This window comes from Polaromonas sp. P4_F4, assembly GCF_056401355.1.
Genome location: NZ_JBFUJO010000030.1, coordinates 1 through 52,381 on the forward strand (window position 1 = coordinate 1; position 52,381 = coordinate 52,381).

Consider the following 52,381-nt stretch of genomic DNA (forward strand, 5'->3'; position numbering starts at 1 on the left):
AACAGCAAATCCATGAACGGCAGTTCGTACAGGGCTGCTATGTCTTCGACCTGCCAGCGAAGCGGTGCCTGCGGCGCGGTGGTGGGCGCGGGCGCGCGACGCAGGGACGAAACGGGAATCGTGGCAATGGTCATCATGAGTGCATTTCTCAGGTGAAGAGGGAAGAGAAAAAAGGGATAGCCATGAAAACACGCTTCTGAGGGCCGTATTGTCCAGATGGGCCGCCACGGCGACGGGTGACGAAACCGCCGTGTAACGGAGGCAGTGTTGTCATGGCAACCCCCGGGTGGCGCAGGCCAGGCCATCGACCAGGCGCTGCACATCCTGGGCGCTGTGGCTGGCGCTGAGGGTGATGCGCAGCCGGGCCGTGCCGACCGGTACCGTGGGCGGTCGGATGGCCGGCACCCACAGACCTTGCGCATCGAGTGCCGCCATCAGCGCCAGAGCGGCTTCGTTGTCGCCGACAATCAGCGGCTGAATCGCGGTGCTGGAGTCCGCCAGCCGCCAACCCAGTGTCGGGTCTGCGGCGATCAGGGCGGTAAGCTGCGTGCGCAGCTGGGTGATCAGTTGCTGCAGTTGCGCGCGCCGCTGATCGCCCTCGGCGCCGCCGATGAGCTGCAGGCTCTCGCGCAAGGCGTGGGCCACGGCGGGCGGTGCGGCAGTGGTGTAGATGTAGGCGCGTGCCGACTGCACCAGCCAGTCGATGATGCTCGGGTGGGCCGCGACAAAAGCGCCGCCCAGGCCCGCCGCCTTGCCCAGCGTGCCCATGTAGATCAGGCGTTCGCTGCGCAGGCCAAAATGCGACAGGCTACCGCGGCCCTGAGCGCCGATCACGCCAAAGCCATGGGCGTCGTCCACGATCAGCCAGGCGTCGAAGCGCTCCGCCAGCCCCAAGAGCGCCGGCAGGTCGGCCAGATCGCCGTCCATGCTGAAGACCGCATCGGTCACGATCAGCTTGATGGGCGTTGTGCAGCGTTCGAGCTGGCCGGCCAGCACCGTCAGGTTGCGGTGCGCGTAGCGCTGCATGGTCGCCTTGGCCAGAAGGGCCCCGTCAATCAGCGACGCATGGTTGAGCTTGTCGGCAAAGATCGTGGCGCTGGCGTCGCCCAGCGCGGTGAGCAAGGCCAGGTTGGCCAGGTAGCCGGTGCAGAAGTACAGCGCCGCAGCATTGGGAATGCAGGGTGCCAGCCAGGCTGCCAGGTCGTCTTCAAGCCCGGCATGGGCGCGTGAGTGACCGCTGATCAGGTGCGAGGCACCGCTGCCGGCGCCAAATTGCCGCGCGCCCTCGGCCAGCGCCTCAATCAGGGCCGGGTGATTGGCCAGGCCCAAGTAGTCGTTGCTGCAAAACGCCAGCAACTCGCGGGCGGGCTGGCCACCCTGGCTGACCCACTGGCGCGGCGCGCAAGGGGACTCGGCGATGCGGCGTTGACGCTGTAGCCCCTGGGCCTCGCGCTCAAGCCGTTGTCGGTTCAGGTGGTCGATCAGCATCGGAGAAGCCTGCGGTTTGGGTCAGCACATCGTCCAGCGTAGCCGGCACGCGCTGGGCCAGGGTGGTGGCGGGTAGGCCGCCGGGGTACGGCATCACATGCGTTGGGTTGGCACCTTGTGGCGCAACTCGGTCTGGCGGTTTTTGTCGTCCACAAACACCAGTTGGGGTTCATGTGCGCTCACCTGGTCGTTGTGCACCTGGGCAAAGGCCGCGATGATGATCAGATCACCAGCAGCGGCGCGGCGCGCGGCCGAGCCGTTGACCGAAATCATGCCGGAGCCGCGCTCCCCCTTGATCGCATAGGTGACAAAGCGCTCGCCGTTGTTGATGTTCCAGATATGGATTTGCTCGTTCTCGGCGATGTTGGCCGCGTCGAGCAGGTCTTCATCGATGGCGCAGGAGCCTTCGTAATGCAACTCGCAGTGGGTTACCGCGACGCGGTGGATCTTGGATTTGAGCAGGGTTCGGAACATGATGGGTCTCTGTAATCAATGGGGGAATTTTCAGTCACGTCATGGGGCATCAGGCTTTGTAGAAAACCTGGCTTGAAACGGCCTACCCAGGCTGAAATCTGGCCCGTTTGTCGCAAAAGTTCGCCCCCATGGATCAGTTATTGCCTCATGGGTTCGATTACTCAGCAGGCATGGACGAGCCCGCCGACCTCACATACGTTCAAAAATCGCCGCTATGCCCTGGCCGCCGCCTATGCACATCGTTACCAGCGCGTAGCGGCCCCCGATGCGCTGCAGCTCGTACAGGGCTTTCACCGTGATCAGCGCGCCGGTGGCGCCAATCGGGTGGCCCAGCGAGATGCCCGAGCCGTTGGGGTTGACCTTGGCCGGGTCCAGCCCCAGCTCGCGCGTGACGGCGCAGGCCTGGGCGGCAAAGGCTTCGTTGGCCTCGATCACGTCCAGGTCGTTCACCGTGAGGCCGGCCTTTTTCAGCGCCAGTCGCGTGGCGGGCACCGGGCCTATGCCCATGTACTGGGGGTCCACGCCCGCGTGGGCGTAGGCCACCAGCCGAGCCAGCGGCTTGGCGCCCCTGGCCTTGGCGATGCCTGCTTCCATCAGCACCACGGCGGCGGCCGCGTCGTTGATGCCCGATGCGTTGCCGGCGGTCACGGTACCGTTTTCCTTGATGAACACCGGTTTGAGCTTGGCCATGTCGGCCAGCGTGCAGCCGGCACGGAAATGCTCGTCGGTGACGTAGGCCACCTCGCCCTTTTTGCTTTTCAGCATGACGGGGACGATCTGGTCCTTGAAGTAACCGGCCTCGGTGGCGCGCTGGGCGCGGTTGTGGCTTTCGACGGCAATCGCGTCCTGCTCTTCACGGCTGATGCCCCACTTGGCGGCGATGTTCTCGGCGGTCACGCCCATGTGGATGTTCTGGAAGGGGTCGTGCAGCGCACCCACCACCATGTCGACCATGGTGCTGTCGCCCATGCGGGCGCCCCAGCGCGCCGACAGGCTGGCGTAGGGGCCGCGGCTCATGTTCTCGGCGCCGCCGCCTATGGCGATGTCGGTGTCGCCCAGCAAGATGGACTGGCTGGCTGACACAATGGCCTGCAGGCCCGAGCCGCACAGCCGGTTGACGTTGAACGCGGGGGTACCTTCGCCGCAGCCGCCGTTGACGGCCGCCACGCGCGACAGGTACATGTCCTTGGGCTCGGTGTTGACCACATGGCCAAACACCACATGGCCCACATCGCTCCCCTCGACGCCAGCCCGCGCCAGCGACTCGCGCACGACCTGCGCGGCCAGCTCGGTGGGGGGCGTGTCCTTCAGGCTGCCGCCATAGGTACCAATGGCGGTGCGCACACCGCTGACTACAACAACTTCACGTGACATGGCTCATTTCTCCGGTTAGATGAAAGAATTGGTTCTATCGAATTTTGCGGCTCATGGGCATCAGCTCAATGCTGCTCCATGCTGGCTGGACAGCGCGGAAGGCTTTGAATCCCGGCACGGATTGGTTGGGCTCAATCTCGACAGATTTTGAACATATAATTATAAATTAATAATAAATCATTTAACCAGCATGTGGTGATCGTGTTAGCCGCCGGATTGAGGACTTCCACGCGTTCTTCAGTGAGTGGACAGCTGGAAGATTGGCGCGCACCTCACCATCGATCAGGAACAGCGCCAACTCCGCGCCGTGGGGGTGCAAGTATGCAACGACGTGGCCGTGACCCACTCAGCCATGGGCGTGCATCCCGGCCAGTTGCATCAGGCCATAGAACAGTATTGCCAGGAACAGCGTCTCCAGCACCAGCATGCCGGGCGAGAGTTCGGCCGTTCGGGCCTTCCATGCGTTCATGGCATTAATCCTTGTTGCCCTTGTTGACCAGGTGGTCCTGGAAACGGTCGCGCAACTGGTGCTTGAGCATCTTGCCCGTGGCGCCCAGCGGGATGCTGTCGACGAAGACCACATCATCGGGCGTCCATCACTTGGCGATCTTGCCGTCGTAGAAGGCCAGCAGCTCGTCGCGGGTCAACTCCGCGCCGGGCTTCTTGACCACGATCAGCAGCGGGCGTTCGTCCCACTTGGGATGGCGCGCGGCGATGCAGGCGGCCATGTCCACGCTTCCCGAGGCGATGGCAATCAAGGCTTCGGAGGCGCCCTTGAAGGGGACGTTGCGGATGTCCAGGTGCGCGCTATCGTTCAATGCCTCCAACATCAGCTGATAGCCTGCGGAGCCCGCCGCGTAGTTGAACTTGCCGGGCTGGGCCTTGGCCGCGCCGATCGGATCAGCCAGGGTTTTGTACGGGGAGTTGGGCGGCACCACGAGCACGGTGGGTGCGCGCATCATCATGGTCAATGGCGTCATGTCGGTCTGCGGGTCGTAGGGCAGCTTCTTGAACAGGTTTTGTCGCGTTGACGGTCAAGCAGCTTGCTCGTCTATGCTGAGCACTTTGACTGAAAAGGTTTGAACGAGATGCTGGCGACCAAAGGAATGCGCTTTCCGATCGACATCATTTTGGTGTGCATCCGTTGGTACGCGGCCTATCCGTTGAGCTATCGCCACTTGGAGGAAATGATGCAGGAGCGCGGTGTGTTTGTCGACCATTCCTCGATCAACCGCTGGGCGATCCGGTTTCTTCCATTGCTTGAAAAAGTCTTTCGCAAACATAAACGCCAAGTTGGCGGCAGCTGGCGCATGGATGAAACCTATATCAAGGTCAAGGGTGCCTGGAAATACCTCTACCGCGCCGTGGACAAGGAGGGAAAGACAGTCGACTTCCTGCTGACGGCCCGGCGCGACAAGGCCGCAGCCATGCGCTTCTTTGACAAGGCCATGAAGGCCAGCGGTGTTCCCGAGAAGGTCACGATGGACAAGAGCGGCGCCAACAAGGCGGCCATGGATGAGATCAATGGCAGAGGCGAAACACCCGTCATCGTGCGGCAAGTCAAGTATCTCAACAACATCGTGGAGCAGGACCATCGGGCAATCAAGCGGGTCACCAAGCCGATGCTCAACTTCAAGTCATTTCGAGCTGCCAAAAATGTCCTGGCCGGCATCGAGTTGATGCATATGATTCGTAAAGGACAGCTCATGATGGAGGGCTACAACGAGAGGTCTTTTGCCAACCAGTTTTATGCATTGGCAGGAAAAACCCGTCCCGTTTGAAGAGTTGGCATTCGTTCCTACCCCAAACCCGTTTATCAACCGGCAACGCGACAGAACCGCTTCGACGCCATGTGCCGCATGATCGGCGCCGGCGTGGGCGTGGGCATCGTCCCCGAGAGCGCGGCGCGCCGCAACCGCGAGAGCATGAACCTGGCGCTGATCGAGTTGACCGACGCCTGGAGCGTGCGCGAGCGCTACATCCTCGTGCGCGACCTGAAAGCCCTGCCCGGTTATGCGCGGGCCCTGATCGAGACGCTGATCGGCCATTACCAAGAGCCATAAAATACCGGGCACGGGCCGGACTCCAGGTCGGCCTGCCGCCCGGAACAGGCTTCAGGCCTGTGGATACAGCTCCAGCAAACTGCGCTTGAGCACCTTGCCGCTGTGAGTCATGGGCAGGGACGCGATGGGCACAACACGTGCAGGCCGTTTGTACGGCGCCAGGTTCTCCCTGATGAAGGCCTGCAGGGCCGCCATGTCGATCACCGCTTCGGGCGCGGGCTCGACAAACGCGAGTATTTCCTCGTTGCCGTCGGATTCGCGCCGCCCCAGCACGGCGCTGCGCTGGATGCCGTCAAAACTATTGAGCACAGCCTCCACTTCACCCGGGTACACATTGAAGCCGGAGCGGATGATCATTTCCTTGAGCCGGCCCACCACGAAGAGCGCACCGTCCGGCGCGAGGTAGCCCAGGTCGCCACTGGCATACCAGCCGCCGGGGCGCATCACCTGGGCCGTGGCCGCCTCGTCGCCCAGGTAACCGGGCATCAGGCCCACGCCGCGCATCCAGATCTCGCCGCGCTCGCCGACCGGCGCATCAGCACCCGTACTGCTTACGATGCGCAGTTCGGCACCCTCCACCGGGTAGCCGGCCGAGGTGTCATTGCGCGTCACACCGCGCGTGCTCAGGCACAGTGCGCCGGCATATTCCGACAGGCCGTAGCCGTGGTACAGCGGCTGGCCAAAACGCGACTCGACCGCCTGCTTGAGCGCCATGTCCAGCGGCGCGGCCCCGGTGTAGACATAACGCAGGCTGGGACAGTGCGGCCTGGCGACACCGGCCTCGTCCAGCCAGGCCAGCAAACGCGTGAACATCGCGGGCGGCCCTTGCAGGTTGGACACGCCGAGCCGGGCCAGCGCATCAAACACGTCTTCAGGGTCGAAGCGGCTGCGCATCACCAGGCCGGCGCCAGCATACAGCGACGCCATCAGCACGGTGCCCAGGCCGAAAATATGCGTCATCGGCAAATAGGCATAGGACAGGTCGTCCGGCCCCAAGTCCCGCGAAGCCGCAGAAACGCGCGCAAACTGCAGCAGCCCGGCATGGGTCACCAGCACGCCCTTGGGCGCGCCGGTGGTGCCGGAAGTAAAAATCACCGCGGCCACGCGCTGCACCAGCTCGCCCTGCTCCGCCAGCGCCCCGGCCCGCACCGGGCTGCGCTGCAAAGCCGCAAGGGCCGAAGCCCGTGCACCGGCGCGAACGGCGTGCTGCTGCGCCGCCTCCGACACGCCGCTGGTGAAATAGGTCACGCGGGGGTCGGCCTTTTCCACAAAGGCCTTGATCTCGCCCGGCGACATGCGGGCGTTGACGCCGCAGGACCAGGCGCCGACGCGGCTGCAGGCCAGGATCAGCGCCACGTGTTCGGGACAGTTCTCGGCCACGATCATGACCCGGTCGCCGGGGCGCACGCCATCGGCGCGCAACTCCTGCGCCAGCAGCTCTATCCAGGTACCGAGCGCGGCGTAACTCATGCTCGCGTCGGGCAAGATCAGGAAAGGCCGCTCGGGTGAGTCCTTCAGGCGCTGGTCAAACAGCGAATGGATACGGTGATCAATCATGCAATGCTCCGGGGAAAAAGACAAAAAAGAGTCGCAAGGTGGGTCATGACGTTTGCATTTCGCTTCATTCCACCTGGATGCCTTTGGTCACGGTGGCCCACATGGCTAGCTCCTTGCTGGCTCGGTCCGACAGGGTTTTGGGCGAGCCCAGCCACAAGTCATACCCCTGCTCGACCAGCTTGCTGCGCAGTTCTTCGTTGGCAAGCGCCCTGCGTGTCGCCTCGTTGTAGCGGTCCACGATGGCCGCCGGCAATTTGGCAGGGCCGTACAGGCCGTACCAGCCGCCCACCTCGTAGTCGGCAATGCCTTCTTCACGCAGGGTGGGCACGTCGGGCAGCGAAGGGTTGCGGTCGCGCGAGGTCACGGCCAGCGCACGCACCCGCCCCGAGGCGATGTAGTTGCGGGCGCTGCCAACGATGTCGAACATCATGTTGAGCTGCCCGCCAATCACATCGGTCATGGCCGGGGCATTGCCTTTATAGGGAATGTGGTTGAACTCGGTGCCAGTGCGCTTGGCAAACAGCTCACCACTGAGATGGTTCGAAGCGCCCACGCCGGCCGAGCCATAGGTCAGCTTGCCGGGGTTGGCTTTGGCATAAGCCAGCAACTCCTTGACGTTTTTGAAGGGCTGGTCCTTGCCGACCACCAGCACGTTGGAATAACTGAGGATGGGGGCGATCGGGCTGAGGTCTTTGGCCGGGTTGAACGACATAGACTTCAGGACGTGCGGACTGATGGTGATGGTCGGGCTGGCAGCAAAAAACAGCAGCAGCCCATCGGGGGTGGCTTTGGCCACCGAGTTTCCGCCCAGCACCCCGCTGGCACCAGGCCGGTTTTCCACAATCACCACCATGCCCAACTCCTTGGCCAGCGCCGGGGCAAACAGCCGGGCTGCAGCGTCCACCGGGCCGCCTGCGGCATAGCCGACGACCAATCTCACGGGCTGCGAGGACTGCGCCTGCGCAGCCAGTGGCCCAAATGCCATCAACCCGAGCAGGGCCACAGAAAGCCCGCGACGGGCATGTTTGACAGGTTTGACGGGTTTGACGGGTTTGACGGGTTTGAGCTTGTCCATTGTCTTGTCTCCATAGTTGTAAAAAAATCGAAACTCACGACCGCGTGGACACTTGCCCACCCATGGCCACACGGACACGTTGGTCCGGATGGCACCCCTTCACAGCGCCGCCACCAGTTCCGGCACGGCGGTAAAGAGGTCCGCCTCCAGGCCATAGTCGGCCACGCTGAAGATAGGCGCCTCCGGGTCCTTGTTGATGGCCACGATGACCTTGGAGTCCTTCATGCCGGCCAGGTGCTGGATGGCGCCCGAGATGCCGCAGGCAATGTAGAGCTGGGGCGCCACGATCTTGCCGGTCTGGCCGACCTGCCAGTCGTTGGGGGCGTAGCCGGCATCGACCGCGGCCCGGCTGGCGCCCAGGGCTGCGCCCAGCTTGTCGGCCAGCGGCGTCATGACTTCCATGAACTTCTCGGCGCTGCCCAGGGCCCGGCCACCCGAGACGATGATCTTGGCGGCCGTCAGCTCGGGCCGGTCGCTCTTGGCGATCTCGGAACCGACAAAGCTCGACCTGCCGCTGTCGGCGACACCGGCCAGGGTTTCCACGGTGGCGGTTCCACCGCTGGCCGCGGCCGCATCAAAGCCGGTGGTGCGCACGGTGATGACCTTGGTCGCATCCAGGCTTTGCACGATGGCAATGGCGTTGCCGGCGTAGATCGGGCGCTCGAAGGTGTCCACCGCATCGACCTTGGTGATGTCGGAGATCTGCGCCACGTCCAGCAGCGCGGCCACGCGGGGCGCAATATTCTTGCCCGAGGCGGTGGCCGGAAACAGGATGTGGCTGTAGTTTTGCGCCATGGCCAGCACCTGGGCGGCCATGTTTTCGGCCAGGCCGTGGGCAAACGGCAGGCCCTCGACATGGATGACCTTGGCCACGCCGGTGATTTGGCTGGCGGCCTGGGCGGCTGCAGCGGCATCCTGGCCGGCGACCAGCACATGGACCTCGCTGCCGCTCAACCGGGTGATGTGGGCGGCGGCGGTCACGGTGTTGAGGGTGGCGGGCCGGATGGAATGGTTGTCGTGTTCGGCAATTACAAGTGCGGTCATTTAGATCACCTTCGCTTCGTTTTTGAGTTTGTCGACCAGGGCCGCCACATCGGCGACCTTGACGCCGGCGCTGCGCTTGGGCGGCTCGCTGACCTTGAGGGTTTTCAGGCGCGGCGTGACATCGACCCCGAGCTCTTCGGGCTTGAAGTTGTCCAGCTGTTTTTTCTTGGCCTTCATGATGTTGGGCAGGGTGACGTAGCGCGGCTCGTTGAGGCGCAGGTCGGTGGTGATGATGGCCGGCAGGCTCAGGGCCAGGGTTTCCAGGCCGCCGTCGACTTCGCGGGTGACATTCACTTTGTCGCCGGCGACTTCGACTTTGCTGGCGAAGGTGGCCTGGGGCCAGCCCAGCAGGGCGGCGAGCATCTGGCCGGTCTGGTTGCAGTCGTCGTCGATGGCCTGCTTGCCCAGGATCACCAGCTGGGGCTGCTCCTTCTCGACCAGGGCCTTGAGCAGCTTGGCCACGGCCAGCGGCTGCAGTTCTTCGCTGGTTTCCACCAGGATGGCGCGGTCGGCGCCTATGGCCATGGCGGTGCGCAGGGTTTCCTGGCACTGCAGCACACCGCAGCTCACCGCAATGACTTCAGTGACCGCTCCTTTTTCTTTCAGGCGCACGGCTTCTTCGACGGCGATCTCGTCAAAGGGGTTCATGCTCATCTTGACGTTGGCGATGTCGACGCCGCTGCCGTCTGATTTGACGCGGACTTTCACGTTGTAGTCGACTACACGCTTGACGGGTACGAGGATTTTCATGATCAATTACCTTCCATTCCTAAATATTTTTTCGAGGTGCTCGGAATCTGTGTCTTGATCAAGCACCAGTAACAGTCACTTTGCGATCGAAAAACCCATCGCATCACGGCTGAACGTATTTGAAGGTGCCCATGGCCTTGGCAACGATGTCACCGGCCTCATCCTCGATGCGCGCTTCGCAAAAACACACCGATCGCCCGCCGCCCACCGCCGTGCCATAGGCCATCAGACGCCCGCGACCCGGCTTGAGGAAGCTGGTGGACATGTCGATGGTGACCACGGCCCGTTGAAAACCGGATTTGGAGAGTGCTGCGCTGGACATGACGACATCCAGCATGGTCATGATCACGCCGCCATGCGTGGCATGAAAGTTATTGGTCAATTCCGCCCGGGTCTCCAGCACCATCCGGGCCTGCCCTGCCTCGCAGAACTCCCGCTGCATGCCCAGCAAGCGGTTGAATGGAACCTTGGAAAACAAGGTCGATGTATCGACATCAGGCAAGGTCACTTCAGCATCCATCAAACACTCCTTCAACAAGCCGCAGCCCATTGGCTGACTCGCAATTGCTGGCGGCATTCGCTCACCATGCGTTCAATCAGTTCGGCACAGGCGGGGATGTCGTCGATCAAACCCACCACTTGGCCCGCTGCGATCACCCCACCGTCAGCGTCGCCCCGCGCCAGTGCGTCGCGCCCTCGCGCACCCGCGACCAGGTGGCGGATGTCTTCAAAGCTGCAGCCACCGGGCCGCCTCTCGGTCGCCAGTACCTCTTCGGAGATGGCGTTGCGCAGCACCCGGGTAGTGTTGTTCAGGGTGCGAAACATCAGCCGGGTGTCGTGCTCGCTGGCATCAACCAAAGCCTGCTTGATGTGCGCATGCACCGGGGCCTCTTGCGTGGCAAAAAAGCGCGTGCCCATGTTGATGCCTTCGGCTCCCAGCACCAGCGCAGCGGCCATGCCGCGCCCGTCGGCAATGCCGCCCGAGGCCACCACCGGAATCTTCAGTGCCCGCGCCGCCAGTGGAATCAGCACCAGGCCCGGCACATCGTCTTCACCCGGATGGCCGGCGCATTCAAAGCCGTCGATGCTGACGATATCGACGCCATTGCGCTCGGCCGACAGCGCGTGGCGTACCGTGGTGCATTTGTGCACGATGGTGATGCCGTGCTGCTTCATGCGGGCAATAAAGTCTTTCGGGCTGTTGCCTGCCGTCTCGACAATCTTCACGCCGCTGTCGATGATGGCCTGCAGGTAGTCGGCATAAGGCGGCGGCGAGATGCTGGGCAAGATGGTCAGGTTCACGCCAAAGGGTCGCTTCGTCATGGCCTGGGTGCGGGCGATCTCGCGCGCCAGATCGCTAGGGGTCGGTTGCGTGAGTGCGGTCACCATGCCCAGGCCGCCAGCATTGGAGACGGCCGCCGCGAGTTCGGCCTTGCCAACCCACTGCATGCCGCCCTGGATGATGGGGTAGCGTATGCCCAGAAGCTCGGTGACGCGGGTTTTCATGCCGTGGCCTCGCGCACCATGTTGCGGGCAATCACGATCTGCTGGATCTGGCTGGTGCCCTCGTACAGGCGGAAGATGCGCACGTCGCGGTAAAAGCGCTCTATGCTGTATTCGCTCAAATAGCCGGCGCCGCCAAAAATCTGCACCGCCCGGTCGGCCACGCGGCCACACATCTCGGAGGCAAACAGCTTGCAGCACGAAGCTTCGGTCGAGACCTCGCCGCCATCGTCGCGCTTGCGGGCGGCGTCCATCACCATGCAGCGGGCCGCATAGAGCTCGGTCTGGCTGTCGGCCAGCATGGCTTGCACCAGCTGGAAGCCGGCAATCGCCTGGCCGAACTGTTTGCGCTCGATCGCGTAGTTCAAGGCGTCCTTGAGCATGCGCTCGGCCACACCAACACACAACGCGGCAATGTGGATGCGGCCTTTTTCCAGCACCTTCATCGCGGTCTTGAAACCCTGCCCCTCCTTGCCGCCTATCAGCTGGCTGGCCGGCACCCGGCAGTTCTCGAAAATCACGTCAGCGATATGCGCGCCGCGCTGGCCCATCTTCTTGTCGATCTTGCCAATCGACAGGCCCGGCGTGCCGGCCTCGACGATGAAGGCCGAGACCCCGCCCGCGCCCTTGTTGGACGGATCGGTGCGCGCCATCAGCGTGAAGATGCCGGCCTGCGGCGCGTTGGTGATGTAGCGCTTGGTGCCGTTGACGATGTAGTGGTCGCCGTCGCCATCCGTTCCGCGAATGGCCGTGGTGCGCAGCGACGCGGCGTCCGAACCGGCATCGGGCTCGGTCAGCGCAAACGAGGCGATCAACTCGCCGGTGGCCAGCTTGGGCAGGTACTTGGCTTTTTGCTCAGGCGTGCCGTCGAACACAATGCCCTGCGAGCCAATACCCACCGAGGTCCCGATCAGCGAGCGGAAAGAAGGCGAGGTTTTGCCCAGCTCCATGATCACCAGCGCTTCTTCTTCCATGGTCAGCGCAAAGCCGCCGTATTCTTCGGGCACGGTCAGGCCGAACAGGCCCATCTCTTTCATCTCCTGCACGATGGCCGGTGGAATCTGGTCGGTTTCTTCCACAACGGCTTCTGCAGGCACCAGGCGTTCGCGCACGAAGCGGCTCACGGTGTCAAGCAAGGCGGTCATGGTTTGCGGGTCTCTGATCATGGGTTTTCCTTTTTACATATCTGCGCTCCTGCCCAGCCAGGCGGGGAACGATTTCATTCGGTTTTTTAAGTAAAATCAACCTCTAGCCCTTGGCTACATGGCGTTAGCAGCTATCTTTTTGAGAGCGATTTCTTCAACGTTCCGGTCACAGCGCTGCCGCCGTGCCCAGGACGGCCGTGGCCTGGCTGGACAAGGTTCCGCCGTTGCCATGCGCCAGCGCGGTCACCGCGCCGGCGATCTGCCGCTTGCCGCCTTCACCGCGCAGTTGGCGCACCGCCTCGATCAGCGCAAAGATGCCGTACATGCCGGGGTGCACACAGGACAGGCCGCCACCGTTGGTGTTGACCGGCAAATGCCCGCCGGGCGCAATGCCGCCGTTTTCGACAAAGCTGCCGGCCTCGCCTTTCTTGCAAAAACCCAGGTCTTCCAGGAACAGCAGGGTGTTGATGGTGAAGGCGTCATACAGCTGCACCACATCCATGTCTTTTGCAGACAGCCCCGCCATGGCGTAAGCCTCACGGCCGGACTGGCTGGCCGCGGTGACGGTCAGGTCGTGCATGGACGAGATCTGGCGATTCCACACGGCGGTGGCGTTGCCCAGCACATAGACCGGGGGCTTGGGCAGATCGCGGGCACGGTCGGCGCGCACCAGCACGTAGGCGCCGCCACCATCGGTGACGAGGCAGCAATCGCGCACCGTCAGCGGGTCGGAGATCATGCGGGCGGCCAGCACATCGTCAATGCTCAGCGGGTCGCGCATGAAGGCTTCAGGGTTGAGACCGGCCCACTTGCGCGCGGCCACCGCCACTTCGGCCAGCTGGCGGCGCGTGGTGCCGAATTCGTACATGTGACGCGAGGCCGCCAGCGCGTAAGACGACAGCGGCTGCATGGGATCGTAAGGCGCCTCGTAAGGTTGCGGGTCCATCCAGCGGCGGGCCGCGCCAATCTCGCGCCGGCCAAACTGCGCCGAACGCTGGGCGCTGCCATAACACACCAGCACCGCATTGCACTGGCCCGACTGCAGAGCCTGCATGGCCGGCAGTAGATGGGCAATGAAGCTGGAGCCGCCGATCATGGTGCTGTCGATGTAGCGCGGGCGCAAACCCAGGTACTCGACCACCGGCATGGCCCACATGGTGGCCGAGGCGCTGGCGGTGCACAGGCCGTCAATATCGCTCATCTTCAAACCGGCATCGGCCACGGCCGCGCGGGCGGAACGCGCCAGCAGCTCCATGTCGGTAAAACCCGGCGTTTCGCCGCAGCCAAAGGTGGCTATGCCGGCAATCGCCGCGCTGCCGCGCAAAGCTTTCAAGGAGGTGGTATCGCTCATTCTGCAACTCCCGCAGTGCTGGCAGCCAGCGGCACAGCATCAAACAGCACCAGGCCGTGCCCGTCGGTGACCTGCACCCGGGCCTGGACGCGCTGGCCAATTTTCAGCTCGATAGCTTTCACATTTTCAACGCGGCTCATCATGCGCACACCTTCATCCAGGTCAATCAGCGAGACGTTGTAGTCGCCGCCTGCATCGGCTTTTCGCCGAACGGTGGTCACGGCGTAGACCGTGCCGAGACCGGCAGGTGCGACCCAGCCGAGTTCGGCCGAGCCGCAATGCGGACAGCTTTCACGCGGGAAATACACATGTTTACCGCAATCGGCGCAGCGCTGGATCAGCAGGCGCCCCTCGTCGAGCGCCGCTTGGTAAATGCCCTGCACGCCGCTGGAGGCGGTTACAGGGATGGCTTGTTCTTGAGTCATCATGTGATCCTTCAGATCGGGTCCCAGCTGAACACGTCGCCGGAGCGGTCCAGCGCAAAAAAGCTGGCTTTGAGCGCGGGCAGCGCGTGGCTGGCCACGGTTTCGGGGCTCCAGCCTTCGGAACGGTGCACCGAGCGGACCGGACGCGGCTGGCTGATCAGGAAAATTTCGTTGTTGCGCACCGCAAAGATTTGGCCGTTGGCATCGCGCCCCGCTTCACTGGCCAGGCAGACCGCCAACGGTGCGATCTTGGCCGGCGTCATCTGCTTGATCCGATCAACGCGGGCCTGCTCGGCCGGCGTGTCGGTGGGGATGGCACCTATCATGCGGCTCCAGGCAAATGGTGCAATGCAGTTCGAGCGCACATTGAACTTGAGCATGTCCAGCGCAATCGACTTGGACAGCGCCACCACGCCGAGCTTGGCCGCCGAGTAGTTGGCCTGCCCAAAGTTGCCGATCAGGCCCGAGGTCGAGGTCATGTGAATGTAGTTGCCCGACTCCTGCGCCTTGAAATGCGGCGCGGCAGCGCGGCTGACGTGATAGGCGCCGTACAGATGCACCTTGATCACGGCGTCCCATTCGTCGTCGCCCATCTTGTGAAAGAAACGGTCGCGCAGAATGCCGGCGTTGTTGACGACGACGTCGATGCGGCCAAAGGTGTCGAGCGCGGTCTGGATGATGCGCCCGGCGCTGACAGCCTCGGATACGCTGTCGGTGTTGGCCACGGCCTCGCCACCCAGCGCCTTGATCTCATTGACCACCGCCTGGGCCGGCCCGGCGTCAACGCCCTCGCCCGCCACCGAAGCGCCAATATCGTTGACCACGACCCGGGCGCCCTCGCGCGCCATCGCCAGCGCGATATCGCGACCGATGCCGCCGCCAGCGCCTGTGACCACGACGACCTTGCCTTCTACCATGCCTGTGTTGTTGCTCATACGTATCTCCTTGTCTGATTGAAATGATGAAATAAGGCGTCAGGTGCGGGCCGGCCACTGGAACAGCGCCGGCTCCTTGTTGACAAACCGTTTTACCGCCGTGCGGTGATCTGCAGTACCCATGGCCAGCGCCTGGGCGTTGGCTTCCTGCTCCAGCAGCGCAGGCAGGTCCGCGCCCCAGCCTGCCAGCGTCCGCTTGATCAGGCTCACCGCCACCGGCGAAGCCTGGACAAAGCTCGCTGCCAGGGCCTGGGCGCGGGGCAGCAACCGGTCCGGCTCATGCAGCTCCATTGCAATACCCAGCTGCAGGGCCTCGGCCGCATCGATGTCGCGTGCCGACAGCATCAACTCCTTGGCCCGCTGCACGCCCACAATGCGCGGCAGGGTGTAAAAGGCACCACAGTCGGGCACCAGCCCCACGCGCATGAAGGACATGCAAAAGCGCGCGCGCGGCGTGGCCAGCACGAAATCGGCCACCAGCGCCAGGCTGAAGCCGGCGCCATAGGCCGCGCCGTCAACAGCAGCAATCACCGGCCGGTCCAGCGTCAGCAGGTCCTGCAGCCACTCGTGCAGATCCTGCAGCCGGTTGCGCCAGCCCTGGTTGTCCAGGCCCACGGTGGCAATGTTGCGCAAGTCGCCACCCGAGCAGAAATGGCCGTTGGCGCCGGTGATGACCAGGGCCCGAATATCCCGGTCACGCCGCACGGTGGCGACCACCTGGGCGATTTCCTCGCGCATGGCCGGATCCAGCGCGTTGCGCTTGGCCGGGTTATCCAGCGTCAGCGTCGCGACCTGTTCGCGGACGTCGAAACGGATGGTTTTGAACGTGTCGGTCATCGGTGTTTTCCTCGCATGTCAGTGGGTATCAGGGTGTCAGCGCGGCGCTCAGATCGCGGCCACCGGCGAGCGAACTGCCGCCGTCCACCGGGATCACGGCACCGGTCACAAACTGCGCATGGCGCGAGCTCAGAAACAGCGCCATGTCGGCAATCTCGGCCGTGGTGCCCATACGACCCAGCGGCACCGAGGCCACAAACTTCTGCATCGCCTCGGGCGTCGGTGCCAGGCGCCGCATGCCTTCGGTGTCATCAATTGGGCCCGGCACAATGGAATTGACGCGAATGCCTTCCGGCCCCCACTCCATCGCCAGCACGCGCGTGAGCATGTCCACACCGGCCTTGGCGGCGCACACATGCGCCTGGTACCGTGTCGGGTTGTAGGCTTGCGACGCCGAGATGCTGATGACCGACGCGCCCGGTTTGCGCAGAAACTGGTGCGCACCGCGCAGCACATGGAATGTACCGTTGAGGTCGATGTCGATCACGGTGCGAAAACCCTTGGCCGACATGCCCAGGGCCGGCGCGACGAAGTTGCCGGCAGCGCCGGACACCAGCACATCGAAATCGCCGATCGCCGCATGGGCCTGCGCCAGCGCGGCAGCGATGGCCTCGGCGTCGCGCACGTCGGCGCTGTAGCCTTCAATGCGCGCACCCGGCATAGCCAATGCCCGCAGTTCGGCCACCGCCCCGGCGACCCGTTCGGGTGAGCGGCTGGCAATGGCCACATTCGCACCACAGGCGGCAAAGGCCTTGGCGATGCCCAGATTGATACCGCTGCTGCCGCCGGCCACGAAGACGGAGCGGCCCTTGAAATCATTGATGTCCATGGAAGTCCTTGGTGTTAGTAAAGTGGGGGGTCAGGCTTTCGGGGCGGCAACACGCTGCGCCTGCTGCAGTTCGCGCCAGAGAATTTTCCCCGTGCCCGATTTGGGCAGGCTGTCCACGAACTCGACAATTCGCGGCGCCTTGTAGACCGCCATGCGCTGGCGGCCCCAGTCGATGATGTCCTGCTCCGAGACCTTGCCGCGCTGGCCGGGCTTGAGCACCACCAGCGCCTTGACGGTTTCACCGCGCTGTTCGTCATCGACCCCGATCACACAGGCTTCGTGGATGGCGGGATGCTCGTACATGGCGCTTTCCACCTCGGCTGGCCAGACCTTGAAGCCCGACGCGTTGATCATGCGTTTGAGCCGGTCGCGCATGAAGAAGTAACCTTCTTCATCGACATGGGCCAGATCGCCGGTACGGAAAAACCGCTTGCCATCCATCTCGAAAAACGCCGCACGGTTGGCCTCTTCGTTGTTCCAGTACCCGGTCATGAGCTGCGCGCCGTGAGTCACCAGTTCTCCCACCTCGCCCTGCGGCAGTTCCTGCTGCGTCAGCGGATCGACGATGCGCGAGTCGACGCCCTGCGTGGGCATGCCCAGACACTGGCGCTTGCCGCGCGAGAGCGGGTTGGCATGCAAAAAGGCGGCGGTCTCGCTCAGGCCATAAGCCTCGTTGTAAAACAGCTCAAACCGTTCGGCCAGCATGCTGGCCACGGCTTCGGGCATGGCGGCACCGCCGCCCGAGAGCAGGCACAGGCTGGACAGGTCGCGCTGCAGCGCCTCGGGCTGCGCAAAAAAATCGATCACCATGGCGGGCGGCGCGGTCCAGGCCGTGACCCGGTGGCGCTCGATCAGGCGCACCGCCGTCACCGGATTCCAGCGCGGCATCATGACGATGGTGGCGCCCAGCGTGACAGGCACGTTCATGCCGTTTTGCATGCCCAGCATGTGAAACAGCGGCGCCACGCAGAGGAACACCGACTCGACGTTGAGGTTCTTCCAGACCTGCGACGCCACGTTCGAGGCCAGCACGGTGGCGTGGGTGTGCATGCAGCCCTTGGGATGGCCGGTGGTGCCCGAGGTGTAAGGCAGCACCGCCAGGTCGTCGGGCATGCTGATGTCGACCGGCGGCCGCAGGTGCAGCGCCAGCGCCTCTTCAAAGCCGTGGCAGGCGCTGCCCGGCAGGGGCGCGCGGGCAGTGCGTACCCAGTCGGGCACCTCTTCGTCGGCTGGCGCCGTCAGGCTGTCGCTGTAGGCGTGCACCACCACGGCATCGAGACCGCCCGCTTCACTAGAGCCGATACACGCTGCCAGCTGCGGCAGCAGCTCCTGGGCGACAAAAGCCACCCGCGCCCCGCTGTCGGCGGCGTAATAACGAATTTCGGGCGCGGTGCTCATCGGGTTGACAGGCACCACCGCCGCGCCGGCACGCAACACGGCGTAATAGGCGATCACAAACTGCGGACAGTTTTGGCTCATGAGCAACACCCGGTCGCCGCGCTGAACGCCCAGCTGCTTGTGCAGGTAGCCGGCCATCGCATCGACTTTGGCCTTCAGCGCGGCATAACCGAGCACCGCACCGCAGTAGACGATGGCGGGCTTGTCCGGGTAACGCTGGGCCGCTACCTCCAGGTAATGGATCAGCGTCACCCGGGGCACCCGCAGGTCTTGCGGGATGCCCTTGGGCCAGAAGCGGTGATGAAGGGCTTGCATGTGTGTTGTCTCTTGTCTGGTTTGATGTCCGTGCCGCGGCGTTATATCGCTTGTGTGCGGAGCTCGCTAGCCGTCCATGCTGCGGGCAATGATTTCCTTCATCACCTCGTTGGCGCCACCGTAGATTTTGCTCACACGCACATCGGCGTACATGCGGGCAATCGGGTATTCCGTCATGTAGCCATAGCCGCCGTGCAACTGCAGGCACTCGTCGATGATCTGGCAGTTGGTCTGGGTGGTCCACCACTTGGCCATGGCAGCGGTGGGCACGTCCAGTTCGCCGCGCAAGAGGCGCTGGATGCAGTCGTCCACGAAGCTGCGCGCCACGGTCGCCTGGGTCTGGCATTCGGCCAGCTTGAAGCGGGTGTTCTGCATGGCCATCAGCGGCTTGCCGAACACCTCGCGCTGGCGCACATAGGCGGTGGTGTCGGCGATGGCTCGGTGCATGGTGGCGACGGCTCCCACGGCAATCAGCAAACGCTCCTGCGGCAACTGCTGCATCAGTTGCGCAAAGCCCCGCCCCTCTTCGCCGCCGAGAAGGTTGTCTACCGGCACGCGCATGCCGTCAAAAAACAGTTCAACCGTGTCAAGCGACTTCTGACCCAACTTTTCCAGAATGCGGCCACGCCGAAAGCCCTGCAACCCGTCGGTCTCGATCATCACCAGCGAGACGCCCTTGGCGCCAGCAATCGCATCGGTCTTGACCGCCACGCAAATCAGGTTGGCGTGGTAGCCATTGGTAATGAAGGTCTTGGAGCCATTGATAACATAGTCTTCACCGTCGCGCAGGGCGCTGGTCTTGATGCGCTGCAGATCGGTGCCGGCGCCAGGCTCGCTCATGGCAATCGCCGCCACCAGCTCGCCCGTGGCCATGCGCGGCAGCCAGCGCTGCTTTTGCGCGTCGCTTCCATAGGCCAGGATGTAGTGCGCCACGATGCCACTGTGTACGTTGTTGCTGAAGCCGGCCACCAGCGCGGCTGACTGCTCTTCGCAGATCACTGCCTCATGCAGGAAGCTGCCGCCGCCGCCGCCGTATTCCTCGGGAATGCTGGCGCACAGCAGGCCGGCCTGGCCGGCCTTGGTCCAGATCTCGCGGTCGGCATGGTGCTGCTCGGTCCAGCGCTGTTCGTGCGGCACGCATTCACGGTCGAAAAACCTGCGCGCCGTGTCACGCAGCAGCTCCAGATCGGAGTCCATCCACGGACGTTGTGCAGCGCTCATGGACGACCGCCTCCGCACACCAGCACCTGGCCGCTGACATAGTTGGATTCGGGAATGCAAAACATGTAGACCGCACCCGCCGCCTCCTCGGGCGTGCCGCCGCGACCGAGCGGAATCAGAGACTCGGCATTCTTGAGCACTTGCGGGTTCACACCCACCTTGATCTGCTGGCCAGCGATGTCGATTTTCGCGTCGGCGTCGGCTGCCGCTTCGGTCAGGCGCGTCATGATCAGGCCGAAAGCCACACTGTTGACGTTCACCTTGTAGCGACCCCATTCCTTGGCCAACGCCTTGGTCAGGCCATTGATGCCGGCCTTGGCTGCAGCATAGTTGGCCTGGCCTGCGTTGCCATACACGCCCGACGTCGACGAAATATTGACGACCTTGCGGAATACCACCTCGCCGGCCTCGGCCTCTTTCTTGGCCGCATCGCGGATGAAGCCGGAGGCGGCCCGCAGGATGCGGAAAGGCGCCGTCAAATGAACCTGCAGCATGGCCTCCCACTGCTCGTCACTCATTTTCTGGACCACGTTGTCCCAGGTATAGCCGGCGTTATTGACAATGATGTCGATGCCACCGAAGCTCTGCAGCGCCTGGGCCACGAAGCGGTCACCAAAGTCCGCCTCGGTCACGCTGCCTACGCAGGCCACCGCCTGGCCGCCACGCGCCACGATGTCCGCCACGGTTTGGGTTGCGGGTTCGGCATCCAGGTCATTGATAACCACGCGCGCGCCTTCGCTGGCGAGCTTGAGTGCGATTTCACGGCCGATGCCACGGCCCGAGCCGGAGACCAGGGCCACTTTGCCTTCGAGTTTGCGAGTCATTTTGTATTCCTTCTAAATGTCATGGCAGGGCGATCACAGCTTCGCCCGTGAGCTTGGTCTGACCGTCCTGGTTGGCGCTGGACAGCTCCACGCGCAGGCAGCGCTGGCCGTTTCGCTCGAATTTTTCGACCACTTTGCCGGCGCAGGAAATGCGCTCGCCGACCTGGGTGATGGCCGCGAAGCGAACGCTGTAGTCGCGGATGGCGGTCTGCGGCACCCAACGGGTCAGCACCTGGCCGAGCCAGGCCATGGACAGCATGCCGTGGGCGAACACATCAGGCATGCCAGCGGCCTTCGCAAAGTCGGTGTCCACATGGACGGGGTTGTGGTCACCCGAGGCGCCGCAGTACAACGCCAGGGTCAGGCGGGAGACGGGTGGCATTTCGAACGATGGCAGGGCATCGCCCACCTGGATGCTGTCGAAATTCAGTGCAGCGGCAGTCATGTCAGCCCCCCCTTTGCGTTGCGGATCACGGTGACGCAGCGCAGCTCGGCCACCAGTTCGTGGCGCTGGTTGGTCACGCGCGTCTTGCGCACGACGAATTCCAGCGCGCCGCCCTTTTTGTCATAAATGTCGGCTATGCGCTGCTCGAAGGTCAGCGTGTCGCCCGCATAGGCCATGGCATGGTAGGTAAAGCCCTGCTCGCCATGCAGCAGGCTGCGGTAGTCCATGCCCAGCAGGTTGCGGATGGCAGCGGGGTCAGGCGACTCCATCTCCAGGCAGAACAGAAAGGTTGGCGGCACCGGCAGGCCTGGATGGCCTGCAGCGCGGGCGGCCGCTTCGTCGCTGTAGATGGGATCGGTCTGGCCGGTTGCCTTGGCAAAAAAGCGCAGACGGCCAGCCTCCACCGTCGCACTGAAGGCGGGCATGGTGTGCCCAATGAAACCTTTGTCAATCATGGCATGCCTCGTCAAACTGCCTGGTACAGCGTGACCACGCAAGCGCCACCCAGTCCCAGGTTGTGCTGCAGTGCCAGTCGCGCGCCTTCCACCTGGCGCTGGCCCGCCTGGCCGCGCAACTGCCACACCAGTTCGGAACACTGGGCCAGCCCGGTGGCGCCCAGCGGATGCCCCTTGGACAGCAGGCCACCCGAAGGATTGGTGACGATGCGGCCGCCATAGGTGTTGTCGCCGTCCAGAATGAACTTTTCGGCCGTGCCTTCGGGCGTCAGGCCCAGACCTTCGTAGGTGATCAGTTCGTTGGCCGTGAAGCAGTCGTGCAACTCCACCACATCCAGATCTTCCGGGCCGATGCCGGCAGCCTCGTACACCTGCTTGGCCGCGGCGGCGGTCATGTCGTAGCCCACCAGCTTGCGCATGTCGTCGCTCTCGAACGTGCTGGGAGTATCCGTGGTCATGGCCTGGGCCGCAATCACCACGCGCATGTCCAGGTTGTGCTTTTTGGCAAAGTCGGCCGAGCACACGATGGCCGCCGCCGCGCCGCAGGTCGGCGGGCAGCACTGGTAGCGCGTGAGGGGGTCGAACACGCTGGGCGAAGCCATCACCTCGTCGAGCGTCAGGGTCTGGCGAAACACCGCCAGCGGGTTGCGCGCGGCATGCTGGCGTGCCTTGACCGAGATGCGGCCAAAGGTGTCTGGCCGGATGCCGTACTGCTTCATGTAATCGCGCCCTGCGCCGCCGAAGAACTGGGCCGCGCGCGGCGTGTCGGGCAGGTAGCCCTGGTGCGCCGTCATGCTCTCGGCAAAACGGGCCATGGGCGAAGGTCGGTCTTCATAGGCGCCCTTGAGCGCGCCCGCCACCATCTGCTCGAAGCCCAGGGCAATCGCGCACTCGACCATGCCGCTTTCCACCGCCTGGCGCGCCAGGAACAACGCGCTCGATCCCGTGGAACAGTTGTTGTTGAGGTTGAACACCGGGATGCCGGTCAAGCCCACGCCGTAGATGGCGGCCTGGCCGGCGGTGGAGTCGCCATAGACATAACCCACATAGGCCTGCTGCACATCGGCGTAGTTCACACCGGCATCGTCGAGCGCCAGCTTGGCGGCACGGGAACCCATCACGGTGTAAGGGTCGCTGGCACCCGGCTTGGTGAAGGGAATCATGCCGACGCCGACGACGTGAACGGCTCTTTTCATCTGGGTCATGGGAGACTTTCCTGGTTGCAGTTAAATAGGGATGGATGCCGCTCGCTCAGTCGATCGAAATACGAGCGTCCTTGACGATCCTGGTCCACATCGGCATATCGCGCGCCATGACACCAGCCAGCTCTTCAGGCGTACCGCCCACCGGACGCAACCCCATGGCCGTCAGGCGGCCACTGAGCTCGGGTGAACGCACGATCCGGCGAATCTCGGCCGAGAGCTTGTCCACGATGGGCTTGGGCGTACCGGCCGCCACAAAAGCGCCAAACCAGCCATTGGACTCAAAGCCGCTGTAGCCGAGCTCCGCGAAAGTTGGCACATCAGGCACCGCCGGGTGACGCTGCATGCCGGTAATGGCCAGAATGCGGAACTTGTCGGACTTAAGGTATGGATTGGCCGACGACACATCAATGAAGGCCGAGGCCAGTTGCCCGCCCAGCACATCGTTAACCAGAGGTGCCGCGCCCTTGTAGGGGACGGCAACCAGGTCCACGCCCGCCTTCATCTTCAGCAACTCGCCATGCATGTGCGATGAAGTGCCGTTGCCATAGTTGCCGTAGTTGTATTTCCCGGAATTGCCTTTGGCCAGGGCCACAAATTCCGGCAGCGACTTTGCAGCTGCCTCGCGCGGCACCACAAACAGGTCCGCGGACAAGGCCAGCTGCGACACCGGCGCGAAGTCCTTCACCACGTCATAGGGCAGCTTGGCATACAGCGCGGGCGTCTGGATCATCGCGGTGATGCCGATCAACACCGTATAGCCATCCGGCGCCGACTTGGCCACGATGTCGTTGCCGGTGATCCCGCTGGCGCCCGGCTTGTTCTCCACCACCACGGGAACACCCCAAGCCTGGTTGAGCTGCGTGCCGATGGCGCGGCCAATGAAGTCGGCACCGCCACCCGCCGGGTAAGGCACCACGACACGGATCGGCTTGCTGGGATAGCCATTCACAGAGACGGCAGCCTGTGCCTGCACGGCTACAGGCGCCGCACCTATCGCTGCGGCCAGCGTGGCGCCAAGAGCCAGTTGCAGGGTGGTACGGCGGAAAGGATTCATGCTTTGTCTCCGGTTATTCGTAAGAATGAAAACGCTGCGGCAACAGCGCCTCGGCAATGTGGCCATGGGCTCTAGTGTGGAAGGATCAAGGTGCCGCGCCAATCGCCGTTTGGCACAAAATGATTGGCAAAAATGTTCAATTCACCCGTTGGCTGCGGCCTTGCCAGACCGGCTCGCGCAAACGGCTCTTGAGCACCTTGCCGGCGGCCGAAAGCGGCAGCGCCTCCATGAAGTCCACCGTCTTCGGGCACTTGTACCCAGCCAGCCGCGTGCGGCAGTGATCACGCAGTGCCTGTTCATCGGCTTGACACCCTGGACGCAACACCACCACGGCGTGCACGGCCTCGCCCCACTGCCCGCTCGGCACGCCAATCACCGCGCAGCTGGCCATCGCCGCCGGTCTGGTGACGGCTCTTTTGATGGGATTCACAGAAGTTCCTTGGGGGTGGGATTGTCAAGAATGGGGCGGTGTCTCCGCGCGCACAATCTGTGCGCCTGCAAAGCCAAACTCGCCAAGCACCGTCTCGGTGTGCTGTCCCAGTGCCGGCGCCTCGCCGGGCGGGGGTTGCGTGCCGCTCTGGCCGGGGAATCCCGGCCAAGGCAGTTCGCCCAGGCCCGGCTGCGCCAGGGACGTGAAAAGTCCGGTATGCAGGGCTTGCGGGTTGTTGCGCAGATCACGAGGATGGCCGATGCGACCAAACAAGATGTCTTGCGCAGTCAGCAAGGCCTCCCAGTGTTCGGTCGTCCTCGCCATCAGTATTTGCGCGACGCGTTGATTCAGCTCCTCGGCGCGAGGCATACGGCCGGCGCCAGTTCGCAGCCCAGCGTCGGCCAGCCAGTCGTCACAACCCAGCAGGCGGGCCAGACGTTGGAACATGGCATCGTTCAGCATGCTGACGTAGAGCATGCCGTCAGCTGTGTCGAACAGGCCGGTAGGCGCGTTGAACACAGCGGACTCATCACCGGGAAACATGGCGTCATCCATGATCAAGTATGACTGCAGCGCGGTGCTTGCCTGCAGCATGGAGACTTGGACATGCCGCCCGCGGCCCGTGCGGGCCACGCGGAAGAGCGCCGAGGCAGCGTTCTGCGCGGCGTAGAGTCCGGTGGACACATCGACCAGGAAAAAGCCGATGCGCCGCGGCCGCCCCGTGCTGTCCCGGTTGACGTGCATCAGGCCGCTGATAGCCTGCATGGTGGTGTCCAGCGCCGGCAAGCCGGCCAACGGACCCTCGCTGCCGAAGCCGGATATGGAGACGTAAACCAGCCTCGGGTTGGTCTGCGCGAGGTCGGCATAGCCGACCCCCATGCGCTCGGCCACGCCGGGGCGAAAGTTCTGAATGACTACGTCGGCCTTGTCCGCAAGACCGCGCAGGGCGGCGCGCCCCTCGGCCGTGCGCGTGTCGAGCACGACGCTTTCCTTGCCCGCGTTGTAGGCAATGGAAATGGCTGTCTGCCCTGCGCGTGACCGGCCCATCTGGCGACCCCAGTCGCCAAAGGGCGGCTCGACCTTGATGACGCGCGCGCCCTGCTGGCGCAGTAGCATGCCGCAGTAGGGCCCAGCAATGCCCTGGCTCAGGTCGAGTACGGTCAGGCCCTCCAACGCAGGCTCGTCGTGGCGGCCACTGATATCGTTTGTCATGCGACCAAAGACCTCAGAAATGCGGCATTGACCTGCATAATTTCGTGTATGAGGGCTATGAATTGCTGCATGTGCATGCTTGTCTCCAAGTAGTTGAATGAATCCGTCGCGTTGAATCTGGCTATCGCCATGGCGTGGCCTACAGGTCCAATATGACCTTGCCAACGGCACGCCGTGACATGGTGGTTTCAATGGCTTCTTTCCATTGGGAAAGCGCAAAGTGCTGCGTCATCGGCGGTAGCATGCTGCCGTTGGCCAAGGCGTCGAGCAGCCGGGCAATGACGCCTTGCACCTGGGGCGCGTAACGCTTGCGCTCGTCGGTCAGGCCCCATCCAATGTAATAGCCGTAGTTGAAGCCGATCAGTGACACGTTCTTGACCAGCAGCAGGTTGGCCGCCGCGTTGGGAATGCGCCCGCTGGCAAAGCCGATGACCAGCATGCGGGCTTCGGGGGCGGTGCAGCGCAGCGACGCATCAAACAAGTCCCCGCCCACCGGGTCAAACACCACATCCACACCGCCCTTGGGGCACAGCGCCTTGACCGATGCCGCCAGGGCTTCAGCATCAGACGGCAACGCATGGTGGGCGCCGTTGTGCAAGGCTGCGACGCGCTTGGCTTCAGTGCTGGCGGTGGCGATGACCTGTGCGCCCATCAGGCGGCCAATTTGCACCGCTGCCATGCCCAGTGCGCCACTCGCGCCATGCACCAACAAGGTGTCGCCTGGCTGCAGGTGGGCGCGCCACTCCAGTGCCGCCCAGGCCGTGCCGTAGGTGATTGGCAGGGCAGCAGCGTCGGCCAGGTTCAGCGCTTCGGGCAACGGGTAGACGGTTTCGGCAGTGGTGACTACTTCTTCGCCAAAGGCTCCCCAGTCCAGCGCGGCCATCACGCGCTGCCCGGGATAAAGCCGAGTGACATCAGGTGCCACTTCGATGATCTCACCCGAGGCTTCGGTGCCCGGTGTGAAAGGCAGCGGCGGTTTGCGCTGATATTTTCCGGACACAAACAGGCTGACGGCAAAACCCACCCCTGCGTGACGGACGCGGATGCGCACCTGCCCTGGGGCCAGCGGTATTCGTTGCACCCGCTGCAGGGCCAGCTCGCGCCAGTGCCCCCAGTGTGTGCAGACCAGTGCTTCAAAATCGTCCATGTTGCGTCCTCCGTCATTCGCCTTTGATGCCGAGCTGCTTGATCACCCGCGACCACTTCTCGTAGTCGTTCCTCAGCACGGTGGCAAATTCCTCGGGCGTATTGCCGATGGGAACCAGGTTCAAATCCCGCAGGCGCTTGGCAATCTCGGGCGTTCTGACAATGCGGGCGATTTCACGCGACAACGCATCGCTGCGTGCCTTGGGCGTACCGGCGGGAAATAGCATGCCCATCCAGGCATCCGGCTCAAACCCCTTGTAGCCGGATTCGAGGAAGGTCGGCACATTGGGCAGCATGCTGGAGCGCTTGTCGCCGGTGATGGCCACGGGAATCAGCCTGCCCGCCTTCAGCATCGGCATGGCCGTGCCGACGGCAATCAGCCCGATCTTGACGTGCCCTGCGACCAGGTCTGTGGCCAGCGGGGCGCCGCCCTTGTAGGCGATATGCTCCATCTCCAGGCCTGCTTCACGCTTGAGCAACTCGCCCAGGATGTGCCCCGTGGTGCCCATGCCGTAGGACCCGTACGAATGTTTGCCAGGGTTGGCCTTAACCAGGGCCACGATGTCCGGCAGCGTCCTGGCCGGGAAATCGGGTGATACCGCGACAATAACGGAGGACAACGCAATTTCGCTTACCGGCTCAAAGTCCCTGATCGGGTCGTAGCTTGTCTGGGGGTACAGCGAGGGGTTCTGCACATGCGCCGTGAAGGTCAGCAACGCCGTATAGCCGTCTTTGGGGGCGCGTGCGACAAATTTGGTGCCGATGGTGGTTCCCGCGCCTGGCTTGTTCTCCACGATCACCGCCTGGCCCCAGGTCTTGGTCAACTCCTGGCCAATCAGGCGGGCCACCGCATCGTTCACATTGCCCGCCGCTGAGGGGACGATGATGGTGATAGGGCGTGACGGGTAGGTGTCAGCGTCTGCAGCCATGGCGCTAGGGGCTGCCCACGCCATGGCAGCAGCGGCTGCAAAGGTTCGCCGACGCAGGCCGCGTCCTGATGTGTTTGTTCGCATGGTTGTCTCCTGTTGAATACTTCTAGGCCTCACTCTGTCTGGCGGTGAGTGCCTTGGGTTCAGTTTAGGGCGGCTATGGCGGTGGGGTGATTCCGCTGGTGGCGCAGGTGATTCCTTGCGGGCTCTGGAGTTAAGCTCTAAAGTTACATTAGGTTCAGCCATTCACGTGAGAATCGGAGACAGCATGCGGCTTGAAGATTTGAATGTTTTCCAGAGCGTGGCCCAGTATGGTGGCCTGCACCGGGCTGCTGACGCCCTGGGGCAGACCCAGTCTGCGCTCTCCAAAACGCTGGCACGACTGGAGCGTGAGGTGGGCATGCAGCTGTTTGAGCGGACGCCGCGCGGCGTCTTGCTCACCAAGCCCGGCCAGACGCTGCTGCAGCACGCGGGGAAGGTCCTGCTGGCCGTCAAGGACATGGAAAGCGAGCTGGTCGACCAGCGAGTAGCCAAGTCCGGCGTGGTCCGCGTGGGAGCGTTGCCGTACTTTGTGCCCTCGCTGCTCTCGCCGCTGCTGGCCAAATTCTTGGTCAATCGCCCGCTGGCCACGTTTTCGATAGAAACCCATTTGAGCGCCCGGTTAGTGGCTTTGCTGCAGGGCGGCGAAGTAGATCTGATTCTGGCGGCCAAGCCTAAGCCTAGCATCTGGCCCGATGACTTGGCTCACCTGCCGCTGGGGCCACTAACCTTGCAGATTGTGGCCCGCACCCACCATCCCCGCCGAGCCGATTTCAAGACACTGGCTGACCTCGCCGATGAACGCTGGGCCATGCCTGCGGCATCGCTGTACTTGCGGCAGTGGCTGGAAGAACGCTTCACATCTATCGGCCTGCATGCACCCAGGTTGGCTGTGGAAAGCACGTCTTCACCCGTCGCCTTTTCCCAGTTGTTGCGCTACTCCGACCTGCTGGGCATCATGCCGACGCGCATCCTGCAACAGGCGGAAGGCCAGGGGCTGGAAGCCATAGAGGGTCCGGGCATGTCATGGCAGCACGAACTCGCGATCATCTGGCGCCGGGACGGCTACCTGTCGCCCATCTGCCGGGATTTTCGGGATGCGGCAGTGCAGTGGTGCCAGGATGAGGGCGCTTGATCTGCCCGGCCAGGACTCAACGGGAAGAGCTCGATCTCCGCCAATATGCGATGCCTCCACCGCCATACTGGCCCATGCCAACCAAGTGCAACAAACGTACGAAACTCCCCTTGCCGCCGCGTGAAAAATCGGTTGACAGAAACGATCAGGATGCGGCTGATGACAGATGGGTCTGCCGATACACGCCCGGCGACAGCCCGGTCCAGCCCTTGAAAGCGCGGTGAAAGGTACTGGCTTCGGAAAACCCGAGCCGGTTGGCGATGTCGGGCAGCGTGAGTTCGGGCCGGGCGAGGTACTCGATGGCCACATCGCGACGCAGGTCATCCTTGATCGCCTGATAACCCTGCCCTTCGTCGCGCAAGCGGCGGCGCAACGTCTGCGGCGTCATGGCCAAGGACTGCCCCACCACCTCCAGCGACGGCAACTCCTCGGCCAGGGAGCGCCGCAACAAACGGCGGATGCGCTCCGTCAGGCTGGTCTGGTCACGGTATTTGACCAGCAGGCTGGCGGGTGCCTGCCGCAGGAACTCGACCAGGCTTTGTGGGTTTTGCACGACCGGCAAATCCAGCCAGCGCGCATCGAAACGGAAACCGACCCAGTCCCGCTCGTAGTGCACGGGCGCCTGGAACAGACGCTCCGCATCCGTGGCGTAGCGTGCAACGCCTTCAGGGTAGATAACGTCCAGCAGCGGAATCCGGCGCGCCACCAGCCAGGAGGCCAGACCATAAGTAAAAAAACAGAAGGAACGCTCGGCATAGTCGAGCATGGGGTTGCGCTCGCCACGGGATACCAGTCGAACCGATACCACACCCTGGTTCACGCTCAGACGGGGTACGAAATCGTCCAGCATCAGGTGATAGAACTGAAAGCCGGTGCGCAGTGCCTCGCCCAGCGTCCGGCAATGCACCAGCAGGCGACACGACTGCACGAAACTGCCCAGCTTGAGCGGGCGGCTGCACAGGCCCCAGAGTTCGTCCTGGGTCACGCGACGCAACACGAGGATCAGCGCGGCGTACTGCCCCTGCGTCACGCGTGACAGCGGCGAGTCGAGCAAGGCCGGTGAAATTTCCGCACGTCGCAAAATAGCGTTGACGTTCCGCCCGCGCTGAACCACCCCCTGCAGAATCTGGATGACCTGCGCAATGGGAATGGTGTGGTGGGTGATGGGCGCCAACATCAAGCCAGTTTAGTGTGTTGCGGTACGGCGTGAGTGCCCCATGGGCCAACTCGACTCAGGCGACGGCGCCCTGACTGTGCAGGGCGTCCACCTCGCCCGCGGTGTAACCCGCCTGGCGCAGGATCTCATCCGTGTGCTGCCCCGGGCCAGGGGCGGGGTGTCGCACGGAAAACTTGAAGCCGGTCATTTTGACCGGACAGGCCAATTGCACGAACCGCTGGCCGGACCCAGTGATCCCAGGCACCACCATCTCGCGCGCCAGGAACTGCTCGTTTGCCAGGGTTTCTTCCAGCTTGAGCACGGGTGTGACGCAACAGTCGGAGCCGCGCAACTTGTCAATCCAATAGGCCAGCGGCCGGGCGCCAACCAGCGCCGTGAGTTCCGCGCGCACCTTCTCGGCTTGCGCAGGCGCGATGGGGTGATGATGCGGCTGGAGGTCGGGGCGTTCGATCAAGTCGCAGAAGGTGTCCCAGAATTTTCGTTCCAGCGCACCGACGGCCACAAAACGGCCGTCAGCCGTCTCATACATGGCGTAACACGGCAGTGCGCCGGTCAGCTTGGCGCCGCCAGCGGGCTCGGTCCGGCCGTGCGCGTTGAGCGCCGCCAGCGGCAGCACCGCATGCGCCAGCAGGCCGTCGGCAATGGCCACGTCGACGTGGCGGCCGGCGCCGGTTCGCGCGGCGTCGAACAGCGCGGCGAGAATGCCCATCACCGCTGTCATGGAGCCACCCAACAGGTCCGCCACCGGCACATTGGACAGGGCCAGCGACTGCGCGTCGCTGCCCATCTGGTCGGCCATGCCCGCGAACGCGCTGTAGTTGACGTCATGCCCCGGGGCATCCCGGTACGGGCCGGTCTGGCCGTAGCCGCTCAGGCTGCAATAAACAATACGCGGGTTGATGCGCGCAACCGCGGAATAACCCACGCCAAGCCGCTCCATCACACCGGGGCGAAAGCCCTCCACCAGCACGTCGGCCTGCTCGCACAGGCGCAGCAACGCGGCCACGCCGGCTGGCTGTTTGAGGTCGATGCGGATGGCGCGCTTGTTGCGGTTGACCAGGGTGCGCACTGCCTCGGCGGCATAGTCCCCTGCGCCGGTGTCCTCCACCTTGATCACGTCCGCACCCAGGTCGCCCAGGTGCAGGGTGCTCATGGGTCCCGGCAGCAGGCGGGTCAGGTCCAGCACACGCACGCCCTGCAGGGGCGCGCCGCGGGCGGCGGAGATCGGGGCCGGGGAAGGAGAAGACTCGGGCATGAACAGCTTTCGTGGAGTGCGCGCCAGTCTAGGCAAGCTATCCTCCCGCAGCAATGGCGAAAGTGTTCAATCTGATTGACCAGAAAGATCAGGAGACCGGCAAGACTGTCATGGCATGCCGTCGTCACACGGGGCGCCGGTCAATGCAACCTGCCAATTCAGCGCCAAGACTTTTGAAATTACGGAGGCTCAATCACACCTCCTTGGTCTCGCCTTCTTCGTTCTCCCATTACGCATTCACTACGGCGCATGACAAAGACTTAACCAGTATCGAAGGCTTGACGTGCTTTGCGTTAGCATGGCGCCATGCAATTTGATCTGACGGACCTGAGGCTTTTTGTACTGACCGCTGACGAAGGCAACATGACGCGTGCCGCAGAGCGCCAGCACCTGTCGCTGGCCGCGGCCAGCGCGCGCATCAAGTCACTCGAAGCCCAGTCCGGCTTGAGCCTGTTTTACCGCGAGGCCAGAGGCGTTCGCCTGACGCCGCCCGGTGAGGCTTTTTTATTCCATGCGCGCGGCGTGCTGCGCCAGACCGAGCAGCTACGCGCTGACCTGCACGAATATGGCGGTGGTTTGCGGGGGCATTTGCGGGTGTTTGCCAACACTACGGCCGTGACGGATTTTTTACCCGAAATATTGCCCGGCTTCCTCAATAGCAATCCGAACATCAATATCGACCTGCAGGAAAAACCGAACGCGGAAATTGCGCGCGGCGTGCTCGACGGCCGCGCCGACATCGGCATCGTCGCCGGCAAGGTCGACACGCTGGGCCTGCAGGCGATTCACTTCAGCACCGACCGCCTGGTGCTGGCCACCGCAAAAAACCACCGGTTTGCGCGCCGCAAAAAAATTGCCTTTGCCGAAACGCTGGACGAAGACGCTGTCGGCATGCAGTACGGCAGCACGCTGCAAACCTTTCTGGCGCAGGTGGTCGAAAGCCTGGGCAAGCCGCTGAAGCTGCGCATCCAGCTCTCCAGCTTTGATGCGATGTGCCGCATGATTGGCGCCGGTGTCGGGGTCGGCATCGTTCCGGAGTCCGCGGCGCGGCGGAACCAGGCCAGCATGGGCATAGCGCTGATCGAGCTGACCGATGCCTGGAGCGTGCGCGAGCGTTTCATCCTGGTACGCGACCGCAAAGCGCTGCCGCGCTACGCCGAGTCGTTGATTGAAACGCTGTGTGCCCACTACCAACAACCCACGACTCCCACGATTCCCAAAAGCCCGTGACGTAAAACACACCCCAGGTTCTGGTGGGACGTCATCAAAACCGGCCAAGCCCGCCGCGCCAAGGATGGGCGCATTCAGGCCGCCCTTACCGAAACACCGCAAATGGCGCTCGGTACTTACCCCGTAGTCCATGGAAGACTAAAGAACGTAACACGATCTTCCAATAAAAGAACGGTCGTTCTTTTTTATAACTCAGGAGTAAATGGATGAGACAAATCAGGTTCCAACTGGCTGCGCTGAGCGCTGCCGCCTTGCTCGTTGCCTGCGGCGGCGGCGACTCTTCGACGGCCAATCCGACCATCACGGGTCTGGCGGCCACCGGCGCTGCGCTCGCCAATGCCAACCTGACGGCCAAATGCGCGACGGGCGCGCCGGTGTCTGGCAAGACCGGCGCAGACGGAACCTTTTCTCTCGAACTGAGTGGTGGCCAGGCCACACCCTGCCTGCTGCAAGTGAGCAACGGCACGGTGACCCTGCACGGTTTCGCCACGCAGGCGGGACACATCAATATCACGCCGCTGACCGACCTGGTGGTCAGCAAGGCGCTGGGCGCCAATGCCGCCACGGCATTTGGCAGTTTCGACGCGGCCGGAGGCAGCACCATCAAGGCCGCACTGGACGCCGCCAAGCTCTATGTGAAAGCCGAGGTGGCGGCCGTGACCGGCAGCGCTCCGTCGGGCGACCTGCTCACCGGCGTCTTCAAGGTCGGCGATCTGGACGACAAGGTGCTCGACGCCCTGAACGCCGCGCTGGCTCAGGCGGGCATGACGCTCAATGACCTGCGCCTGAGCGCCTTTTCGGGCACGCCGTTTCTCGCGGCCCTGGCACGCGACTCGCTGGTAGAGCCGGCCGCCGTGGTAGCCACCCTCACAACCGCCCAGATCGACGGGGGAACCGCAGCCAGCGGCCTGCAGACTCTCACGCGCAAGGCCAAATGCGATGTCAAGGTGGTGGCGCTCAACTACAACACCGTGGGCGTCAAGGGCGAAAAAACCAACGCATCGGGCGTCATGCTGGTGCCGGCCGGCACCTGTACCGCAGCCGCCGGGCTGGTGGCCTACGCCAAGGGCACCGATGTCCAGAAGCCCCGCACCCTGGTCAACCCGGCCGACGGGGAAACCTCCCTGCTGGCCGCCATGTACGCCGCCCAGGGCTATGCCGTGGTCGCGACCGACTACCTCGGCTTCGCTAAATCGGTCTACACCTACCACCCTTACCTGCACGCCGATTCGGAGGCGACCTCGGTGATCGACTCGATCCGGGCCGCACGCAAGGCGGGCGCAGCGCTGGGCGCATCGCTGGCAACCGCAATCCTGAACCGACGCAACGGTCAAGGTGCCGTGGGCAGACGCTTACGACGAACCGGCATCCTCACACCCGTATTCGATATTGTTCGAGAAAAATGGACAGGCGCAGGCCGCACCTATGAAAACCGAGCCCTGGGGCCTGGTTGGCGACGAGGCTGTCCGGGCACTGTGGGCTCTATGCAGTGAGAGGGCCATCGATCAAGAAGCCGTGCTGGAGCCCGACATTCTGAGATTGGGTGTCGGTGCCTACTAACGGATGGACTCATTGAGCCTGCTTACGTGCGTCTTACCCATATTCGACAATTGCGCAAATGGACTATGTTCGACAGCCGCATCACTGCGGCTGATTACTCCTATATCGCAGCAGGGGGACACTGAAAACACCAACATCAAACGATCATTTCTTGATCATCACGAATAATCCGGCTCGGCCTCAATAGACTTACTACGTTGCCGCTGTCCTCCGGGTTAGAGGACATCAACAGCGTCTCCAGCAGACTTGGTTGCACGCGCATTTCACGCGCTACAGCAGACTGCGGTACGCCAAAGTGCTCCTTCATTACCTTCAAGCTTTCGGTGATGACCTCAGGCTCTTCATTCGCAATCAGATGGTCCTCAGACTCCTGTATGGCTTCACCATGGCGATTGAGCCCGATGTACCCTGCCCTAGCCTGGTCATCCGAAAACACCCCAAGCTGCCGACCTCGGAAAATAATCGCCGCCTTTGACACACCCCAACGCAACTTCAATTCGGACAGGCCTGGCCAGTTGAGACGCGTGCCACGGATGGCCAGTTGGCATTCACTGGTGAACGTGCTTCGTGGCATCAACAGCGCACTGGCGAAACGGTTTGCCTGTGTCTCAGTCAAGCGGTCCCCAGTCATGACGCCGATGTGCAGCGAAAAGTGTCCCAACTCGTGAGCAATGCCAAACCGCTCGCGACATGCCGAACGACCGGAGCTGTTCAAAGCAATCAACGGCCGCTTCGTCGCGAAGGACACAGCATCGATTTCAGGTGCCAGGCCATACACCTTCATCACGACAGCACCTGCGTTCTCCGCGATGCGTGTGACATTGCTCAACGGTCCAAGGCCAAGAGCAAAGAGTGAACGGAACTTCTCCGCTGCGTGTTCGATCATCTCAGCCGATCCGGGATCGGCCTCACCAACTTGGTAGTGCGGTAACTCGACATGTTCATCCAGCACCCCGACCAAGCGCTTGAGCATTTCGCCCCGCGCCCGTGCGACCTGGCGCAAGGCAACCTTGGTGGTCAGTTGCCGACGGAAATGACACTGTTCGTCAGCTATCGGAAGTAGATCGATGTGATAGAAAAATTCCGGAAGGACTTCCAGCTCTTTTGCCAGCGCGTTCTCAAGCTGATCGGAAACCGATTCGGCGCCTGTTTCAACACGACTCAGGAACTGCTTCGACACACCAACCAGCTCCCCCAGCTCTGTCAGCGACAGGTCATGGAAGAGGCGAATGAGTCGAAGGTTGGTTCCAATGAAGTCGCTCATTGCACCGCTTCGGATGCGGCATCGCCTTCGTCGCGCCGCTTCGGAGCCACTTGTGGCTTCGCGACTTGGACGGGTTGAGCCAAAGACTGTTGACTTTCCAGCCGCAGGACGCGTACAGCATTCGATATCCAACGGCATGCGACTTCACCACTGGGCGTGAAGCCAAGGAACTCGACCCGGGGTTCGGCGGCACCGTTCTGACCACGATCAATGATGAAGCAGAAGCGGCCAGGCTCTCCCTTGGCAGCAAACTCGAGGAAATCCATCTGATAGCGATTGACCGTCAAAACGGCGTCCTTCGAAGGGTTCGATGGATCGTCGTTGCTGAACCTGCAGGGCACGCCACCGATGGTGAAGACGATGTCGTTGCTGCCATTCGATAGGCCTAGCCACCCATACCGACCCGACATTGCCTCTGCAATGATCCGGCTCCTCTGCCGGCCAAAGGTAGTGCAGCCGCGGGTATAGCCACTGTCGGTGGATCGCGACAGGTCGTCTTCCGTCGCATACAACTCATCCAGCAGCATTTGGGACACCGCTTCGAGGCGGTCAGATACAAGTTCAGCATTGAAGGCGGAGGGCGATGGCAAGGTCATTTTGTGCACTTATTTAATTTCGTCAACCAGATTTTTGTGCAATTTCAGAGATTCGTCAATCTTTTCGCCCTATTTAAGCCAAAAAGATCGTGAGATCGACTCTGTTTTCACATTCCTAGGCATTGAAAAGTGTCAGAAATATCGTCATAATTCTACCAATCAAGAGATATCACCATGCAAACCCTCGCCAAACAAATTCTGGAGCACGCTTCCCGGTTGCCGGAGGGCACACCTTTGGTCGCCAAAGAACTGCTGCACCTAGGCAATCGAGCGGCGGTGGACCAAGTGCTGTCCCGCCTTGTGGGGCGCGGCACCTTGCTGCGCGCTGGCCGAGGCATCTATGTCCGCCCCGTCGAGAGTCGCTTTGGCTCGCGTGCCCCCTCAACCCTCAAGATGGTCGAGGGTCTGGCAACCCAGCGCGGGGAAACCATCGTGTCTCATGGCGCCGCCGCCGCCAATGCACTGGGCTTAACCACGCAGGTCCCGATGCGGGCGGTCTATCTCACGTCCGGACGCAGTCGCCAGTTGAAACTGGGCGCGCAGATGGTCGAGTTCCGGCACGCGCCGATCTGGCAATTGATCTTCCCCGGCCGAGCTGCCGGCGATGTGGTGCGGGCATTGGCCTGGCTTGGCCCAGAGAAAGCTGGCGAAGCCATCCGTAAACTGAGCGCCAAACTACCTGCCTCGGAACTGAAAGAAGTAGCGGCGGCGCGTGCACGCCTGCCAACCTGGATGGCCCAAGAGGTGAGCGCTCTGGTGGCGCATGGCTGAGTTCTTCCAGCTCTCCACCGCCGAACGCCTGGAAGCGCTGAATACGGCTGCCAACACATCCGGCATTCCGCCGCACTTGTTGGAAAAAGACATCTGGGTGGTCTGGTCATTGCGACACCTCTTTACCGGCCCCTACGCTCAGCATCTCGTCTTCAAGGGCGGCACATCCTTGTCAAAGGCCTATGGTGTCATCCGTCGCTTCTCCGAAGACGTGGACTTGACCTATGACATCCGAGCCATCGCAAGCGATTTGATTGGCGGCACGGGTTCGCCCTTGCCGACCAGCAAGAGCCAGGAAAAGAAGTGGAGCAAAGAGATTCGTGTCCGCCTCTCAAGCTGGGTAGATGCCGAGATCGTGCCCCGGCTCAAACAAGACCTTTTGCAGCAAAGCCTACCAGCAGCAGTGCGGGCCGAGGGCGACAAAGTTTTTATCGATTACGAACCACTGGCCACCGGTACGGGCTATGTTCCGTCGTCCGTCATGTTGGAGTTCGGTGCCCGCTCAACCGGTGAACCCAGCGAGTCACGCGCTATCCGCTGTGATGCGACCGAGCATCTACAGGGGGTAGAGTTTCCTACCGCAACGCCACAGGTCATGCGGGCTGAGCGAACCTTTTGGGAAAAGGCCACAGCGATTCATGTCTTTTGCGCACAAGGCGAGTTCCGTGGGGGCGACCGCTTCGCGCGTCACTGGCATGACGTGGCCCGACTGGATGCCGCCGGATTCGCAGATGCCGCCATCGCGGACAAAGCACTTGCCCAGGCCGTCGCTGATCACAAAAGTGTGTTCTTTGCAGAGAAAAATACGCAAGGTGACGTCGTCGACTATCACCTTGCCGTCTCCGGGGGACTCCAGCTCGTACCTGATGACGGCGCGCTGGCCAAATTGGCCACCGACTATCAGGACATGGTCGATGATGGTTTATTTCTCGATGATGCCGAGCCATTCGAGTCTTTGCTGGAGCGGTGCAAGACTATTCAGCAGAAGGCCAATGCAAATAAATCCTCGCCTTAACTTTCAACAAAGACGGGCTACCCAGTGTCCCTGATGTCCACTTCTCTTATGCGAAGTTCAATCAAAAGATTGGACAACCAAACCCGAATGGCTACAGCCGCAAGATCAAGTCCTTGCTCACCATCACCCACATCGGAACCCCGCATCAAGCCTGTTCACCAGAAGTATGGTGTTCAACGAATGCTGAAGACCCCACTTCGAGTGAAAAAGGCGGCAGCCAGAACCACTCCATAGAGTTGTATTTTCTAGTCTTTTGTTGACAAATGACTAAGAAATGCCACAAACACTGGCGATCGCATCAGCCCCAGATTCAACACTCCAATAGACCGTTCTTACCTTGCCAAGGCAATGCCGACTGGAGCAACCATTGCAGAACGACAATCAGCCAGGACGGCTCTGATTCGGCCCGCTCTCCATCGCTGTCGCAGCCTTCTGCCGGGTGTTCGTGACGGATGCACGGCGCGCCCGGTAGCCGCGATCAGACCGGATGAATGCTTCCAGCATGTGCGGAATCAAAACCACCGCATCCGCCGGCTCGTGCAATCGACTGAACTCTGCTGCGTACAGTTCCAACTCATCTTTGAGTGCGACCGTCAATGAAATGGTCACCTTCACCGTCTCTGTCTTGGGCAATGGCCCACGTTATGCCGAACCACTTCGCTGACGGCAGAGACCACCGTCTATAGCGAGGCATTCCGTTCGGCATAGTCCGACGATGACTTCTCCTTCAACCGTGGGAGAAGTCACGATGACCATCGAGTTCTATTTCAAACGTCCATGCTGCCTTGCGCGTCTGCGCTCAGGCCCACTCGGGGCCCACATCGACCAGTACGCAGCACACCTGCAAGAAGCTGCGTTTTCACAGTGCACGGGCAAGCACCGGGTGCGCCTCACGGCTGGTCTGAGTCATTAGATGGATCGCCAACGCGTTTTGCCTGGTCGATAATGGCAGAGCGACGACACGCGGATTGGAGTGGCCAAGGTTGGCTGTCGGCCTGGCGCGGGAAGCTGCAGATGATCTCGCGCACGCAGCCTGCCAGGAGCAGCGCGGCCAGGCCGGTGTTGCCGTTGCCGGCGTTTTTGTTCACCATGGTGAGTTCGCGCGCGCCCTGGTCGATCAGGCCGGCGATGAGTTCACCCGGAATGCCGGCGGTGCCAAAGCCACGAATCAGGACGGTGGATCCGTCTTGCCCCCCGTCAGCGGGTCCGCGATGGAAGGAGAAATCTTGTCGATCCTGGAATATTCAGCGAAATGAGCAGAGTTGTTCCAGGGTGATCGTCAATCCGGTCGCACGCCTTCATATGCGCGTTGCAGCAATTGTCGGATTTCGTCGCGCTGCGCTGGGCCGATGGGGCGCGGGTTCCAGTATGGGTTGCGGACCGCAAGGTCGGCGGCGTGGTCTAGATCTGCCGCTTGCATGCCGATATCTTTCAGCGCCACCGGCGCCCCGTTGTCGCGGGCCAAGTCGAACAACCCCGCTGCGGCGCTGGCGCGGCCCGTAGTCCCGAGGGCGCGAGCAATGCGGGCCATGGCCTTTGGCGCGGCCTGCGCATTGAATGCCACAGCCTGGGACAATACGACGGTGTGCACCTCGGCATGCGGCAGATTGAAGCTGCCGCCCAAGGTGTGGCACAGCTTGTGGTGCAAGGCCATACCCACGTTGCCAAGCACCACGCCGCAGAGCCAGGCACCGTACAGCGCCTCGCCGCGCGCGCCCAGATCATCGGCACACCGGCCGATGGCGGGCAAGGCCTGCGCGATGGCGCGTATGCCTTCCTCGGCCATCAGGTCCATTACCGGGTTGCTGTCCTGTGCATATAGGCCTTCGACGGCATGCGCAATCGCATTCATGCCGCTGGTCACGCTCAGTGCCACGGGCAAAGTCAGGGTCAGTTCCGGGTCGTAGATGACTGTGCGCGGCAGCACGCGCGGATCTTTTCCGGTCTTCTTCAACCCGGCCTCGGTGATGCCGTAGATCGGCGTCATCTCGCTACCGGCATAAGTAGTGGGGATGGCCAGAATGGGCAGACCTGAATCCAGCGCGATTGCCTTGCCCAGGCCCGTGGTAGAGCCGCCGCCAATGGCAATCGCGCAATCCGCCCCCAGTCGGCGCGCTTCCTCCCGCGCTTCACGTGCCGTCTCTATCGGTACATGCATCACGGCTCTCGGGAAGATGCCGGCAGCGCGATGCCCAATGCGGTCCGCCACCATCTGCGCCTGGCTCCGCTGCTCGGGTGTCGACAGCACCAGCGCCCTGCGTGCTCCCAGCAACTCGATCTCCCGTTCCAGGTGTTTCAGGGCACCGGCGCCAAACACCACCCGCGAGGGCTGGCCGTTGTAAATGAATTCCTTCATGGGCATCTCCCGTCAGCCGCTTCATAATCCACTTGGTGCCGCTCAATGCGGATGCCCACCAGCTCGTCCCTGACCCGCAGATGCTCGTGATGGTTCGCATACGCGTCCAATGCCGCCTGCGACTCGAATTCGCTGTACAGCACAACGTCGCATGCGTAGTCAACCTGGCTGGCATCGACGCCAATCTCCAGATGAATCAGCCCGGGGATGTGTCCCTTCAATCCGTGAAAGCCGCGGCGCACGAGCTCGATGTTTCTTCGCTTCTCTTCGGGTGTGCTGCCGCGCACGTTCCACATCACGATGTGACGGATCATTTCTTTCCGCTCAGTTCGGCAAGCCGTCACGCTGGGGCGTGAGCGGCTTCATCTTGATCGGATTGAGTACGAAGTCGTACTCGACGATGTAGCTGCCGTCGTGCTGCGGCTTCCAGTCGGTGATCAGAGACTGGCGCACGCCAAAAACAGCATCAGAGTCGAGGTAAGGATCGTCGCTGCGGAAAACGTGCGTGATGAGCGTTTCATAGCCTTCGGCCTTGATCATGAAGTGCAGATGGGCCGGCCGCCACGGATGGCGTCCCGCCGCTTTCAGCAGATCGCCTACCGGACCGTCATGCGGGATTGCATAGGGCACCGCCAGGATCGATCGGAAGTGATAGCACCCCTTCGCGTCAGCATTCAGGATTCCGCGCGCCTGTGCATGATCGATCTCCGCGTGCTGTACGTCATATAGGCCGTCCTCATCGGACTGCCAGACATCAATATGGGCGCCAGACACGGGTTCGCCGTCGATGCCGCGTACCGTCCCGCGGACCAGGCAGGGAATTCCGCGGGCACCATTTGCAATGTCCGCCCCAAGTTCGTGGTGTGGCGCTCCCTCCGCATGAAAAGGTCCAAACACCGTGGCTTCGGTGCAGCCAGGAGGCTTGTCGTTGTTTATCGCCACCGTCAGCATCGACAGGCCCAGCACGTCAGACAGCAGGATGAATTCCTGGCGCTTGTCGTCGGTGATGTGGCCGCAGCGCGTAAGGAACTCGATGCCCTTGAACCATTCCTCTTCGGTGAGATGAACCTCGCGCGCGAACGCGTGCAGGTGGTTGACTAGACTGGTCATGATTTGCTTGAAGCGCGGGTCCATCGTTGGGGCATGGCGCGCGAGCACGGCTTCGGTGATGATGTTCTGATCGAGGTTGCGCACGGTTGTTCTCCTGGGTTGTTTAGTTAAGCTGGAGCTGCGTCTGCCGCGCGACAGTTCCCCACTTGCCGAAGTCCTCCCGGCTGCACCGCTCGGACTCCTGCGGCGTGCTGGCCTCCACACGCAGATCCATCTCCACCAGCCGAGCCCTCATGGCTGGCGTTGTCAACGCGGCGCGGACCTCGAGCTGGATCTTTTCCGCCACCGAGGCTGGCAGGCGCCACCAAGGTCTCGAAGAAGGTCGCATCGAAGCCGGCATACCCGCTCTCTGCCACCGTCGGCACTGCCGGCAGCAGGACTGAGCGTTCTTTGCTGGAGACGGCGCCCCCTGTCGGGATTCGTCCATTTATTGAGTTACGTCCGTTGCCACTGACTGAGAGCAGAGTCAAATTCAATCCAGCGTGATTTTGCTTTCCTTGACCAGGTCTCTCCACACCTCCCGGTCCTGTTTCAAAAAATTGGAGAACTCCTCCGGTGATTGCTGGCGTGTGCGCATGGCCATGGTTGTCAGTTGGTCACGCATGGCGGGATTCTGCATCGCAGCATTCACCTGGCCATTGAGCTTGCGAACGATCTCGCGCGGGGTTCCCACGGGTGCCATGAGTCCAAACCAGGTAAAGCCCTTCAATTGGCCCACGCCGGTCTCGACCAGGGTCGGGACGTCCGGCAATTGCGGGGAGCGGTCGGGTGCCAGCACGGCCAGCGCCCGCATCTTGCCCGAGGTGGCTTGGGCCACGATACCCGGGTTGCCCACGGACAGGTACAGGATTTGAATGTCGCCCGTATAGAAGGCCTGCAACATGGGGCCGAAACCATTGAAGGGCACGTGCAGGATGTCGGTTTGCGTCTGGCGTTTGAACCACTCCATGGTTAGATGGGTATCCGAGCCATTGCCGAAGGACCCGTAGGCCAGTTTGCCGGGATTGCGCTTGGCATGGGTCACCAGCTCCCGCATGTTCCTGGCCGGTACCGATGGCGAGACGAGAAACACCATATCGGGAACGACCAGCGGCGCAACCGCCTCGAAATCCTTGGCTGGGTCGTAGGGCAGTTTGCGGTAGAGGAAAGGATTGATGGACAGCGAACTGCCTGTGACCACACAAAGTGTGGAGCCATCCGCCGGGGCCTTGGCGCAGGCGTCAGTGCCGATGATGGTGTTGGCCCCGGGCCGGTTTTCCACCACGAAAGGCTGTCCGTTCTTCTCGGTCAGGATCTGCCCCAGCATGCGCGTGATGACGTCGGATGCCCCCCCGGCACCCAGGGGCACGATGATGCGCACGGGCTTGTTGGGGTACGCACCGGTTTGTGCCTGAGCCTGCACGGCCCCGAGCAGGGCCAGCAAGCAGGCGGCGATGGTGTTCCGGAAAATGTTCATGGAGTCTCCTTGTTGATATTGGGAAAGGTGGTAGCGATCAACGACCGAGATCACGCCAGGCCCGCTCCAGGCAGGACGCCAGCGCGCCAGGTTGATCGCCGCCAGCAACCAGCAGGATCACCAGCTTGGTCAGGAACAGTTCACGTCTGGATTCCGGCAGGCTGTCCAATGCTTGTGCAAGCAACTCAAAGTCGTGTTCCGAAAAGGCCGTGGATGCCTGGGGTGTGCTCATTGCGCCTCCTGAAGTTCGTGCTTGATCGACTGCGCTGCGGTCCGTACGGCAATGCTGAACTGATTGGCGTCAGGCCTGCGCCATCTCCCCGCTATGCGGTTGTCCGGGCGAATCAGATAGCTGGTGCCAGGTCGGGCATCGAAGAGATCTGCTGCTACGCCGTTCGTGGGCAACTTCACCATCTGCACAGGCAGGCCACCGGCTTCACACGACAAGGCTTGGTCACTGACGGAGCAGGCAACGGCCGGCACCTGCTCGTCGAACTGAAGCACCGTGAAGCAGGGGCCCAGCAGGTCGTACAGGCGCTGGCCGTTCGGTGCGATCACCATGTCAGGGGCCAGAGCACCGGGGCGGCATGACTCGCAAAATTCGCTGTCCCGTTCAGGCGTGGCATTCAGGATGCTGTCAGTGGGCTCGTAGGGCTTCGATGCATAGGGGTCGAAGAGTTCCCCCACGAAATTTTCACTCAGAGACAGGGACAGAACCGCCTCGCGCACCAGCGCCAGACCGGGCGACGGTGTGGTGATGAACAAGGTCGTCTTGGTCAAGTCTGCCAGCGTGTGCAGGATAGCCTCGCGACGCTCGTGCGTATAGGTATCGAGCAGCTCTTCGCGGGCCAAGCCCTTGACGACAAAGGCAAGCTTCCAGGCGAGGTTGTGTGCGTCTTCGTAGCCATGGTTCACCCCTCTTCCGCCGAAGATGGGCACCTGATGGGCAGCATCCCCGGCGAACACCACACGCCCGAGGTTGTATGTCGGCAGGCTGACGGCATTGGCCTTGTAGACGGAGGTCAGCACCAGTTCGTAATCAGGCTTGAGGCCCATCAGCTCGAAATGCGCGCGAATGCGCTCGTGCACCTTCTCGGGTTGCATTTCCTCCTGGGCATCCTGATCATCCATCAGCTGAAAGTCCAGGCGCCACATGTCGAACGGCGCCTTGTGCATTAGTACCGTCTTGCCCGGCAGATAGGGCGGGCTGAAGAACAGACGTCGGCCGTCGGGAATGGGAACCCTGCAAATGATGTCGTTGATGACAAAGCGCTGCGAGTAAGACGTGCCTTCGTAGTCCAGGCCCATGGCGCGCCGCGTGGTGCCTCTGGGCCCATCAGCCGCCACCAGATACTGCGCATGCGTTTCAAACTCGCCTGCGGGCGTCTTGACCCGCAGGTGCACACCGTCTTCCCTTGGAGTTATGGCGACGACCTCGTGCTGGTAACGCACCTCGACCAGGGGATGGCCGTGGATCGCATCAAGCAGCAGCTGCTCCATCCAGCATTGCTGCAAATTGGTCTGCCCATGCTTTTCATGGGGCGGCGACGCGATGTCCATCTGGTGCACCAATTGGTTGCCGTAGAAGGTCCAGCCGGCGGACCAGCGCAAACCCTTACTGGCGACGGCCGGCCCTATGCCCAGTTGGTCAAGGATCTGCATCGAGCGCCGGTTCATGGCCAGTGCACGGCTGCCCATGGAAATGGTGCTCCGGTTCTCCAGAACGGTGCACGGCACGCCGTATCGGGCAAGACCCAGTGCGATGGCCAGGCCCACAGGCCCGGCGCCGATGATAATGACGGGCGCCCCTTGCTGTACCAGATTGCCAGGTGGGAGCAAAGGGAATTCTTTCCAGGAAAAGTACATGTTGGATCCAGTCAGACAGTGGGTATGGGAGAACCGGCGCAGGCTTCGGGTGGAAGGTCGTGCAGGAAGGTGAGCAGTGCCACGTTGAAGGCCTGCGGTTGCTCAATGTTCGCAAGATGTCCCGCTCCGCTGATGCGTGTCAGGCTAGCGTGCGGGATGCGCGCCAGCATCTGCCGGGACACCACTTCGGGGTACACCCGATCCTGATCACTCGTGATGATGTGAACCGGACAGGCAATGTCCTCCAGACGATCACCGCGGTCTTGCAGCGTGGACGCCTGGAGCACTTCAAGGTAGTTGCGAAGCCTGAGCCGGCCCATGGCCGCGGCTGCCAACTGAAGCGCCTCCATGCTGGCGTTCTCCGCCATCATGGCTTTGGCCTGATCCAGGCCGAAGCTTGGCGGGAACTGATCTCCGGTCAGGACTTTCGAGCGGGCATCGATGAAGGCCTGCAATTGCTCTTGGTTCATGTGGTCGAAGCCCGGACTGGTATTGGCCAGGGTGACTGAGGCCACGCGCTGCGGCGCCAGAAGACAGGCCGCACGGACCACGCGCCCACCCATGGACAAGCCGACCAGGTGCGCGCGGTCAACACCAAAGGCATCCATGACGGCCAGCAGGTCCGCCGTGAAGTCGCGCTTGAAATCCAGTGCGTGAGGTGGGTCGCCGCTGTCCCCATAACCGCGCAGGTCCACGCTCACGGCGGTGAACTGCTTGGACAGGGCCTCAATCTGAGTGAACCAGGTCGTTCGATCACCCCCCATCCCATGCACCAAGATCACCAGGGGCCCGACACCGGCAAAGGAGATACCGAGTGGCGGCGACTTCAGGATCATGTGTTGCATCAGAAGTGTCCGGTTAAATTCGTCTCGATTCATGTGAAAGCCAATATTGGCGCGGCCTGGAGGCCGATCCTGTTTGGGGCCGATTTGAAACTTGATTTCTCATATTTGTGTAGTTTCCCGGGATTGATGTCATGGGAGATCCGGCCGCCTGGCGACGACCGAACTCCGCGAACTACCTAAATAACCAGCCCGCGCAGCTGGCTGTCAGAAGCTATGGCTGATACCGGCCATCAGTCCGGTCTGATTCTTGCCGGCCCCCACCGTTCCGCCGGCGCTGACAGACCGTGCTGCTGTGCCGGAGTTCTTCCCGATGCCAAGCATGGCGTACACCGCCGAACGCTTGGACAGGTTGTATACGCTTCTCAGAACCAGAAGATCGGTGTCGTTGTTGCTGCCCTTGATGTCCAAGCGGTGGAATTCCGCCGCCAAGGTGAGGCGTGGCATGACCGGGTACGACCCCCCGATGAACCAGAGGTTCGACTTGAGGTCGGTCGCAGTGTTGCGGCGGCGATTGACGACACCTGCGTTGAACCGCAGATCGCCGAATTTTGTCCAACCGTTAACGACTGCGCGCTTGTCCTTGAAGCTGCTGCTGATCAGCCCGAGTGTCTCGCCGGGTCCGCCCGAGAGCTCGTCGTAGCTCGCTGCCGCACCCCAACTGCTGGTGTCGTACTTGAGCAGTGCCGACCACTCCTTGCATGCTTTGCTGTCGGTCGCGGACTCTCCGGGGCACAGGGTCGCCCCGGGGTTCGCCACGCCCGGCACACCGGCTGTGTCGCGGCCGAAGCTGTAGGTGGCGCCTACGGTCAGGCCACCGAAGCGGCCAAGGTATCCCATGGCATTATCGGCACGCGCATTCGCCAAATAGGAATCGAGTGAACTTATGCTGTAGAGGCTAGGGCCGATCGTGTCGGTCTGCAACGCGGCAGCGGTCATGGTGTAGAGGCGCCCGAAGGTAAGCGTTCCGAGCTCGCGCGACGACAGTCCGACAAAGGCCTGCCGGCCAAACATGCGCCCGCCCTGACTGAGCGCGCCGGTATCGACAAGAATGCCGCTCTCGAGGGTGAACACGGCGCTCAGGCCATCGCCAAGATCTTCGCTTCCCCGAAAGCCCAGGCGGGACGGCACGAGACCGGTCAGGCTGGGCACGCGCGTTAGCGAGTTGCCTGCAGCATCGACGTTGGTCAGGTACTCCACACCGGTGTCGACTACACCATAAATCGTCACGCCCTGCGCCTGCGCCTGGACGGCGCCGACGCCGCAGGCGAGCGCCATGGCTGCGGCTACCTGTTTCAGCGTTGCTGTCATCTTCATCTCCATCTTCGTCTCCTTCTATTGCTGTTGAATTGTTTGTGACTGCTTCCCAATCCCAGAAGCGCCACTTGGTGATACCCACTTGAATTTGTTCAACTTTTAACCGGACACCACTGGTGTTGCATGGTTGTTCAGTCCTTGCGGTAGATGCTCAAAGGCACGGCATCGATCAGCACGAAGGCCACGAGCGTCGGCCGTTCCGTGCGATTGCTCCAGCCATGATTGGTGCCACGCTGGACCAGCACGTCTCCGGCCTTGAGCAAGGTTTCTCCATCATCAAGTACCGCCCAGATTTCACCGGAGATCACGATCGCGTAGTCCATGGAGTCGGTGCGGTGCATGCCGGGCGTCTTGCCATGGCTGTCGTCCTTGCTGGAGGTGCCGTGTCCCATGGCCGCAAACGTCGCATGGTCGTCCCAGTGGTCCATGTAGTCCTTGTCCGGCGGGAACTGCACGACACGCAAGACGTTGCCCCTGGCGGGCGGTGTCAGGGTGATCTTGGCTGTGCAGGGCTCGAACTGGCTGGCGTTGTCTGCTGGCGACTGATGTGATTTCCATACATCGGTCACGACCAGGCCAGGTACCGCCGGCATGACCAGTATGAAGGGCGAGGCCCCGTCTTGAGTGAAAACGGACCGGCCGTGCGCGTCGTGTCCGGTGACGACCCGACGGATGGGTAGGGGTTGGGCTGAATCGGACATGTGCCGTGTCTCCTTGTTGGAGGCGAATGTTAGGCATTCCCCAAGCGATCCGATACATGTATTATCGTGTTACTGTTAAACGAAAAACGTTTAACTCTATTTTTGATCCACCACGGGTAGGCTCATGGACTTGCATCTCGTCGATTGCTTTGTGCGCGTGGCCGAATTCGGCAGCATCAATCGCGCGGCGGCCGACATGGAAATCACGCAGCCTGCGCTGTCGCGCCGCATTGCGGCACTGGAGCATGACCTGGGTGTGCAGTTGCTGGTCCGCGACGCGCGCGGCGTCAAGCTCACGGATGCGGGCATGCTGCTCAACAATGGGGCTCGCCCCATCCTGCGCCAGGCAGAGTTGTTGCGTGACGAAATTGGCCGGCAGGCACAAGCGCAGGTCTCCATCGGGTTGCCGTTCTCGATGCACCGACTGGTCACGGCGCCGTTTTCGGCCAGCGAGATCAGGCACAGGGCCTCCGTATCGCTGCGGGTCTACGAGGGCTTCATTCATCACCTGCGAGACTGGATGCAGCAGGGCATGATCGACGTGGCCATCATGGATTTCCGCGAGGGGGAGTCGGGGCAGATGGAGCAGACGCCTCTGATTCGCGAGCAGCTCCTGCTGGTCGGGCCTGCCGATTCAAACTTGCAGCCGGATCGCCCCGTCGATGCGGAGAGGCTGGGCGCATGCAAGCTGATCCTGCCCGGACGCCCCAACCTGGTTCGGCTCAGCGTTGACACCTACCTCAAACGCCACGGTCAAAAGTTTCGCCGTGCGGCCGACGTGGAAACCCTGCAACTGTGCCTGGATCTGGTGAAGGATGGCTTGGGCCATACGGTGATGCCCTCCTGCGCCCTGCACGATCTGCCGTATCTGGACGCGCTCAGGATGGCACCGATACAAGGTCTGTCCATCACGTGGTCCATGTACGTCAACCATGCCAGGCGCCATACGGTGGGCGTACGCAACACCGCATCCAACCTCAGACGAACGATGCATGGTCTGGTGACGGAGAAGAAGTGGCGGATGGCCGAGGTAGTGGGGGCACATTTGCCTTTGTGAGGTGCGGAGCAACGCACACTCAAAACAAGTGGTATGAACCAGTAGTGGCTCAACTTTTTTAGTGGCTTCAAACTTCAGCCACTCTGAGTTGACCATCGCAGTCTGTGGCTTGTCCGGGCACTGACCATTGTCCCGTAGCATCAAGAGTTGTCGAGGGCAGGTGCGGTTCCAGTGCGCTATTCGGCTCCGTTTTTGAGCGCAGCCTCGACGGTGCTCCTCAAGCAGCGCACATGCCGTGTCGGCGTCGCGGCGCAGCGTGGCTTCCATGATCTTGCGGTGCTCGTTCGATTTGCGGCGCGCCGTCTTGCGGTGGCGCGCTGAGAAGCGTCGATAGCGTTCGGCTTGGTCGAACAGACTCTCCCCCCAGGCACGCTGGCGCTCTGAAAGGCATGCGGCCAACCCCAACCGGCCCAACCGTCCGGCAATGGCGTCGATCTCATGGCTGATGGCTGATGGTTTTCAACGCCTGCTCGCGCGGAGTCTTCCAAGGGGTGTAGACCACGTCGATGTCAACCGAGCGGCGCGGCATGTCCTGCAAAAACAGGTTGATCGCGGTACCGCCCTTCATGGCGAAGATGTCGTTGGCAAACACATCGGGCGCTGCCGTTAGCAGCAGGCGAACCGTATCGGCGTAGGCTTTATCCATGGGGCTTGAGGCTCAGCAGGTTGCCGTCCTTCATGCGGGTGTCCATCGTCGGTCGCTGCCAACGGGCAGCGTGTACTGCCGCTGCAGGGCCTCCACGTCGACCACACCGGTTTCGCGAGCCCAGGCCAGAAACAGGCGGACGGCCTTGATGCTGGTGCAGGACTGCAACAATTCGCCCAGAACATCCTTGCGCAGATTGCGCAGGCCATCGAACAGGTTGCGCGCCTCTTCCAGGCCCTGGTGCGTACCGACCTCGTAAAGCAGTTCGAGAACGGCACGCTCCGGACCGATACGCGCAAGCCTGTTGGCGTCGGCGTGATTTTGACCCACCGGTCAAATCAGCATTGGCGGCAACAAACTACACCGACTACCCGGTCAGCATGTCGAAGTATTCTAAATTCGTTGCGGCGAAAAAGGGAAAGTTGTGTTTGAATGGAGTCACGCTGCTCATCAGCACGGAGTGCACAATGGAATCCACCCATGTCGTTCCCCTGGCGCCCACCTTCACGCTCCCCATCGCGAAGGTGCGAAGTGTGTACCAAACCGCCGATGTCGAGCACAAGCTCGACAAGCTGAAAAATAGCGAGTCACGAGAGCACGACAGCTTGCGCAGCACCTACGAGCGCATGCTCGAACGAGGCCCTGAACGCTTTCAGATGAAGCCCAGTGGCATTCCCGAAATGGCGTCCCTCTATGACGCGCTCCCTAATTTCACCGACGTGCTCGACGACGTACGGCGCCATGTGGCCCTAAGCCAGGACAGCGCGGATGGCCTGGAGGTCACGCCCATGCTGCTGCTGGGTATGCCTGGCATAGGCAAGACACATTTCGCAAAAAAGATGGCCGACCTGATCGGCACAGGCATGAACCTGGTGTCCATGGGCTCTCTCACGGCTGGCTGGGTGTTGTCCGGCTCTGCGTCCCAGTGGAAAGGGGCCAAGCCAGGCAAAGTGTTCGAATCACTGGTAGACGGCAGATATGCCAACCCGGTGATCGTGATCGATGAGATTGACAAGGCCGCCCGCGACGCCCAGTACGACCCGCTGGGGTCCCTGTACAGCCTGCTCGAACACGACACGGCCTCCTCCTTTGTGGACGAGTTTGCTGAAGTTCCAATAGATGCAAGTCAGGTACTATGGATCACGACTGCCAATGATGCGCGCAGCATCCCTAACCCGATCCTGAACCGGATGAATGTTTTTGAGATTCAGCCGCTCACGACCAGTCAGGCGCGGCACATCGCACTGCGCCTCTATCAATCGATCCGATCCAGCCACGATTGGGGCTCCCGGTTCGATGATGCACCGCCTGATGATTTGCTTGACAAGCTGGCCACGCTGGTACCCCGAGAAATGCGTCGGGCCTTGATGGCGGCATTCGGGAACGCGCGACTGGCAAGCCGGAGCATGCTGGAGGTGGATGACCTTCCACGCGGGATGGCCAGCAAAGGCCGGATCGGGTTTGTGCAATAGGTCGAGCAATTCTCAGCTCCATCTCTGATTCAGTCGGTCCGACACTCCCTTTGCGCGGATCACACCCTACCTCAATGGCGAGGGCTGCTACAAGCCGGAAATCCTAACTTCTGAGCGGCAAGTAAACCGGGTCAGGGTCAGCAACAACTTTGCTGTAGGTGCAGTCCAACCATCGACCAAATTGGGATGCGACTTGTCCGGTCAGGGCCTGAAACGCCACCTCAACTGCCTATTTCTTGAGCATGACCTGCAAACCCAATGCTGACGCCACATTTCCGAGTTATTCAGGCATTTATCCACAGCGTAGACCACAGCAGGTGGGTACTAACTAATGACGCGCCACTTGAATGCGCAGAAACAGTGAACCGGCTATGCATGCCCACGAAAACACTCATTGCCTTCGTCGAGACCGGTGCAGAGGGGGCCTTCGTGAACCGCTTGCGTGGATGGATCGACGCCTTGCTGGTTTGAGTGCCGTTGGTTAAGCGGGCGCCCCGCGCCGCAGCGGCAGGGTCACCAGTCCGCGGTAAAGCGGGTTGCCGATCCAGCGCGGCGTGGCATCGACCAGGCTGAGTTCGGGCCAGCGCCGCAGCAGTTGCCGGAAGACGATCTCGGCCTCCATCAGCGTGAGCGCCGCACCGATGCAAACATGCGGGCCCGAACCGAATGAGAGCGAACTGCCATCGCGCCGGGTGATGTCGAGCGTATCGGGCTGGGCGTAGCGCGTCGGGTCCCGGTTGGCGGCGCCGATCAGGGGTACCACCAGTTCGCCACGGCGCAGTTGCTGGCCGTGCAGCACCAGATCAGTCGCAACACGCCGTCCGCTGTATTGCACAGGACTGTCGTAGCGCAGCAGTTCGCGCACCGCACCAGGCAGCAGTTCGGGGGCTTGCCGCAGACGCTGCCACTGGTCGGGCTGCGCCAGCAGCGCCTGCAAGCCACTGCCCAGCAAATGGCGCGTGGTCTCAAAACCCGCAAACAGCAGCATGGCGCACTGTGCGAGCAGCTCGGCGCCGCCCTGGATCTCGCCCCTGGCCTCGGCCTGCACCAGGCGGCTGGTCAGATCGTCGCCTGGCGCCTGGCGTTTTTGTTCCAGCAGGGTCTCGAAGTAGCGGCCCATGGCCAGCAGGCTCACCTGGGCCCGGCGCGCCTGTCCCCGCGTGGGCTGGGGTGCGCCTATGAAGCTGGCAAGATCTTCCGACCAGGCCATGAAGTCATCGTACTGGAGGTTCTCGATGCCCAGCAGCAGCGTGATCACGCGCACCGGCAGCGGCCGGGCGACCGTCTCGATGAAATCGAAGCAGTCAGCGCCCTCCCCCCGGTCGAGCAGTTCAGTGACAGCCTGCTCAATGTGCGGCACCAGCCGCTGAAGCACATCCATCCGAAAGCCCGCATGCAGCACCTTGCGGATGCGTGGATGATCCGGTGCATCGAGAAACAGCAAGGCGCGGGCAAACAGCTGTTGAAAGCCGCTCAGTTCCCCGGGCGAGTCTTCACGGTCCTTGACCCAGCCACCGGTGCGTTGCGCGGAAAAGCGCGGGTCGCGCAGCACCAGCTCGACATCGGCGTGACGTGTCAGCAGCCAGGCACCGCCAAAGAATTCCTCGCTCCAGTGGATTGGTCCGGCCTGCCGCAAGGCGTCGTAAGTCGGGTAAGGATCGGCCAGGAACGCGGCATCCATGAGGGGACGCTCCAGCGCGGGCGGCCTCAGGTCTGCGCTCATGGTTACCGCGTTCATGTCTACTGCGCCTGTTGCGCCGCGGGGCGAGCGCCCTGGGTTTTGAGTCCCAGGCGCTCAAACAGCTGGCGGTCGCGATCGGCTTGCGGGTTGCTGGTCGTGAGCAGCTTGTCGCCATAAAAAATCGAATTGGCGCCAGCGGCGAAGCACAGCGCCTGCAGGGCTTCGCCCATCTGTTCGCGACCGGCCGACAAGCGGACCATGGTCTGCGGCATGGTGATGCGGGCCACGGCGATGGTACGCACGAACTCGAACGGGTCCAGCGGCGCGGTGTTGGCCAGCGGCGTGCCTGCC

At 62.4% G+C, this 52,381-nt stretch carries 53 protein-coding genes and 5 pseudogenes; 9 read left to right on the forward strand and 49 right to left on the reverse strand.

From position 1 onward, the window contains the following. Positions 1-270: 270 nt before the first annotated feature. From bioF to AC1DUR_RS22655, 5 genes are all read right to left on the reverse strand, one after another. Positions 271-1,488: an 8-amino-7-oxononanoate synthase gene (bioF, locus tag AC1DUR_RS22635; RefSeq protein ID WP_477722154.1), complete on the reverse strand. Its 1,218-nt coding sequence runs from the start codon at positions 1,486-1,488 to the stop codon at positions 271-273. 93 nt (positions 1,489-1,581) lie between these two features. Further along, positions 1,582-1,962, reverse strand: a complete 381-nt coding sequence (gene panD / locus AC1DUR_RS22640) for an aspartate 1-decarboxylase (RefSeq protein ID WP_011482516.1) — start codon at positions 1,960-1,962, stop codon at positions 1,582-1,584. 189 nt (positions 1,963-2,151) lie between these two features. Further along, positions 2,152-3,336, reverse strand: a complete 1,185-nt coding sequence (gene bktB, locus AC1DUR_RS22645; RefSeq protein ID WP_477722155.1) for a beta-ketothiolase BktB — start codon at positions 3,334-3,336, stop codon at positions 2,152-2,154. A 346-nt stretch (positions 3,337-3,682) separates the two neighbouring features. Further along, entirely contained in the window at positions 3,683-3,805 is a 123-nt protein-coding gene (locus tag AC1DUR_RS22650) for a hypothetical protein (protein WP_255349055.1), read from the reverse strand. A 127-nt stretch (positions 3,806-3,932) separates the two neighbouring features. After that, positions 3,933-4,352 (reverse strand): Bug family tripartite tricarboxylate transporter substrate binding protein, encoded by a 420-nt coding sequence (locus AC1DUR_RS22655; protein ID WP_477722198.1) that lies wholly within the window; start codon positions 4,350-4,352, stop codon positions 3,933-3,935. 72 nt (positions 4,353-4,424) lie between these two features. Between AC1DUR_RS22655 and AC1DUR_RS22660 the strand changes: the two genes are divergently transcribed. Together AC1DUR_RS22660 and AC1DUR_RS22665 are read left to right on the forward strand one after the other, a co-directional pair. Then, a complete protein-coding gene (locus AC1DUR_RS22660) occupies positions 4,425-5,117 on the forward strand; it encodes an IS6 family transposase (protein WP_477722199.1) in 693 nt (230 codons plus the stop codon). Between the two features lie 9 nt (positions 5,118-5,126). Then, positions 5,127-5,399, forward strand: coding sequence for a LysR substrate-binding domain-containing protein (locus tag AC1DUR_RS22665; protein ID WP_477722200.1), 273 nt, complete (start codon positions 5,127-5,129; stop codon positions 5,397-5,399). A gap of 51 nt (positions 5,400-5,450) precedes the next feature. Here AC1DUR_RS22665 and AC1DUR_RS22670 read toward each other — a convergent pair whose 3' ends face one another. The 23 genes from AC1DUR_RS22670 to AC1DUR_RS22780 all read right to left on the reverse strand — a co-directional run bounded on the left by AC1DUR_RS22670 (position 5,451) and on the right by AC1DUR_RS22780 (position 27,568). Continuing rightward, positions 5,451-6,956 carry a class I adenylate-forming enzyme family protein gene (locus AC1DUR_RS22670; protein WP_477722156.1) on the reverse strand — a complete coding sequence of 502 codons (1,506 nt, stop codon included), beginning with the start codon at positions 6,954-6,956 and terminating at the stop codon, positions 5,451-5,453. A 64-nt stretch (positions 6,957-7,020) separates the two neighbouring features. Then, positions 7,021-8,031, reverse strand: a complete 1,011-nt coding sequence (locus AC1DUR_RS22675) for a Bug family tripartite tricarboxylate transporter substrate binding protein (protein WP_477722157.1) — start codon at positions 8,029-8,031, stop codon at positions 7,021-7,023. A 99-nt stretch (positions 8,032-8,130) separates the two neighbouring features. Further along, positions 8,131-9,075 (reverse strand): electron transfer flavoprotein subunit alpha/FixB family protein, encoded by a 945-nt coding sequence (locus AC1DUR_RS22680; protein ID WP_477722158.1) that lies wholly within the window; start codon positions 9,073-9,075, stop codon positions 8,131-8,133. After that, on the reverse strand, positions 9,076-9,825 hold the full coding sequence (locus tag AC1DUR_RS22685) for an electron transfer flavoprotein subunit beta/FixA family protein (protein ID WP_477722159.1): 750 nt from the start codon (positions 9,823-9,825) through the stop codon (positions 9,076-9,078). It lies immediately after the preceding gene. 103 nt (positions 9,826-9,928) lie between these two features. Then, on the reverse strand, positions 9,929-10,345 hold the full coding sequence (locus tag AC1DUR_RS22690) for a PaaI family thioesterase (protein ID WP_477722160.1): 417 nt from the start codon (positions 10,343-10,345) through the stop codon (positions 9,929-9,931). Between the two features lie 11 nt (positions 10,346-10,356). Next, positions 10,357-11,331, reverse strand: coding sequence for an NAD(P)H-dependent flavin oxidoreductase (locus AC1DUR_RS22695; RefSeq protein WP_477722161.1), 975 nt, complete (start codon positions 11,329-11,331; stop codon positions 10,357-10,359). Further along, positions 11,328-12,494: an acyl-CoA dehydrogenase family protein gene (locus AC1DUR_RS22700; protein ID WP_477722162.1), complete on the reverse strand. Its 1,167-nt coding sequence runs from the start codon at positions 12,492-12,494 to the stop codon at positions 11,328-11,330. The genes AC1DUR_RS22695 and AC1DUR_RS22700 overlap by 4 nt, the downstream gene beginning before the upstream one ends. A gap of 145 nt (positions 12,495-12,639) precedes the next feature. Continuing rightward, positions 12,640-13,824: a thiolase gene (locus tag AC1DUR_RS22705; protein WP_477722163.1), complete on the reverse strand. Its 1,185-nt coding sequence runs from the start codon at positions 13,822-13,824 to the stop codon at positions 12,640-12,642. Further along, entirely contained in the window at positions 13,821-14,249 is a 429-nt protein-coding gene (locus AC1DUR_RS22710; RefSeq protein WP_477722164.1) for a Zn-ribbon domain-containing OB-fold protein, read from the reverse strand. The genes AC1DUR_RS22705 and AC1DUR_RS22710 overlap by 4 nt, the downstream gene beginning before the upstream one ends. Positions 14,250-14,260: 11 nt before the next feature. Beyond that, positions 14,261-15,166 (reverse strand): SDR family NAD(P)-dependent oxidoreductase, encoded by a 906-nt coding sequence (locus AC1DUR_RS22715; protein ID WP_477722201.1) that lies wholly within the window; start codon positions 15,164-15,166, stop codon positions 14,261-14,263. Positions 15,167-15,223: 57 nt separating this feature from the next. After that, positions 15,224-16,021 carry an enoyl-CoA hydratase/isomerase family protein gene (locus AC1DUR_RS22720; protein WP_477722165.1) on the reverse strand — a complete coding sequence of 266 codons (798 nt, stop codon included), beginning with the start codon at positions 16,019-16,021 and terminating at the stop codon, positions 15,224-15,226. Between the two features lie 28 nt (positions 16,022-16,049). Further along, complete coding sequence (locus AC1DUR_RS22725; protein ID WP_477722166.1) at positions 16,050-16,850, reverse strand: SDR family oxidoreductase; 801 nt, start codon at positions 16,848-16,850, stop codon at positions 16,050-16,052. A 30-nt stretch (positions 16,851-16,880) separates the two neighbouring features. Then, complete coding sequence (locus AC1DUR_RS22730; RefSeq protein WP_477722167.1) at positions 16,881-18,563, reverse strand: long-chain-fatty-acid--CoA ligase; 1,683 nt, start codon at positions 18,561-18,563, stop codon at positions 16,881-16,883. 66 nt (positions 18,564-18,629) lie between these two features. Beyond that, complete coding sequence (locus AC1DUR_RS22735; RefSeq protein ID WP_477722168.1) at positions 18,630-19,784, reverse strand: acyl-CoA dehydrogenase family protein; 1,155 nt, start codon at positions 19,782-19,784, stop codon at positions 18,630-18,632. Next, the gene (locus AC1DUR_RS22740) at positions 19,781-20,608 is read right to left on the reverse strand and encodes an SDR family NAD(P)-dependent oxidoreductase (RefSeq protein ID WP_477722169.1); all 828 of its coding nucleotides are present in this window, start codon (positions 20,606-20,608) and stop codon (positions 19,781-19,783) included. The genes AC1DUR_RS22735 and AC1DUR_RS22740 overlap by 4 nt, the downstream gene beginning before the upstream one ends. A 19-nt stretch (positions 20,609-20,627) precedes the next feature. After that, positions 20,628-21,053, reverse strand: coding sequence for a MaoC family dehydratase (locus AC1DUR_RS22745; protein WP_477722170.1), 426 nt, complete (start codon positions 21,051-21,053; stop codon positions 20,628-20,630). Further along, positions 21,050-21,508: a MaoC family dehydratase N-terminal domain-containing protein gene (locus AC1DUR_RS22750; protein WP_477722171.1), complete on the reverse strand. Its 459-nt coding sequence runs from the start codon at positions 21,506-21,508 to the stop codon at positions 21,050-21,052. Before AC1DUR_RS22750 ends, AC1DUR_RS22745 begins: the two co-directional genes overlap by 4 nt. 11 nt (positions 21,509-21,519) lie before the next feature. Continuing rightward, complete coding sequence (locus AC1DUR_RS22755) at positions 21,520-22,704, reverse strand: lipid-transfer protein (protein WP_477722202.1); 1,185 nt, start codon at positions 22,702-22,704, stop codon at positions 21,520-21,522. A gap of 55 nt (positions 22,705-22,759) precedes the next feature. Then, complete coding sequence (locus AC1DUR_RS22760; RefSeq protein WP_477722172.1) at positions 22,760-23,767, reverse strand: tripartite tricarboxylate transporter substrate binding protein; 1,008 nt, start codon at positions 23,765-23,767, stop codon at positions 22,760-22,762. Positions 23,768-23,903: 136 nt separating this feature from the next. After that, complete coding sequence (locus AC1DUR_RS22765; RefSeq protein WP_477722173.1) at positions 23,904-24,197, reverse strand: AMP-binding enzyme; 294 nt, start codon at positions 24,195-24,197, stop codon at positions 23,904-23,906. Positions 24,198-24,221: 24 nt separating this feature from the next. Next, positions 24,222-25,409, reverse strand: coding sequence for a CaiB/BaiF CoA transferase family protein (locus AC1DUR_RS22770; RefSeq protein WP_477722174.1), 1,188 nt, complete (start codon positions 25,407-25,409; stop codon positions 24,222-24,224). Between the two features lie 139 nt (positions 25,410-25,548). Further along, positions 25,549-26,556, reverse strand: coding sequence for an NADPH:quinone oxidoreductase family protein (locus AC1DUR_RS22775; RefSeq protein WP_477722175.1), 1,008 nt, complete (start codon positions 26,554-26,556; stop codon positions 25,549-25,551). A gap of 13 nt (positions 26,557-26,569) precedes the next feature. Beyond that, positions 26,570-27,568 carry a tripartite tricarboxylate transporter substrate binding protein gene (locus AC1DUR_RS22780; protein ID WP_477722176.1) on the reverse strand — a complete coding sequence of 333 codons (999 nt, stop codon included), beginning with the start codon at positions 27,566-27,568 and terminating at the stop codon, positions 26,570-26,572. 184 nt (positions 27,569-27,752) lie between these two features. Here AC1DUR_RS22780 and AC1DUR_RS22785 point away from each other — a divergent pair, with 184 nt between their 5' ends. After that, positions 27,753-28,658, forward strand: coding sequence for a LysR family transcriptional regulator (locus tag AC1DUR_RS22785; RefSeq protein WP_477722177.1), 906 nt, complete (start codon positions 27,753-27,755; stop codon positions 28,656-28,658). 145 nt (positions 28,659-28,803) lie between these two features. On the opposite strand, the gene AC1DUR_RS22790 is transcribed toward AC1DUR_RS22785, so the two are convergent. Beyond that, positions 28,804-29,835: an AraC family transcriptional regulator gene (locus AC1DUR_RS22790; RefSeq protein WP_477722178.1), complete on the reverse strand. Its 1,032-nt coding sequence runs from the start codon at positions 29,833-29,835 to the stop codon at positions 28,804-28,806. Positions 29,836-29,890: 55 nt separating this feature from the next. After that, positions 29,891-31,090: a CaiB/BaiF CoA transferase family protein gene (locus AC1DUR_RS22795; protein WP_477722179.1), complete on the reverse strand. Its 1,200-nt coding sequence runs from the start codon at positions 31,088-31,090 to the stop codon at positions 29,891-29,893. 306 nt (positions 31,091-31,396) lie between these two features. On the opposite strand from AC1DUR_RS22795, the gene AC1DUR_RS22800 reads away from it, so the two are divergent. Together AC1DUR_RS22800 and AC1DUR_RS22805 are read left to right on the forward strand one after the other, a co-directional pair. Further along, a complete protein-coding gene (locus AC1DUR_RS22800; RefSeq protein ID WP_477722180.1) occupies positions 31,397-32,320 on the forward strand; it encodes a LysR substrate-binding domain-containing protein in 924 nt (307 codons plus the stop codon). 206 nt (positions 32,321-32,526) lie between these two features. Next, the gene (locus AC1DUR_RS22805) at positions 32,527-33,813 is read left to right on the forward strand and encodes a hypothetical protein (protein WP_477722181.1); all 1,287 of its coding nucleotides are present in this window, start codon (positions 32,527-32,529) and stop codon (positions 33,811-33,813) included. 203 nt (positions 33,814-34,016) lie between these two features. Here AC1DUR_RS22805 and AC1DUR_RS22810 read toward each other — a convergent pair whose 3' ends face one another. Together AC1DUR_RS22810 and AC1DUR_RS22815 are read right to left on the reverse strand one after the other, a co-directional pair. Continuing rightward, entirely contained in the window at positions 34,017-35,144 is a 1,128-nt protein-coding gene (locus tag AC1DUR_RS22810) for an ImmA/IrrE family metallo-endopeptidase (RefSeq protein WP_477722182.1), read from the reverse strand. Further along, positions 35,141-35,740: a hypothetical protein gene (locus AC1DUR_RS22815; RefSeq protein ID WP_477722183.1), complete on the reverse strand. Its 600-nt coding sequence runs from the start codon at positions 35,738-35,740 to the stop codon at positions 35,141-35,143. Before AC1DUR_RS22815 ends, AC1DUR_RS22810 begins: the two co-directional genes overlap by 4 nt. 174 nt (positions 35,741-35,914) lie before the next feature. Between AC1DUR_RS22815 and AC1DUR_RS22820 the strand changes: the two genes are divergently transcribed. Both AC1DUR_RS22820 and AC1DUR_RS22825 read left to right on the forward strand, forming a co-directional pair. Then, a complete protein-coding gene (locus tag AC1DUR_RS22820; RefSeq protein ID WP_477722184.1) occupies positions 35,915-36,511 on the forward strand; it encodes a DUF6088 family protein in 597 nt (198 codons plus the stop codon). Then, a complete protein-coding gene (locus tag AC1DUR_RS22825; protein WP_477722185.1) occupies positions 36,504-37,526 on the forward strand; it encodes a nucleotidyl transferase AbiEii/AbiGii toxin family protein in 1,023 nt (340 codons plus the stop codon). The genes AC1DUR_RS22820 and AC1DUR_RS22825 overlap by 8 nt, the downstream gene beginning before the upstream one ends. Before the next feature lie 381 nt (positions 37,527-37,907). On the opposite strand, the gene AC1DUR_RS22830 is transcribed toward AC1DUR_RS22825, so the two are convergent. The 12 genes and pseudogenes from AC1DUR_RS22830 to AC1DUR_RS22885 form a co-directional block, all read right to left on the reverse strand. Further along, on the reverse strand, positions 37,908-38,159 hold the full coding sequence (locus tag AC1DUR_RS22830; RefSeq protein WP_477722186.1) for a DUF2274 domain-containing protein: 252 nt from the start codon (positions 38,157-38,159) through the stop codon (positions 37,908-37,910). 350 nt (positions 38,160-38,509) lie between these two features. Beyond that, positions 38,510-38,760, reverse strand: a pseudogene (locus AC1DUR_RS22835) (CoA-transferase); the annotation flags it as partial. A 45-nt stretch (positions 38,761-38,805) separates the two neighbouring features. Further along, positions 38,806-39,882, reverse strand: coding sequence for a maleylacetate reductase (locus AC1DUR_RS22840; RefSeq protein WP_477722187.1), 1,077 nt, complete (start codon positions 39,880-39,882; stop codon positions 38,806-38,808). Further along, a complete protein-coding gene (locus AC1DUR_RS22845) occupies positions 39,879-40,196 on the reverse strand; it encodes a Dabb family protein (protein WP_477722188.1) in 318 nt (105 codons plus the stop codon). Before AC1DUR_RS22845 ends, AC1DUR_RS22840 begins: the two co-directional genes overlap by 4 nt. Positions 40,197-40,206: 10 nt before the next feature. Then, the gene (locus AC1DUR_RS22850) at positions 40,207-41,076 is read right to left on the reverse strand and encodes an intradiol ring-cleavage dioxygenase (RefSeq protein ID WP_477722189.1); all 870 of its coding nucleotides are present in this window, start codon (positions 41,074-41,076) and stop codon (positions 40,207-40,209) included. Between the two features lie 19 nt (positions 41,077-41,095). Further along, the gene (locus AC1DUR_RS22855; RefSeq protein ID WP_477722190.1) at positions 41,096-41,332 is read right to left on the reverse strand and encodes a hypothetical protein; all 237 of its coding nucleotides are present in this window, start codon (positions 41,330-41,332) and stop codon (positions 41,096-41,098) included. A 132-nt stretch (positions 41,333-41,464) separates the two neighbouring features. Next, on the reverse strand, positions 41,465-42,448 hold the full coding sequence (locus tag AC1DUR_RS22860; RefSeq protein ID WP_477722191.1) for a Bug family tripartite tricarboxylate transporter substrate binding protein: 984 nt from the start codon (positions 42,446-42,448) through the stop codon (positions 41,465-41,467). Between the two features lie 37 nt (positions 42,449-42,485). Beyond that, positions 42,486-42,680 (reverse strand): hypothetical protein, encoded by a 195-nt coding sequence (locus AC1DUR_RS22865; protein ID WP_477722192.1) that lies wholly within the window; start codon positions 42,678-42,680, stop codon positions 42,486-42,488. Beyond that, positions 42,677-44,314 (reverse strand): FAD-dependent monooxygenase, encoded by a 1,638-nt coding sequence (locus tag AC1DUR_RS22870; protein ID WP_477722193.1) that lies wholly within the window; start codon positions 44,312-44,314, stop codon positions 42,677-42,679. Before AC1DUR_RS22870 ends, AC1DUR_RS22865 begins: the two co-directional genes overlap by 4 nt. An 11-nt stretch (positions 44,315-44,325) precedes the next feature. Next, complete coding sequence (locus tag AC1DUR_RS22875) at positions 44,326-45,159, reverse strand: alpha/beta fold hydrolase (RefSeq protein WP_477722194.1); 834 nt, start codon at positions 45,157-45,159, stop codon at positions 44,326-44,328. Positions 45,160-45,363: 204 nt separating this feature from the next. Next, positions 45,364-46,473 (reverse strand): porin, encoded by a 1,110-nt coding sequence (locus tag AC1DUR_RS22880; protein ID WP_477722203.1) that lies wholly within the window; start codon positions 46,471-46,473, stop codon positions 45,364-45,366. A gap of 131 nt (positions 46,474-46,604) precedes the next feature. Beyond that, complete coding sequence (locus tag AC1DUR_RS22885) at positions 46,605-47,174, reverse strand: cupin domain-containing protein (protein ID WP_477722195.1); 570 nt, start codon at positions 47,172-47,174, stop codon at positions 46,605-46,607. A gap of 124 nt (positions 47,175-47,298) precedes the next feature. On the opposite strand from AC1DUR_RS22885, the gene AC1DUR_RS22890 reads away from it, so the two are divergent. Then, on the forward strand, positions 47,299-48,231 hold the full coding sequence (locus AC1DUR_RS22890) for a LysR family transcriptional regulator (protein WP_477722196.1): 933 nt from the start codon (positions 47,299-47,301) through the stop codon (positions 48,229-48,231). A gap of 219 nt (positions 48,232-48,450) precedes the next feature. Here AC1DUR_RS22890 and AC1DUR_RS22895 read toward each other — a convergent pair. From AC1DUR_RS22895 to AC1DUR_RS22905, 3 pseudogenes are all read right to left on the reverse strand, one after another. After that, positions 48,451-48,645 (reverse strand): annotated as a pseudogene (locus AC1DUR_RS22895) (FCD domain-containing protein); the annotation flags it as partial. A gap of 28 nt (positions 48,646-48,673) precedes the next feature. Then, positions 48,674-48,877, reverse strand: a pseudogene (locus tag AC1DUR_RS22900) (nucleotidyl transferase AbiEii/AbiGii toxin family protein); the annotation flags it as partial. Then, positions 48,870-49,159 (reverse strand): annotated as a pseudogene (locus AC1DUR_RS22905) (type IV toxin-antitoxin system AbiEi family antitoxin domain-containing protein); the annotation flags it as partial. The pseudogenes AC1DUR_RS22905 and AC1DUR_RS22900, both read right to left, overlap by 8 nt. A gap of 185 nt (positions 49,160-49,344) precedes the next feature. Between AC1DUR_RS22905 and AC1DUR_RS22910 the strand changes: the two are divergent. Then, positions 49,345-50,349: an AAA family ATPase gene (locus tag AC1DUR_RS22910; RefSeq protein ID WP_477722197.1), complete on the forward strand. Its 1,005-nt coding sequence runs from the start codon at positions 49,345-49,347 to the stop codon at positions 50,347-50,349. A 481-nt stretch (positions 50,350-50,830) separates the two neighbouring features. On the opposite strand, the gene AC1DUR_RS22915 is transcribed toward AC1DUR_RS22910, so the two are convergent. Together AC1DUR_RS22915 and AC1DUR_RS22920 are read right to left on the reverse strand one after the other, a co-directional pair. After that, positions 50,831-52,072, reverse strand: coding sequence for a cytochrome P450 (locus AC1DUR_RS22915; protein ID WP_477722204.1), 1,242 nt, complete (start codon positions 52,070-52,072; stop codon positions 50,831-50,833). A gap of 17 nt (positions 52,073-52,089) precedes the next feature. Next, positions 52,090-52,381 (reverse strand): annotated as a pseudogene (locus AC1DUR_RS22920) (biotin synthase BioB); the annotation flags it as partial.

Coding starts and splice junctions, on each gene's coding strand:
- bioF (WP_477722154.1), bottom strand. CDS start 1,488: ATGCTGATCGACCACCTGAACCGACAACGGCTTGAGCGCGAGGCCCAG.
- panD (WP_011482516.1), bottom strand. CDS start 1,962: ATGTTCCGAACCCTGCTCAAATCCAAGATCCACCGCGTCGCGGTAACC.
- bktB (WP_477722155.1), bottom strand. CDS start 3,336: ATGTCACGTGAAGTTGTTGTAGTCAGCGGTGTGCGCACCGCCATTGGT.
- AC1DUR_RS22650 (WP_255349055.1), bottom strand. CDS start 3,805: ATGAACGCATGGAAGGCCCGAACGGCCGAACTCTCGCCCGGCATGCTG.
- AC1DUR_RS22660 (WP_477722199.1), top strand. CDS start 4,425: ATGCTGGCGACCAAAGGAATGCGCTTTCCGATCGACATCATTTTGGTG.
- AC1DUR_RS22670 (WP_477722156.1), bottom strand. CDS start 6,956: ATGATTGATCACCGTATCCATTCGCTGTTTGACCAGCGCCTGAAGGAC.
- AC1DUR_RS22675 (WP_477722157.1), bottom strand. CDS start 8,031: ATGGACAAGCTCAAACCCGTCAAACCCGTCAAACCCGTCAAACCTGTC.
- AC1DUR_RS22680 (WP_477722158.1), bottom strand. CDS start 9,075: ATGACCGCACTTGTAATTGCCGAACACGACAACCATTCCATCCGGCCC.
- AC1DUR_RS22685 (WP_477722159.1), bottom strand. CDS start 9,825: ATGAAAATCCTCGTACCCGTCAAGCGTGTAGTCGACTACAACGTGAAA.
- AC1DUR_RS22690 (WP_477722160.1), bottom strand. CDS start 10,345: ATGGATGCTGAAGTGACCTTGCCTGATGTCGATACATCGACCTTGTTT.
- AC1DUR_RS22695 (WP_477722161.1), bottom strand. CDS start 11,331: ATGAAAACCCGCGTCACCGAGCTTCTGGGCATACGCTACCCCATCATC.
- AC1DUR_RS22700 (WP_477722162.1), bottom strand. CDS start 12,494: ATGATCAGAGACCCGCAAACCATGACCGCCTTGCTTGACACCGTGAGC.
- AC1DUR_RS22705 (WP_477722163.1), bottom strand. CDS start 13,824: ATGAGCGATACCACCTCCTTGAAAGCTTTGCGCGGCAGCGCGGCGATT.
- AC1DUR_RS22710 (WP_477722164.1), bottom strand. CDS start 14,249: ATGACTCAAGAACAAGCCATCCCTGTAACCGCCTCCAGCGGCGTGCAG.
- AC1DUR_RS22715 (WP_477722201.1), bottom strand. CDS start 15,166: ATGGTAGAAGGCAAGGTCGTCGTGGTCACAGGCGCTGGCGGCGGCATC.
- AC1DUR_RS22720 (WP_477722165.1), bottom strand. CDS start 16,021: ATGACCGACACGTTCAAAACCATCCGTTTCGACGTCCGCGAACAGGTC.
- AC1DUR_RS22725 (WP_477722166.1), bottom strand. CDS start 16,850: ATGGACATCAATGATTTCAAGGGCCGCTCCGTCTTCGTGGCCGGCGGC.
- AC1DUR_RS22730 (WP_477722167.1), bottom strand. CDS start 18,563: ATGCAAGCCCTTCATCACCGCTTCTGGCCCAAGGGCATCCCGCAAGAC.
- AC1DUR_RS22735 (WP_477722168.1), bottom strand. CDS start 19,784: ATGAGCGCTGCACAACGTCCGTGGATGGACTCCGATCTGGAGCTGCTG.
- AC1DUR_RS22740 (WP_477722169.1), bottom strand. CDS start 20,608: ATGACTCGCAAACTCGAAGGCAAAGTGGCCCTGGTCTCCGGCTCGGGC.
- AC1DUR_RS22745 (WP_477722170.1), bottom strand. CDS start 21,053: ATGACTGCCGCTGCACTGAATTTCGACAGCATCCAGGTGGGCGATGCC.
- AC1DUR_RS22750 (WP_477722171.1), bottom strand. CDS start 21,508: ATGATTGACAAAGGTTTCATTGGGCACACCATGCCCGCCTTCAGTGCG.
- AC1DUR_RS22755 (WP_477722202.1), bottom strand. CDS start 22,704: ATGAAAAGAGCCGTTCACGTCGTCGGCGTCGGCATGATTCCCTTCACC.
- AC1DUR_RS22760 (WP_477722172.1), bottom strand. CDS start 23,767: ATGAATCCTTTCCGCCGTACCACCCTGCAACTGGCTCTTGGCGCCACG.
- AC1DUR_RS22770 (WP_477722174.1), bottom strand. CDS start 25,409: ATGACAAACGATATCAGTGGCCGCCACGACGAGCCTGCGTTGGAGGGC.
- AC1DUR_RS22775 (WP_477722175.1), bottom strand. CDS start 26,556: ATGGACGATTTTGAAGCACTGGTCTGCACACACTGGGGGCACTGGCGC.
- AC1DUR_RS22780 (WP_477722176.1), bottom strand. CDS start 27,568: ATGCGAACAAACACATCAGGACGCGGCCTGCGTCGGCGAACCTTTGCA.
- AC1DUR_RS22785 (WP_477722177.1), top strand. CDS start 27,753: ATGCGGCTTGAAGATTTGAATGTTTTCCAGAGCGTGGCCCAGTATGGT.
- AC1DUR_RS22790 (WP_477722178.1), bottom strand. CDS start 29,835: ATGTTGGCGCCCATCACCCACCACACCATTCCCATTGCGCAGGTCATC.
- AC1DUR_RS22795 (WP_477722179.1), bottom strand. CDS start 31,090: ATGCCCGAGTCTTCTCCTTCCCCGGCCCCGATCTCCGCCGCCCGCGGC.
- AC1DUR_RS22800 (WP_477722180.1), top strand. CDS start 31,397: ATGCAATTTGATCTGACGGACCTGAGGCTTTTTGTACTGACCGCTGAC.
- AC1DUR_RS22805 (WP_477722181.1), top strand. CDS start 32,527: ATGAGACAAATCAGGTTCCAACTGGCTGCGCTGAGCGCTGCCGCCTTG.
- AC1DUR_RS22810 (WP_477722182.1), bottom strand. CDS start 35,144: ATGAGCGACTTCATTGGAACCAACCTTCGACTCATTCGCCTCTTCCAT.
- AC1DUR_RS22815 (WP_477722183.1), bottom strand. CDS start 35,740: ATGACCTTGCCATCGCCCTCCGCCTTCAATGCTGAACTTGTATCTGAC.
- AC1DUR_RS22820 (WP_477722184.1), top strand. CDS start 35,915: ATGCAAACCCTCGCCAAACAAATTCTGGAGCACGCTTCCCGGTTGCCG.
- AC1DUR_RS22825 (WP_477722185.1), top strand. CDS start 36,504: ATGGCTGAGTTCTTCCAGCTCTCCACCGCCGAACGCCTGGAAGCGCTG.
- AC1DUR_RS22840 (WP_477722187.1), bottom strand. CDS start 39,882: ATGAAGGAATTCATTTACAACGGCCAGCCCTCGCGGGTGGTGTTTGGC.
- AC1DUR_RS22845 (WP_477722188.1), bottom strand. CDS start 40,196: ATGATCCGTCACATCGTGATGTGGAACGTGCGCGGCAGCACACCCGAA.
- AC1DUR_RS22855 (WP_477722190.1), bottom strand. CDS start 41,332: ATGCCGGCTTCGATGCGACCTTCTTCGAGACCTTGGTGGCGCCTGCCA.
- AC1DUR_RS22860 (WP_477722191.1), bottom strand. CDS start 42,448: ATGAACATTTTCCGGAACACCATCGCCGCCTGCTTGCTGGCCCTGCTC.
- AC1DUR_RS22865 (WP_477722192.1), bottom strand. CDS start 42,680: ATGAGCACACCCCAGGCATCCACGGCCTTTTCGGAACACGACTTTGAG.
- AC1DUR_RS22870 (WP_477722193.1), bottom strand. CDS start 44,314: ATGTACTTTTCCTGGAAAGAATTCCCTTTGCTCCCACCTGGCAATCTG.
- AC1DUR_RS22875 (WP_477722194.1), bottom strand. CDS start 45,159: ATGCAACACATGATCCTGAAGTCGCCGCCACTCGGTATCTCCTTTGCC.
- AC1DUR_RS22880 (WP_477722203.1), bottom strand. CDS start 46,473: ATGAAGATGACAGCAACGCTGAAACAGGTAGCCGCAGCCATGGCGCTC.
- AC1DUR_RS22885 (WP_477722195.1), bottom strand. CDS start 47,174: ATGTCCGATTCAGCCCAACCCCTACCCATCCGTCGGGTCGTCACCGGA.
- AC1DUR_RS22890 (WP_477722196.1), top strand. CDS start 47,299: ATGGACTTGCATCTCGTCGATTGCTTTGTGCGCGTGGCCGAATTCGGC.
- AC1DUR_RS22910 (WP_477722197.1), top strand. CDS start 49,345: ATGGAATCCACCCATGTCGTTCCCCTGGCGCCCACCTTCACGCTCCCC.
- AC1DUR_RS22915 (WP_477722204.1), bottom strand. CDS start 52,072: ATGAGCGCAGACCTGAGGCCGCCCGCGCTGGAGCGTCCCCTCATGGAT.